This window comes from Flavobacterium pokkalii (genome assembly GCF_014596575.1).
Classification (GTDB): domain Bacteria; phylum Bacteroidota; class Bacteroidia; order Flavobacteriales; family Flavobacteriaceae; genus Flavobacterium; species Flavobacterium pokkalii.
The window spans coordinates 57,672-105,522 of the sequence record NZ_NASZ01000013.1; the positions used below are offsets into that span (position 1 = coordinate 57,672).

Sequence of the window (47,851 nt, forward strand, 5' to 3'; positions counted from 1 at the left end):
TTTGTAAAGAGGTTATTCAACCAATTTTTCATGTTGCAAAAATAAGTATAAATTTCAATTACAGCGGTCAATGTCAATTTCAATAATCAACTTAATGTATGTGGTATGGTTTGTTTTTTGCATTACAATTGCAATTGATTTTTGTTATTGACATTTGTTTCAAAAAAAAAGCACCAATCTTTCGATTGATGCTTTTGGTGTATGATTGAAAAAAAATTATTTTTTCTTTCCTTTTGCTGGTGCTTTTGCTGCTTTTGCTGCTTCTTGAGCTGCTTTCATAGCCGCACGAGACATCTTCACCTGACAGATTACTGTGTTGTCCGGGTGCATGATTTTGAAGTTTTCAGAAGGAACTTTAGTGATATAAAGTTTGTTACCCATTTCAAGTGGAGTAATATCAGCAACAACATAATCTGGAAGATTTGCTGGTAAAGCTTTTACTTTTAATTTACGGTTTGTGATACGTAAATCTCCACCTGCCATAACTCCTTTAGAGTTACCAGTGATTTTTACAGGAACTTCTACAGTTACTTCTTTGTTGTCGAATAATTGGAAGAAGTCAATGTGTAAAATTTTGTCAGATACCGGGTGAACCTGGATATCTTGTAAAATAGCATTGAAAGACTTACCGTTTCCAAGGTCAATCACAACTGTGTGAGCGTTTGGAGTGTAAACCAAGTTTTTGAATGCTTTTTCTTCTGCTGAAAAATGAACTGGTTGATCTCCTCCGTATAACACGCAAGGAACCGCTCCAGCATTACGTAAGGCTTTAGTAGCAACTTTGCCCACGCTTTCTCTTTCTGATCCTTTAATTGTAATCGATTTCATTTTAAATATTTATAGTTATTAATACTCTTTTTTTTGAGCACTATATTTTAGTGCTTTTTATAGTGAGATTGCTTTGTTCTGATAGCTATCGGAACTCGCAATGACTACATGATAAACTTTCCGCTGATGGAATTGTTGTTTTGTACCATGTGCATTACTTCTGCAAAAAGTGGAGCGCAACTTACCACTTTAATTTTCTTAGATTCTCTCTTTAATGGAATAGAATCGGTAACGATTAATTCGCTTAATTTTGACTCTTCAATTCTTTCGTATGCTGATCCGGAAAGAATTGCGTGAGTACAGATGGCTCTAACACTTAAAGCTCCTCTCTCAATCATTAAATCGGCAGCTTTTGCTAAAGTTCCTCCGGTATCAATCATGTCGTCTACTAAGATAACGTTGCGTCCTTTAACTTCACCAATCAATTCCATGGTGTCAATAACGTTAGCTTGTTTTCTTTGTTTGTAACAAATAACAACGTCAGATTCTAAGAATTTAGAGTAAGCATAAGCTCTTTTAGAACCACCCATATCAGGAGAAGCAATAGTTAGGTTTTCTAACTTTAAGCTTTCTACATAAGGAAGGAATATTGTTGATGCAAAAAGATGATCAACTGGTTTTTCAAAGAATCCTTGGATTTGATCAGCGTGTAAATCCATAGTCATAATCCTTGTTGCTCCGGCTGCTTCTAGCATTTTAGCAATCAATTTTGCTCCAATTGGAACTCTTGGTTTGTCTTTTCTGTCTTGTCTGGCCCAACCAAAGTAAGGCATAACAGCAGTAATGTGTCTTGCTGAAGCACGTTTTGCAGCGTCAATCATCAATAACAACTCCATTAAATTCTCTGAATCAGGGAATGTAGAGCAAATTAGAAAAACACGTAAACCTCTGATTGATTCTTCAAATGATGGTTGGAATTCGCCATCACTATAATGGGATAAAGAAACCTTCCCTAGCGGAATTCCGTATGCTTCGGAAATTTTTTCAGCTAGATAGACACTTTTTGAACAAGCAAAAATTTTAGCTTCTGGTTCTCTTTGTGACATTTAATTTGTTTTTTATTCCGTTGTGCTCGATACAATCCCGTTTTACTTTGTTTAAAAGTTTAGAATGTATATAAGTACCTCGGATGGAGTGTGTTAGTATATGTTGTTTTATCGAGCTGCAAAATTAGAAAATTAATTTGACTGTGAAAGTAAAATTTTCAGAAAATTTATTAGAAACTTTAATAATATTTTTTACATTTGCACCGTCTTAAGGAAATGAAATCTTAAACAGAGTGAAGTTTTCTTAAATACCAATGAATAATTTATTATTCACGTCCTGAGCCCAGGTGGCGGAATTGGTAGACGCGCTGGTCTCAAACACCAGTTCTTAGGAGTACCGGTTCGATCCCGGTCCTGGGTACAAAAGCCTCTTCTTTCGAAGAGGCTTTTTTTGTTTTTAGACTTTTCTTCTTTTTTGTTTAAAACAATAAAAAGGTTGTTGAAAACTTGAATAATTATGGTTTTTTGGCAGTTTTTATCAAATTACCCCTTTTATTGTGCGGTTATACCCCCTCTTGTCTTTTGTGGGCTTATCTAAATTTGTAATTCAGATTTTGTTGTTTCTTATAATCAGAGTTGTTAGTTCTGGTGTCATAAATAAATTAGATGTGCCGGGGGAATTAGATTTAAGTTTTGTGGAAAAACATTTCTGAATTAATAATTAAACTACAAAAGATTTATATGAAGAGTATTGTTGCTGCGTTTGCTTTATTTTTAAGTATGCAAATTAATTTTGCCCAAATTAATGAATGGGAAAATCCTCAGATTTTAGACAGAGGAAAAGAATCCGGGAGAAGTTCTTTTTTGTTGTTTGGGAATGAAGCAGAGTTAAAAACAGGAAATCCAAAACAATCTTCTTTGTATCAAAATTTGAATGGAAATTGGAAGTTTAATATTGTAAAAAATCCAACACAAAGACCGCTGGATTTTTATGCCGAAAATTTGAACGATAGTCAGTGGGAAAATATTAAAGTGCCTTCAAACTGGGAAATTCAGGGTTTTGATATTCCTATTTATACTAATATTACGTATCCGTTTCCTAAAAATCCACCTTTTATAGGAGGAGATTATAATCCGGTGGCAACATACAGACGCACTTTTACTGTTGCTGATTCCTGGAATGATAAAGAAATTATACTTCATTTTGCTTCGATTTCCGGTTATGCAAGAGTTTATTTGAACGGAAAAGAAGTGGGTATGACCAAAGCTTCTAAAACTCCGGCAGAATTTAATGTTACTTCTTTTTTAAAGAAAGGAGAAAATTTAATTGCTGTACAGGTTTTTCGCTGGCATGATGGAAGTTATTTAGAAGATCAGGATTTTTGGCGATTAAGCGGAATCGAGCGAGATGTGTATTTACAGGCGATGCCTAAGACTACTATTTGGGATTATACGGTACAAAGTGAATTGGATTCTCAATATCAAAATGGAATTTTTAATTTGGATGTGGTATTAAAGTCATTTGCGAATACTAAAATTAAAAATCCGATTGTCAAAGTTGATTTGTTTGATAATGAAGGAAAGCTTGTTTTTTCAGAAAGTAAAAAAGCAACGGTAAAAGACACGAAAATCAGTTTTGCAAAAACTATTGAAAAGGTAAAACAATGGAATGCCGAAAAGCCAATTTTATACCGTTATACGATTTCGTTATTAGATAATAAAGGCAAAATGTTAGAGGCTCTTTCTCAAAAAACGGGTTTTAGAAAGGTCGAAATTAAAAATGCTCAGTTATTAGTAAATGGTAAAGCGGTTTTGGTAAAAGGAGTGAATATCCATGAGCATGATGATGTGAATGGGCATGTGCCTAACAAAGAATTGATGTTAAAAGATCTTCAACTTATGAAAACGCATAATATCAATGCTATCAGAATGTGTCATTATCCACACGATACAGAATTTTATGATTTATGTGATGAATATGGTTTTTATGTAGTAGATGAAGCAAATATTGAAACACACGGGATGGGAGCCGAATGGCAAAATTGGTTTGATCAGAAAAAACATCCTGCTTATTTGCCGGAATGGGCTTCGGCACATTTGGATCGTATCAAAAGAATGTTTGCAGTCGATAAAAATCACCCGTCAATAATCATTTGGTCTTTAGGAAATGAATGTGGTAATGGCCCCGTTTTTTATGAAGCTTACGATTGGTTGAAAAAAAATGATACAACCCGAATGGTTCAGTTTGAGCAGGCGGGTGAGAATAAGAATACCGATATTGTTTGTCCGATGTATCCGGGAATTAAAAGTATGAAAGACTATGCTGCTGCGGAGAAAAGCCGTCCATACATCATGTGTGAATACTCGCATGCGATGGGGAATAGCAACGGAAATTTTCAGGAGTATTGGGATATTATTGGGAGTAGCAAACACATGCAAGGCGGTTTTATTTGGGATTGGGTCGATCAGGGATTAAAAACTCAAAATGAAAAAGGAATTACTTTTTGGGCTTACGGTGGCGACTTAGGCGGAGCAAAATTACAAAACGATGAGAATTTTTGTGCTAACGGCTTGGTTTCGGCTAACAGAATTCCGCATCCGGGATTGTCAGAGGTGAAAAAGGTGTATCAAAACATCCAATTTCAATTGGAAAATGGAAAGCAATTAGTTGTAAGCAATCATTTTAATTTCACGAATCTTGCTGATTATAATTTTAAATGGGAATTGATTAAAAATGGATTAAAGATTCAGTCCGGAGAGTTTACGCTAGATGTTAATCCGGAAGAAAGCAAAAAAGTAAATCTTGATTTTAGTTTGCCAGATACCCATTCGGAGTATTATTTAAATGTATTTGCTTTTTCTAAAAACGATTCGCCTTTGGTAACCAAAGGGCATGAGTTTGCCAGAGAACAATTTAAAATAGGAAATGGAAATTATTTTGAAAAAGAGACAACGGTAGCCGCAAAATCGAAATTAAAGTATGTAGTGAAAAATAATCTGCTGACATTTGAAACAGACAAAATTTTCGGAGCGTTTGATTTGAAAAAAGGAGCGTTTGTAAAATATGCTTTAAAGGATACTGATAATACTGTGGTTTCTAGTTTTCCAAGTCCTTATTTCTGGCGAGCGCCAACCGATAATGATTTTGGGAATGGAATGCAAAATAAGTTGGTTATTTGGAAAGAGGCTTCTCAAGAACCAAAAGTTTTAAGCGTTGTTTTGGGTAAAAAATCAGTGGATAGATTGTCTATTAAGGTGGTTTCTCAATTAGTTGAAGCCGATGTTCCTTATACTGTAAATTATGTGATTCAAAATAACGGAGCTGTTAAAATAACGGCTTCTGTAGATATGACAGGAAAGGATTTGCCGGAATTACCACGTTTTGGGATGCGTTTAAAATTAAATGGAGCATATGATAATTTGACTTATTATGGAAGAGGACCTTGGGAAAATTATTCCGACAGAAATTCGGCTTCATTTGTTGGAACTTATTCAGATAAAGTGATTAATCAATTTACCAGAACTTATATTCGTCCTCAGGAGTCAGGTTATAAGACGGATGTTCGTTGGTTAACTTTAAAAAATGTTAACGGGCAAGGTCTGAAAATAGAAGGGGACCAACCGCTTGGTTTTAGTGCTTTGAATGTTTCTACAGAAGATTTAGATCCGGGGAAACATAAAAATCAGCGTCATCCTTCGGATTTAGATTTAGATTCCAAAGAAGCAGTTTACTTGCATTTGGATTATAAGCAAAGAGGAGTAGGAGGTGATGATAGTTGGGGAGCTTTGCCGCATGAGCAGTATCGCTTACTGGATAAAAAATATAGTTATTCTTATATTATTTCGTTGGAAGAATAAGTTAATTGTTTTTTGGTGTGTTTTTTAGGGAACCTATGATGTTTTTTCATAGGTTTTTCTAATTTTAGAAATTTAAGCTTGTTTTTTTTGTGATGAAAAGAGATTAGTGAAAGAGTTGGATTAAAAAGAAATGTAATTAACCTTAATGCTATATTGTGTTTTGAGAAATATCCTGTTTGTTTTATTGCTTTTAGTAGTTTTTCCAGTCAAGGCACAAGTTGTTGGCGGAATAGCGGTTTCCGGATATCATCAGGAAAAATATGATATTGATTATATTGGGATTGAAAACGGATTGGCTAATAATGCGGTTACTTCCGTTTATAAAGACAAACGTGGGTTAATGTGGTTTGGTACTTATGATGGAATTAGTCGTTTTGATGGTTATGATTTTTTAAATTTTAGAAATGAGCCTAATGACTCCAATTCGCTTATAAATAATCGGGTTGTAAGTATTTGCGGAACCCAAAATGAGATTTGGATAGGAACTAAGCAGGGAATAAGTGTTTATAGTTATTTAACGAATAGTTTCAGTACCCGATATTGCGAAAATCCTAAAACGACTAAAAGAGAATTAATTGATGTTGCGATTAATCAGATAAAAGATTATAAATCCAGAATTTATATTGCGACAGCAGGTAAAGGCTTGATGCATTGTTTAGGAAAAGGTGGGAAAATTGATCGGATTCCTCTTTATACTGAAGGTAAATTAATATGGGAATACCATGTGCAAGGTTTTGATTTTGATCGTTCCGGAAAAATGTGGTGTTTTGTTCAGGGTACGGGTTTGGTTATGATGGCTCCTGATGCTAATAAATTAACGCCTGTTTTTTCGGGAGTTTTAAGTGGAACTACAGTTTTTTATGATGGTTTTTCGAATATTTGGGTGGCTATTGATGGTGGTTTATTAAAGTATAATACAGTCGATAGAACGCATAAGTTTTATTATAATCCGGAAATTCAGTTTCCTATTTCGGCTTTCATGTATAAACCGGATGCAAAGGAACTTTGGATAGCAACGAATGGGAATGGTGTGGTGAAATATAATTTTACTTCAGATACTTTTTCGTCGTTGAGTTCCAGTTTGAATGCCGAAAAATTAAACAGTAATGCGATTTCGTCATTGTGTCTGGATTCTGAAAACCGGGTTTGGATAGGAACTTTAAGGGGAGGTGTTAATAAAATAGAGAGTGCAAAAAGTCCTTTTCTTACAATTTCCAGAAATGACAAACTAAGCAATACCCTGCCGAGCGATTTTATTTTATCGTTATGTGAACAAGATAATGATCATATTTGGATTGGAACAGATGGAGGTGGGGCCAGTTTATGGGATAGGAAAAATAATGTGTTTACTAATTATTCTTATAACGCTTCTAACCCTAATTCATTAGCGAATAATTTTGTAGCTTCAATTGTAAAAACAGATAAAGGAACCTGGTTTGGTTCGTATGGAGGAGGGGTATGTCTTTTTAATTCGCAAAATCGTACTTTTAAAAGATATCAGCTTTTTAATCTTACTTATAATATTGTTCAAAAGAATATTTGGGTTTTATTTCGTAGTCGGGGAGCCGTTTTGTGGGCTGCTTCACCAGATGAAGAAGGATTGTATCGGTATAATGAAGTGCTTGATCAGTTTGATTATGTCGATGCTAAAATTAGCGGGATTATTTCGATGTCCGAAGATCAACAGGGGAATCTTTGGTTGGGAACTTTTACACAACTGATTCGGCTTAATCCCAAGACTTTGACTAAGAAGGTTGTTGATGTAAAATATCCGGTTCGTTCCATTGTTTCCGTTTCTGCTTCCCAAATGATTGTAGGGACTGAAGGAGGAGGTTTGATGTTGTTTAATCCTAAAACTTTTCAATCTGATTTTTTGACCCAAAAGAATGGAGTTCCTAATAATTCGATTCTAAATATAGTTCCGGAGAACAAACACACTTATTGGTGTAGTACCTACAATGGTATTTTTGTTTACAATGCGACCAACAAAAAAATTACGAGTTATCATGATGCCGATGGTTTGCAAAGCAATCAGTTTAATTACAATGCTGCTTTAAAATTATCTTCAAGAGAAATTGTTTTTGGCGGAATTAAAGGTTTTAATATTATTAATACAAAAACCAACAGCCAGATTCATGCTTTTCCAAAACTGATTGTTACCTCCATCAAAGTGAATAATAAGATATATCATCAATCCGGATTAAGCGTTTTTGGAATTAATCAGTTAAAATTGCCTTATGATGAGTCGATGTTGAATATCGATTACGCTGCTTTAGAATACAGTTTGCCTGAAAAAATATCGTATGCCTATTTTTTGGAAGGTTGGGATTCACAATGGCATTATGTGGATAATATTCGAAGTGCTAATTATTCGAGATTAACCGAAGGAGAGTATGTTTTGAAAATTAAATCAACGAATGCCGAAGGAATTTGGAATGCAAAAACGATTTCTTTGCCTATTACAATATTGCCACCTTGGTACCGAAGTACTTGGGCTTATTTGTTTTATGTGTTAGTTGTTGCGGGAGTTATTTATCTCATAGATAAATATCAAAGAAAACAGGCGCAGTTAAAGTATGAAGTACAGCTTTCGCAAAATTTAGCCAGACAGGAAAAAGAATTAAACGAAAAGAAACTTACTTTTTTCACAAATATTTCTCATGAATTCCGTTCGCCATTGACAATGATTATCAATCCGTTGAAAGATATTATTTATGGCAATGAACCAAAAATTGATCCCGGAGCAATTGAGATGGTTTATAGTAATTCCCGAAGATTACTGAGTTTAGTAGATCAATTATTGCTTTTTAGAAAAACCGAAACGGAAACAGGGAAACTTAAAATTGCTAAGGTTGATATTGTTGAATTATGTAAAGAAGTGTTCAATTGTTTTGTGCATCATGCTAAGACTAAAAAGATAGCGTATAGTTTTAGTTTTTCTGAAGAAAACCTTTTTGTTTACATCGATAGAGAAAAAATAGAAATGGCATTGTTTAATTTAATTTCTAATGCCTTAAAGTTTACTGAGAAAGAAAATGGCGCTGTGGCAGTTAATATTCGAACTGTTGAGAACAAAATTAGTATTAGTGTTGTAGATAATGGTGAAGGGGTTTCGAATGAAGATAAGGAGAAAATTTTCAATCTGTTTTATCAATCCAATAAGAATATTAAAAACAAGCGCAAAGGATTTGGAATTGGACTTTATTTAGTAAAACAATTTATCAATCAGCATCATGGTGATGTTCATTGTTATGATAATGCAGGAGGAGGAACTGTTTTTGAAATGCGGTTATTGTTAGGGAAAGAGCATTTTGGAGAAGTTGAAATAAGAGAAGATTTAAATGGCAGAACATCGTTTTTAGAAGAAGCCTTAGAAGATAATGTAATTCGGGAGCAGCTTCCGGAAGTTATAGAAGAAGTTGAAATTGGCGGTGATTTGGTTAAAAATGTAAAAAGTATTTTGGTTGTTGATGATAATCCTGAGATACGAAATTACCTGAAACGTATTCTTGCTCCTAAATATAGGGTAACTGCTGCCGAAAGTGCGGAAATGGCATTAAGTATTATTAGAAAAGTTCAACCGGATTTAATTGTTTCAGATGTAGTAATGGCTGAAATGAGTGGAGTCGCTTTTTGTAAGCATATTAAGGAAGATGATGAGTTAAAACATATTCCGATAATATTGCTTACCGGAGGAACTTCGGAAGAGGTGAAGCTGAAGGGAGCCGAAGTAGGAGCAGATGATTATATAACGAAACCATTTGATAATGAGTATCTGTTAGCCCGAATTAACGGAATTCTTACCCGTCGGGACAGTGAGCAAAATTATCTTTTGAATTCGGTGACAAAAAATGTTGCAAGTCCGAAGTTGTCGGATGAAGATAAAGTGCTGATAGATAAAATTGTAGAAGTTATTGATGCTAATTTGGATGTAGAAAATTTTAATGTTCAAGATTTAGCTGTTGAATTAGGAATGAGTCATTCTTTGGTGTATAAAAAAATTAAAAAAATTACCGGAAAATCTGTTTCTGAATTTACCCGAAATGTGCGATTGCGTAAAGTGGCTACGCTGTTAATTACAACCGATTTGCAGATTAATCAGGCGGCTTCGATGGCTGGTTTTGGAGATATAAAGTATTTTAGAAAACAATTTCAACAGTTTTATGATATGAATCCATCCGATTTTCGAAAAAAATATCAGAATGTGAAGGATCATAAATATCTATTGAATGAAAGTTTCTGGAAATCTACAACTTAAGTAATTTATAAAATTTTAAAAATGAGAAAATATTTCATTAAAGTTCTTTTGGTAATTCTTGGTCTATCCGGGCAATATTTGTTTTCGCAGTCTAAAAAGATAGAAAAAGATGCTCCTGAAAAAGTTCGTAAATTTTTTGTGTCTTCATTAGTGAAAATTGGAGATCCTGTTTTGGTGGCTTTGAGTAATAATCAGTTAAGACAGCAAATGCCGGTAGAAAGATCACCCGGGGCTTGGGACGATAGAAAACATGTGACTTATTTAGAAGCTTTTGGGCGCTTGTTGTCGGGAATGGCACCTTGGCTAGAGCTTGGTCCGGATGAAACTCCTGAAGGGAAATTAAGAACAAAATACATTGTTTTGGCTCAAAAATGTATTCATAATGCGACCAATCCTGCTTCTCCCGATTTTATGAATTTTGTTAAAGATAAACAGCCTTTAGTAGATGCTGCTTTTTTTGCTCAGGCTTTACTTCGTGCACCCAAACAACTTTGGGAACCGCTAGATAAAGTAACTAAAGAAAATGTAATCAAGGCATTGAAGTCTTCCAGGGTAATAGAGCCTTATCATTCTAATTGGTTGCTTTTTGCCAGTATGGTTGAAACAGCAATAGCAAAATTTGATAAAGAAGAAGATCAAAAACGATTGAGTTACGGTTTAGAAGAGCATAAAAAATGGTATTTAGGCGACGGTACTTATGGTGATGGACCTGATTTTCACTGGGATTACTACAATAGTTTTGTGATTCATCCAATGCAGCTGGATATTTATAAAACATTAGTTGAAAAAGAGGCTGCTTATAAAGACACCTATCTAAAAGAGCTAAATAGAGCAAAACGTTATGCCGCTATTCAGGAGCGATTGATTTCAGCTGATGGAACTTATCCGCCAATTGGAAGATCATTAGCCTATCGTTTCGGAGCTTTTCAGTTGTTGTCTCAAATTGCACTTTGGAAAGAATTGCCTAAAGAAATTACACCTGCACAGGTTCGTTCGGCTTTATATGCTATGATTTATCGTCAGATAAATGCTCCGGAAACTTTTGATAAGAAGGGTTGGCTTCAAATAGGCTTGTTTGGACATCAGCCTAATATTGGGGAAGGCTATATCTCAACCGGAAGTTTGTATTTGTGTTCGGAAGCTTTTTTGGTTTTGGGTTTGCCAACTACTGATTCCTTTTGGACAGATGACTACCAACCTTGGACCCAAAAGAAAATTTGGTCAGGGATAAGTATTCCAATCGATCATGCCTCTAAATAATTAACACTAAACTAAATAAATTATAATGATGAATTTAAAGAACTCATTTTTCATAACATTAATGGCGATATTTTTGCTGACGGCTAGTTGCAAAAGTGGTGCTGTGCAACAGAAAACTGCCATAAAAGAAACTAAAAAAGAAGTGATTGCGATTATTGATAAAGTAAACGGTCATTGGCAAAATAATCACCCGGATTTAGGGAATGCGTTTTGGAATGTGGCGGCTTATCATACCGGGAATATGGAAGCCTATAAAGTAACCAAAAACAAAAAATACTTGGATTATTCTTTGGCTTGGGCTGAAAAGAATCAATGGATGGGTGCTAAATCGACTAATAAAGCAGAGTGGAAGTACAATTATGGAGAAAATGATAAACATGTGTTGTTTGGCGATTGGCAAATTTGTTTTCAAACTTATATTGATTTATACAATTTCACCGGAAAAAAGGATGCTTCTAAAATTGCCCGCGCGCGCGAAGTAATGGAATATCAGATGAGTACTGCGGCCAACGATTATTGGTGGTGGGTAGATGGCTTGTATATGGTAATGCCGGTGATGACGAAGTTGTATAAAGTAACCGGAAACGAATTGTATTTGGAGAAATTGCATGAGTATTTGACTTATGCTAATTCTATTATGTATGATGATGAGGCGAAGTTGTATTTCAGAGATGCAAAGTATATTTATCCAAAACATAAAAGTGCGAATGGGAAGAAGGATTTTTGGGCACGAGGAGACGGATGGATTTTTGCGGCTTATGCTAAAATTATTCCCGATTTGCCAAAAAACGCAAAACATAGAGAGGAATATATTAACCGATTTAAAGCTATGGCTAAATCTTTAGCCGCTGCCCAACAAAAAGAGGGTTATTGGACCCGAAGTATTTTAGATCCGGAACATGCGCCAGGACCGGAAACCAGTGGAACAGCCTTTTTTACTTACGGCTATTTGTGGGGAATTAACAATGGAATTTTAGATAAAATGACTTATTTGCCTGTGGTTGAAAAATCATGGAATTATTTAACACACTTTGCGCTTCAGGAAAATGGAGCTTTGGGTTATGTGCAGCCTATTGGCGAAAAAGCCATTCCGGGTCAAGTAGTCGATAAAAATTCTACGGCTGATTTTGGAGTTGGTGCTTTTTTATTAGCAGCATCAGAGATGTATCGTTTTGTGAAATAAAGTTTATGATTTGAAAATTATCATTTTATCTACTGTTTTTAATAATCAACTCTATTGAGTTTAGATTGTTTTAAATTTTAAAAAATACATTTTTATGAATAGAAAATTAATCTTAGTAATTATATTTTGTTTTTTTGATATTTTTCAAATGATATCTCATGAGAAAACGGTGCTTAGTAACGTCGAAAAATACAAACAATTTGGTTTGGTATGGGGACTTCTAAAGTACCATCATTCTGAAGTAAGCAAAGGAAATTACAATTGGGACGAAATTTTCGTTGAAAATGTTGACAAGCTAGAAGGAGTACAGACACAAACAAATCTTGATTCTTTTTTATTAAATTTTGTTGTATCAGTCGAAGAAAGCAAAATAAAGACTGATACTAATATGGATAATGTATTCACAAAAAATTTTGATTATAAGTGGATAGAACAGTATTCGGGCAATAAAGAACTTTATATCAAGTTAAAAAAATTAGAAAACAATACAAGTATAGGTAGCTATTACACTTCAAAAAGTGGAATCCCGACTTTCGAAAATGAGAAAGGATTTAAAGCATTTGACTATAAAATAAAAAGTCATAGGCTATTAGAGTTATTCAGTTTTTGGAACGTCATCCAATATTATTATGTAAATAAATATTTGATGGACAAAAACTGGTTTAGTCAGTTAGAATATTTTGTGGATGATTTTTCAAACGCCAAGACAAATCTTGAGTACGAGCTGGCAAAAACTAAATTAATTGTATCTCTAAATGATTCTCATTCCTATTATTTTGCCAAACCGGTTTCAGATTCTCTATTAAAATTTAAGCCGCCATTTGAAATCAAGATTGTCAATGACACTTTAGTAATTACTGGCATATTAAATAAATTAGGAAAAAAAGATGATTTGAAATTAGGGGATTTGATAGTGGAAGTTAATGGTATGGACATTAAATCATTTCAGAAGCAAAAGATAGGGGCAAAGTTTTCTTCTTCAAATGATTCTTATTTAAAAAAGTGGGCCAACAGATGGCTAATGCGAAATACCAAAGATAGTATTAAGGTGAAAATAAAAAGAGAAAATTATATCACGACAAAATATATTCATCTTTATAAAACATTTACTGACAAGGACTATTCCTCTTTACCATTTTTCCAAATTGAAAAGGAATGGCAACTTATTGATGATAATATTGGCTATATAAATTTAAAAACAATTTCTAAAGAAGATATTACAAAAGCTTTTGAAGCATTTTCTAACACAAATGGAATTATAATAGATTTAAGAAATTATCCTAAAAATATTTCAGGAGATGATATTACAAAATACACTTATCCAGATAGGGAAGAATTTATTAAGGTTCTATCGCCATTAGGAAATAGACCTTCATTGGCAAGCTTTAGTAAGCCTTCAATTAGTATTATCATAGATCCTTTTAAAAGTGGTGGTAAAAACTCAAAATACTATAATAAAAAGATTGTTTTATTAGTAGATCATACCACTCAAAGTAAGGCTGAGTATATTGGAATGGCTATTCAAGCATCTCCTACTTGTATAACTGTAGGTGAAAACACAGCTGGTTCTGTAATGAATATTGCCATTTTTAAACTACCTGATGGGACAGAATTTCGATTCACTACTATGGGGGCATTTTATCCAGATGGAACAGGAGTTCAAAGAAAAGGATTGAAAATAGATCACTATGTTAAAGAAACCACTTCAAATTTCACTGAGGATCAATATATTCTTAAAGGGATTGAATTAATAAAAAAATAAGAATATTTAGTGTAATTAATTTGTAACTTAATTTATGAAAAAGTGATTGCTTGATAAAAATTCTACGGCTGATTTTGGAGTTGGTGCTTTTTTATTAGCCGCTTCTGAGATGTGCAGATTTGTAAATTAATTGAATTAGCTTTTTAGAACCAAAAAAATCGGTCTCGCTTTATTTGAAGTGAGATCGATTTTTTTATTAGTTGGTTTTGGAGTTTTTTTGTTTCTTGTTGAAGAAGCTTATTAATTATTTATAATATTTTTTTTGTATTAATTTTTTGATAGGTATGTAAAAATAGGTCTGTTTTATTCGTTTATTACTGATTTGTCCCTGTTTTAATCTTGAAATTCCCCCCTTTTGTTTTTAGCTGTTCCAATAGATTTGTAATGTGAATTATTTGTTAATACCGAATAAGAATTTCTTAAAGAAAATTTAAATAAAACTTTAAGCTTATTTTTTATTGAATATTACGACAGTTTGCAAACTAACAAATTATTAATTAACCAAAAATTACAACCAAACATGACAAATTTTATCAGGATTGGAAAATTTCCTAATCGAGTATCAAGATTTGATTTGAGAAAAAAGCTGACGTTGTTTTGTGTTTTAGCTTCTTTATCTCAGGTACAGGCATACACAATTGATTATGGAAATGGAAATGAAATTCAAACGGTACAACAACAAAAAAGTATTAGCGGTCAGGTTAATGACGAAAACGGGATGCCTCTTCCCGGAGCTACAGTATTGATAAAAGGAACTAAGATAAGTACAGTGACCGATTTTGATGGTAGGTTTACTTTGAAGGTAGAATCAAATTCTGTTTTGTCCATTTCTTTTATAGGTTATCAAACAATGGAAGTCGCTGTAAAAGATAAAAGTACAATTAATGTTAAATTACAAAATGATGCCGCTTCATTAGAAGAGGTTGTGGTAGTGGGTTACGGAAAAATGAAGAAAACCGATTTAACAGGCTCGGTAGTTCAGGTGAAACCGGATAATTTGGCCAATCAAAATCCGCAAACAGTTCAGGATGTCCTGAGAGGAGTTCCTGGACTACAAGTAGGATATTCTTCTGATGCGAAAGGAGGAGGATCTTTACAGGTTCGTGGTCAAACATCGGTGTATACAGGTGGAGGACATAATTCCCCCTTAATTATTTTGGATGGGATGCAGTTTTATGGAGAACTTTCTGAAATTAATCCTCAGGATATTGGTCAAATCGATATTTTAAAAGATGCTTCAGCTACTGCCGTTTATGGATCTAAGGCTGCGGCAGGAGTTATCATTATTACAACTAAAAAAGGAAAATCAGGTAAGACTCTTATTAGTGTTACTTCTAATATTACGGCAAACACTAAAAGTGCTTATCGGGATGTGTATTCACCAGAAGGCTATAATAAATACCGTGAAGATTGGGAGACTGCTAAAACGTATGGTGTTAATTCTGCAACAGGTCAATATGAAGCTTATGTTGCCGCTCAGGCAGGTCAAGTGGGGTATTTTTCTAATCCGAATGATTTGAGTAAATATGGAATTACTCAGGAACAATGGTTAGCTTATCAGCCAACATCTCAAACTCAGGGTAAAAGTTTAGCTGAAGTTTGGGGACTTCGTTTAGGTATTCAAAATGGACTGTTGTTAGATAATTTTGTTGCAGGAAAAACTCATGATTGGTATGATAGTACGTTTAGAACCGGTATTAATCGTGATTATAATGTAAATATTTCTGGGGCAAGTGATAAGGTAAATTACTATATGTCTTTAGGATATTTAGATGCAGAAGGGGCTATAAAAGGGAATGATTATTCGGCAGTTCGTGCTAATATGAAACTTAATGGTAAAGTTACTGATTGGCTTGAATTTGGTGGGAATGTCAATTTTCAGGATCGTACTGATGGTGATATTAGCGTAGGTACCGGTACGAATTATTGGGACGCCAATATGATGCGTAATAGTCCTTATTCAGTTTTTAAAGATGAAAACGGTAATTATGAAAGACAGCCAATGGGTTCCACAATTGGAGGTTATAATTATTATTATGATCGTCAATTTCAGGAATTAGAACGTGGTTATACTATTTTCAATACCATTTTTAATGCTAAAGTAAGTTTGCCATTGGGAGTAACCTATTCTTTCAACATTTCGCCACGTTATCAGTTTTATCATAACCGTTTTTTTCAATCAGCCGGAAATGTTGGTTTGAATCCAGCTAATATTGGAGTAGATAGGGATAATGGTAAAAATTTTGATTGGAATATGAATAATAACATTACTTGGGATTATACATTTAATAAAAAACATCATGTTATAGCTACTTTTGTGCAGGAGGTTGAGGAACGTCGTTCCTGGTTTGATGAAATAAATGCCCGTAATATTCAACCTTCAGATGCATTGGGATTCCATAATACATCTAATGCAACTCTTGCTAATAGTTCGTTTTCAACTTCTGATACCCATCAAACAGCAGATGCTTTAATGGCAAGATTGTTTTATTCTTTTGATAATCGTTATATGATTACCGGTACAGTTCGTCGTGATGGATATTCAGCTTTTGGGGCTTCTAATCCCTATGCTACTTTTCCTTCTGTGGCCGTAGCTTGGAATTTTACTAAAGAAAATTGGTTCAAATGGGGAGCAATGAGTAGTGGGAAATTACGTTTGTCATGGGGTAAAAATGGAAATAGATCATTAGCTGATCCTTATATTTCTTTAGCTAATTTAGGCTCAGGAACAGGAGCAACAATGGGATATGTTGATTCTTCAGGGAATATAGTTGATGTTAAATATTTAGCAATAGATAGATTAGCAAATCCTAATTTACAATGGGAGAAAACAACATCGAATAATATTGGATTAGATTTTGGATTCTTAAATGATAGAATAACAGGAGCTATTGACATATATAAGTCAGCTACTCATGATATGATTATGAGTCAACGTTTACCTGGTTTTTCAGGTTTTGGATCTATAGCTACCAATCTTGGAGAAGTTGAGAATAAAGGTTTGGAGTTGAGCATTAGTTCAACTAATATTAATCAACCAAATTTTGAATGGCGTACAACAGCTGCGTTTTCATACAATAAAAATAAAATAAAAAAATTGTACGGAAATATGGAAGCTATATTGGATGAAGAAGGGAATGTTATTGGACAAAAAGAATCAGATGATAAAAGTAACGGGTGGTTTATAGGTAAATCTATTTCTGAAATTTGGGATTATCAGGTTATTGGAATTTGGCAAAAAGATGAAGCTGCAGAAGCTGCTGTTTATGGGCAACGTCCTGGTGACCCGAAAGTAGCTAATAATTATACAGCTGATGATGTGAATGGCAAACCTACTTATAATGATAAAGATAAAGTTTTCTTAGGTCAGACTGCTCCTCCTATTAACTGGTCATTAAGAAATGAATTCAAGATTTATAAAAATTGGGATGTAGCTATTAATATGTATTCTTACATGGGACACAAATCATTGGATGGGAATTATATGAATAATTATAATTCAGGAAGTTTATATACCAATAATTATAATCCATTTGTAAATCCTTATTGGACAATTGATAATCCGACTAATGATTGGGCGCGTTTGGATGCCAGAGGGCCAGCTGGGGCTGGAACTAACAAATTGTATAACCGAAGTTTTATTCGTTTAGATCAAATTTCTATAGCCTATACATTTCCTAAAGAGTTTACAGATCGTTTAAAAATGAAAACTGTAAAAATTTATGGTTCTATTCGTAATGTAGCCACTTGGTCAGCTGATAAGAACTGGAAGTATTTTGGAGATCCCGAAACAGGAGGTTTAGCTACGCGAATGTTTAATTTAGGTTTTAACTTAACGCTTTAATAATTTATCGTCATGAATCAATATATAAAAAATAAAATAACGAAACTAGTTCCTTTGGTTGTTTTGGGAACTTTGTTAACTTCATGTTCCAAAGATTTTTTGGAACCCGATCCACTTTCTTTTTATGAACCAGGAACCACTTTCTCTACGGAGTCTGGTTTACAAGCTACTTTAGCTATTGCAGACAGAGCTTTAAGAGGGAATTATATTCACTATAATTATGCAAATAATAGTGTCCCAATTGGCACAGAGTATGTTTTTTCTGATATGGCTAAATATGGAAAAACGGATGCCAGTACAACAGCTGCAGATTATGCGAATATTATTGTTCCTACTGGTTCTTTTGCTACAGGAACCAATGACGGAATTTATTTAGGTTATTATTGGGATGAAGGCTATAATGGAATTAAATATGCTAATACTGTATTAACATATATAGATAAAGTTCAGAATTTGTCAGAAGCAGTTAAGAATAAGTATATAGGACAAGCTTATTTTCATAGGGCTTACCGTTATTTAAATCTGGTATATCAGTTTGGAGATATTCCTTTAATTACTAAAATTTTATCAGTTCCAAAGCAAAATTATTATTCTACTAAAAAGGAGGCTATCATTGAAATGATAACAGCCGACATGGAAAAAGCGGTAGAATGGGTTCCGGAACAATCAGCATTACCATATTATGGATTGGTTAATAAGGGGGCATGTCGTCAGTTGTTAATCAAATGCTATTTAGCATCTGGTAGATTTGCAGAAGCCGAGGCGCAAGCGGATATCTTAATTAATCAATCAGGTTATTCATTGATGCAGAATTCTTTTGGAACTTTTGATCCGGGAGGTAAACCTGAGACATGGCCTATTACCAGAAATGTAATTTGGGATTTACATAGACCTCAAAATAAAGTTATTGCTGCTAATAAAGAGGCTATTATGATTATGCCTAATAGCGGAGCGCAGTCGTTTTTAGGCTTTGCTTCAATGCGTATTTTTGGACCGCTTTGGGCTTCAGGGAATCTAAGAACTCCGGATGGTAAACAGGCAGGTTTGCGTATTGCTTCTAATAATGCTAATTACAATCCGTTGTATGATTATAATAAGGCATTTGGACGAGGTATTGCTACCATTAGTGCTTCTTATTATTCACAAGTTCCTATGTGGGTAGTAAATGGTGTTGAAGATAAGCAGGATTTGAGACATAACAGTACCGTGGGGAATTGGGTAAATATGGAAAATTTAAAATATAATGATAAGTCGTCTACTTATTTTGGTCAAAATTTTAGAATAAAAGAAGGGACAACCTTGTTAGCAAAAGACACCATTCGCGATTATTTTGATTTTCCTTTGTATAAAATTTATTTGCATGATGTTGTACAGGAAGCGAATCCAAGTTCGACTGATTTTCAGGGTGCTACTACCGGAAGTGTAGCTCATATGTATTTGTACCGTTTGGCTGAAACGTATTTATTACGTGCTGAAGCACGTTTTTATCAAGGGAATGTTGTAGGGGCTACTCAGGATGTAAATGTGATTCGTCAAAGAGCTGGTGCTTCTCAATTGTATAGTACTGTGACTATTGGTGATATTTGTGCTGAAAGAGGGAGAGAACTCTATCTGGAAGAATGGAGAAATGTGGAGTTAAAGCGAGTTTCTCACTGTTTAGCTATAAGTGGGAAACCTGATGAATGGGGGAATACCTATAGTTTAAGTAATTGGGATAAACAAGCGGGGACTGATAATGCAGGAGGTAGTTACTGGTGGCAACGAATAGTGCACTATACACTTTATAACAAATATCCTAATGGGATTGTGGTGCCTAATGGTACAAAAAAATATACAATGGACAAACGTAATGCGTTTTGGCCTATTCCTAATAGCGCTATAACAGCAAATATTAAAGGGAAATTAAGTCAAAACTTTGGTTATGATGGTTATGATGCGAATGTTAAAGTTTGGGAAAACTGGGAAGATGCTGTTGCTGATGAAGATAAAACAGAATAATAATTTCACCCTACCAGTTGATGTACAACTATTGTTTTAATTTTAAATTTTACTTAATCGATTAAAAAAATAACAAAAAAATAAAATCGATAAGGTATATAAGTCTATTAAACAATAGTGTTGATTACAAAATTGTTCTTCTTTTTAGTTATAAAAATAAAATAGAAGAGAGGACTTCGTTTCAGAATACATAAGTTAATAATTTTTTGTAGGGATTAAATGAGAAGAAAGCACATTTGTGTTTTCTTCTCTATTCTTGCGCCTATATATTACATGAATGAAGAGAGAAAAGTTTTATGTTGTTGTTTTTGAGTGTTTTATTGTGGTATGTAATACTTTGGAATTTTTTTTTGAATTGCTGGGATGTAAGCAAGCAGAAGGTTTAAAGATGAATTAAAAAAAAATATTATATGAAAAACCAATACTTTTTTATATTATTCTTATTATCAAGTGCATTTAAAATTTATGCACAAATTCCTAATTTACCAGTCAAAACAAGTCTTTCTTCGACTTTGAGCGGTACAAAAACTTTTAATGATAGTACAAATTCAGATGTTCTATTATTTCCGTTGTCTAATCCAAATGAATTTACCTTAGAGGTCAAAGCCAAAATAAATGCAGCTCAGGGAAGAGGTTTGGATGTAGAGCTAAAAAATGCTTCGGGGCTTGGAGTAAGAACATCATTAGACAAAACTACTTTTAATAATACAACCAATTTGCCTTTAATTAGTAATCTGAGTACTTCGGTTGATAACGGACAAGAACAGACCTTTAGATATGCCGTAAAAGACGGAGTAGCTCATATTTATCAGGATGGATATTATTTAACATCCAAAACACTTGATCTTGTAACGGATCCTAATGTGGGTACTCAACCAATTGTATACGGAACGGATAATTTATTGGGAAAATGGGCTGGAATTGTTGGGAATAATTCGGGAAAGCCTACTGATTATGGCTGGGCTAATACCTATACCAGTCTGCCTTGGAATACTGCTAATTCCACAAGTGGTGTCAGATATATAGATGTTACTTCGGGACATACTTATGAGTCAGATGGTACAGTTTATAAAGGGCGTATAATGTATATCCGTTGGGATGGTAGCGCCTATTCTTCATCTACTTACAGTTACCCAATAAAACTGGAAAAAGGCTTGCAGTATGAATTTTCATGGTTGTATGAATATATATCTAATGCTTCTGCTGGTGTTAAAATGAATGTTTCCATTTCAGCTGCTGCTAATGGTACGGGTGCAATAACTTCAAAAACATTTGTTACCGGTAGTGCCAATAAATTAAGAAAAGGTGATTTTACCTTTGTGTCTCAGGTAGAAGGAACTTATTATTTGACTATAACGGGTGATTATGCTCTTTTCGCTATTGCTAATCTCAAACTTAAATCAACTAATTTAATCAATAACTGGGCCGGTTTGGCCGAAAATAACGTTGGAAAACCATCCGATTATGGTTGGCTTAATTCAAGTGATCCTACTATTTTTAATACTGCCAATTCCACAAGTGGTGTGAGGTATATGGATGTAACTTCGGGACATACTTTTGAAACAGATGGGGCTATTTATTTAGGAAGATTAATGTATATAAGATGGGATAATACTACTGTTGAAAATTCAAACTATTCTTTTCCGGTACAGTTAGAAGCTTCCAGGGATTATCAGTTTTCATGGATTTATGATTACATTTCAAATGGAGCTCCTAATGATAAAATGAAAGTAACCATCACAGATGCTACGGGAGCTGTTCTTGCTTCGAAAATTTTTACTTCAGGAGCTATCAATAAACTAAGAAAAGGCGATTTGTCTTTCCAGTCTCAAAATGCAGGGACTTATTATGTTACTATAACTGGCGATAAGGCTCTTTTTGGAATAGGAGATTTAAAAGTAGCATTAGAACAAGTTTCAAAGATTGTAATTGGGAAAAATTACGCTGTTGGGGCTGTAGATATGGTCGTGAGTTCTGTGACTTATGAAAATGCTGCCTATGCTCCTGAAAAGATTACAGATTCTTCATCGCAAAGTTTAGAAGCTACAACAAACTTAAATGTTGGCGCATTGTCTAAAACAAAAATGGTTTTAAAATCATCGGCTTCATTGTATTTAAATAATGCATACAATCCGTTGATTAATTCAACGGTAGATTTGAATTCCACCGATGCCCGTGTGTATTTTGAAAATGTCAGACCATCCGAAGTTATTAGTTCGTATTTAAGCTTACTATCCATAGATGGGACTCCTGTTAGTAACAATGCGAATGTATTTGTTACAACTTATGGAAACGGAACGGTAGTTGTTCCTCATTCAGCAGATTATGAGCCTTTGGAAGTGTTTTCGGGAGAAAATTATGGTGGAGACAGCAAAACATATAAGATAGTTACTCCTTATACTAATTTGGGTTCGTTTGATAACAATATAAAATCGTTCAAGTTAAAGAAAGGCTATATGGCAACTTTTGCATCCAATTCTAACGGAACAGGTTATAGCAGGGTTTATATAGCGGAAAGTCAGGATTTGTTAGTGCCGGTTTTACCTGCTTATTTAAACGGTACGGTTTCTTTTATCAGAACGATGAGATGGAATGAGGTTACTAAAAAAGGATTGGCCGGAGGAGGTCAGGAAGCACAGGAAGCTTCTAATATTTCCTGGTATTATAATTGGAATACGGGGGGTACTACATCGCCTAATATCGAATACGTGCCTATTCGTCAAACGCTTTATTGGCCGGATTTTGGACCTGCAAATACTAAAGAAGGTTATACTCATTTTTTAGGTTACAATGAACCTGATCGTCCGGATCAGTCCAATATGACCGTTGATCAGGCTATTGGTGGTTGGCCTGGATTGATGCAATCGGGTTTACGATTAGGTTCACCGGTTACTTCTGATCCTTTTAATCCTTGGATGGCCAGTTTCATGACCGAGGCAGAAAAACGCAATTATCGTGTAGATTATGTGGTACTTCACTGTTATTGGTATAAAACGGCCACACAATGGGCAAATGATTTATTATATATTTATAATAAGTATAAAAGACCAATTTGGATTACAGAGTGGAATATAGGAGCCAATTGGACAGGAAATTCTTTTCCTGATGCGCCTACGATGCTTACCGATGCTAATGCAGCCAAACATAAAAATGATTTAGTAGCGGTATTAAATGTGTTGGAAAGTGCTGATTATGTGGAGCGTTATTCAATATATAATTGGGTACAGGATGCCCGAGCAATGTATGTAACTATTGACGATGCTTTTAAAACCAGAAACCCTAACTGGGCTACTTATGCCTGGTTGCAAACAGCACCGGTAATTTCAACATCGGCAAGTTCGTATACTGTTTTAACGCCTGCGGGTGAATATTATGCTAAAAATGCTTCTAAGAAAGCCTATACTCCAGCCAGAGAGTTTGTAAGTGTATGGAAACCTTTGGCGGAAACCTTAAGTTATAAAATGTTATCGGATTATAAAAACATTTCAATTAACTGGACTGGGATTAATCAGGATTTGGTTAATAAGTATGTTTTAGAGCGAAGATTAGAAGGGGAGGTGGATTTTTCTGTGTTTTACGATTCTGATAATTATGGTACTCTTAGCATTAATGATACAGTGCATTCTAAGGCGGAATACAGAATGAAAGTAATAGGTAAAGATAATGCCGAAACAGCTTATTCAAATGTAATTACGTTTACTCAGGCAGTTACTCCGGATGCTCCTATTGGTTTAACCGGAGAAGCAATAGCTACTTCAATTATCAATTTAAGTTGGCCGGCTGTTGACAGAGCTGAGTCTTATAACGTTATGAGAGCAACTAGTGTCGATGGAACTTATGAAGTAATTGCTCCTTATCTAACTGCAACCAGTTTTCAGGATACAGGATTGACTAAAAATACGCCATACTATTATGCTGTAACGGCTTTAAATTCCGGAGGAGAAAGCGCTAAGTCGGCTTCACTTCTTATAAATACACCGGACTTTGTTATTCCTGATAAAGTTTCAAATTTTGTTTTGGCTTCCGGTGATGCTAATGTGAAATTAGAATGGGACAAAATGTATGATGCCCAGTTTTATGTAAAACGTGCTACTTCTGAATCCGGGCCGTTTACAACTATTGGAACAGCAGATTCGGAAAATTATATTGATGGAACGGCTTTAAACGGGACTACTTATTATTATAAGATTGTTGCGTTTAATGAAAAAGGAGAAGGGGAAGAATCAGATGTAATTGTTTCAAGACCTAATTTGGGACAACATGCTTATTATGATTTTAGCGAAAATACCGGTTTAAATGCTCATGATCAGTGGGGCAATTTTGATGGAACTTTAGCTGAAACAGTAACTTGGACTAACGCTAAGGCAGGAACAGGAGTTGATTTTGATGGCTCTTCAACTTCTTATATTCAACTTAAAGATGGTATTATGGAAGGACTGAATGATTTTACTATTGCTACCTGGGTTAATACAAAAGCATTAACAAATAATACCCGAATATTCGATTTTGGCTATGATACGTCAAGTTGGATGGCTTTCATACCTTATTATGGGGGAAATAAAATCAGGTATAAAATTTCTTACGGAGGAAGTTCAGCTGAAGTGTTAGGAACTTATACCTTGCCAGTGAACCAATGGGTATATCTGGCTTTAGTTCAAAGTGGAGATATTTGTAAAATTTATGCCGATGGGGTAGAAATAGCCAGTGGTACAGTTATGCTTAAGCCTTCGGGACTTGGAAAAACCACGGCTAATTATTTGATTAAATCACAATGGCCTGCGGATCCATTTTTAAATGCTTCTTTGGATGAGTTTAAGATTTATAACAGAGCATTAAGCGTGGCAGAGATTGTTGAAAGTGCTAAAATGAGTCAAAATATTATTTTAAACTCTATTGCTCAAAAAGAAATGGGGGATGCTGATTTTTCTCCTGCCACAGCTACTTCAGGTCTTGCTGTTGTTTATAGCAGTTCTAATGAAGCAGTAGCAACTGTTGTTAATGGGCAAATTCATATTGTAAGTGCTGGTTATGCTGAGATTACTGCTTCACAAGCCGGGAACGATGTCTATGCTCAGGCAGCTACTGCTAAACAACAATTAACAGTTAATAAGAAATTTTATGTAGATGAGGATCGTGATGGTTTGGGGTCAAGTACAATAGTTTTGTTACCTCAAAATGAGGAATCAGAAGGTTATGTTTTAAACAATGATGATTGCGATGATACTAATCCAGTTCAATTAGAGGCGACGATTCCTGACGTGTATGCACTTAATGCCATTGTTGATGAGAGTAATACTATTTATGTTGGTTACGGATCACAAACTCTTAAGCTGGTAGCTACTCCTTTTGGTGGAACAGCTCCATATACTTATGCTTGGGATAACAATCAAAATACACAAAGTATATCGGTATCAGTTGCTGGGACTTATACGGTAACTGTAACGGATGCGAAAGGTTGTCAAACCACAGCTTCTATTGAGATTAATGAAGTTAATGTACAGTGTGGTAATTCAGGTGATAAAGTGATGGTTTGTCATAACGGGCAGGAAATTTGTGTGAGTTCTAGTGCGGTTCAAACACATTTAAATCATGGTGATAAGTTGGGGGCTTGTACTGTAACTTCAGCGCGCAGAAATAATAGTGCCGATAAGTCTTTAATTGCTAATGAAGATCAAAATGTAACAGTTTATCCAAATCCGGCTGTAAGTGAATTAAATATTGGTCTTAGCGAATTACATAAGGGAGCTAAATTAGAATTATATAATGTTCTGGGGGTAAAGTTGAGATCTCAGGATATGAAAAATAGTTCAGCAGCTATGTCTTTAGAAGGATTGCCTTCAGGGAATTATTTGTTAAAAATTACAAATGGAGATATAATTACAGTAAAGAATATTGTTAAAAAATAAGTCTGACAATATTTTAAAACCGACTCTTGTGAGAACTTGAGTCGGTTTTTTTTACTTAAATCAAATGAAGGATGTTGCTTTTTTGTTGTTAACAGAGCTTTATTAACTTGTAAAGTTGTGTTAAAATAGAAATATCTGTTTTGCTTTTAAAAAACATTAATATTTTTTTTGGTTTATATTGTGGTAAAAATCATGTTATTAATATAGGTATTATTGATTTTATTTAATATTTTTTTATTGAATGTAAAAAAATAATGGGTTTTTTGTTTGAAATTCCAATTCACCCCCTTGTAAATGCTAATTTACCCCCTTAGTAGAATTTGCTCTTCTGTTAGATTTGTAATGTGAATAATATGTTAATATTTGCTGAATTGGTTTTGAAAGAAGAGTAAGGGGAGTTTTATTTTAAATCTTTACTTAATAATGTTCAGCTTCATTAATTGAAATAAATAGTAGAAGCGTACGCCTTTTTTGATAAGTATAAAAAAAACATTTAACAAAATAAATCGGGGAAATAATATTTAGGATGGTTTTTAAATATTACTTAATTATAGGTAACTCCCTGTTGTTGAAAAAATATCAGGGATAGCTACGTTTTTTTAAATAAGTGTTTAAAAAACATTTATTTTTTAATTAATTATTAGAAAATTTTTCAGCATAAAATATATACTAACCTAAAATTATTAATCTATGGAATAAGTCTCTAAGAAAAACAAAAATTATCTGTAATCACTAATTGAATTAGTTAGTAGTAGATAAGAGCAATTTAACTAACCAAAAAATTAAAAACCACACATGACAAACTTTATTGGAATAAAGAAGAAGACATATTGTGTTTTAGAATTTGATTTAAAAAAGAAATTTACAGTATTATCTGTATTTCTTTCTTTGTCTCAGATTCATGCACATGTTTCTAATGTTAGTAGAAGTACAACAAAACTGGAAATAGTTCAACAACAGCAAAGAACTATAAGTGGGCAGGTAACTGATGAAAATGGGATGCCATTGCCCGGAGCAAGTGTTTTTGTAAAAGGGGAAAAGAACTCTGCTATGACAGATTTTGATGGAAAATTTACTTTAAAAATTAACGAAGGAGATAAGATACTTGTTGTTTCTTTTGTTGGTTATGAGTCAACAGAAGTTTTAATCCAAAACAAATCAGTTTTTGAAATCAATATAAAACCAAGTTCGGAAGGACTAAAAGAAGTAGTTGTTGTAGGTTTCGGAACTCAGAAAAAAGCCAGTATGGTGAGTTCTATAACTACGATTAATCCTAAAGAATTAAAAGGACCTACCAGTAACCTAACTAATATGTTAGCAGGAAGAATTGCAGGTATGGTTGCTTACCAACGAAGCGGTGAACCAGGACGTGATAATGCAAATTTCTTTATTCGTGGTTTAGGAACCTTTGGTTCCGGAGCTTCAAATCCATTGATTTTGATTGATGGTATTGAATCAAGTACTACCGATATGGCAAGATTACAGCCCGATGATATTGATAGTTTTTCAGTACTGAAAGATGCAGCAGCAGCTGCGGTTTACGGTGCTCGTGGAGCTAATGGGGTTGTGTTGATTACTACCAAAATGGGTAAAGATGGTATCACGAAATTCAATTTTAGGACAGAGACAAGAATGTCTACTAATACTAAAAATTTCAATTTTGCTGACAATATCACCTATATGAAATTAGCAAATGAAGCGGTAAGAACGCGTAATCCTTTGCTTGGAGATATATATAATCAAAACAAAATTGATCGAACAGCAGCCGGAGACGATCCGTATTTGTATCCAAGTAATAATTGGATAGATGAATTAATTAAAGATTATACTATCAATCAAGGTTACAATTTGAGTGTAAGCGGAGGTGGACAAAAAGCGAGGTATTATGTAGCGGGAACTTATAACATTGATAATGGGGTGTTAAAAGTTGATGGACTGAATAATTTCAATTCTAATATTAAATTAAGAAATTATTCTTTAAGGTCAAATGTAGACATGACATTGACACCTACTACAAAAGCAATTATTCGTCTATATGGTCAGTTTGATGATTACAACGGGCCTGTAGGAGGAGGAGCCCGTATTTTTAATTTGACTATGTGGTCTAACCCGGTTGCATTCGCTAAGGTGTATCCTTCCAGTTATTTGCCATTTATTGAACATCCTTTATTTGGAGGAGCTTTGTCAGGAGGAACTACAGGTTCAATCTTAATTAATCCATATGCCGAAATGGTTCGTGGGTATCAGGTATCTAAGGCTTCAACAGTACAGACTCAGGTTGAATTGCAACAGGATTTAAAAGCCATAACTCCCGGTCTTAGCGCTAATGCTATGGGATATGTAAGAAGGTATTCTTATTTTGATGTTGCCAGACAGTATAATCCGTTTTATTATCAGTCTTATATCAGCCCTGTAACAGGTGAACTAGAGTTAAGTGTATTAAATGATGGAGGACCTGGTTCAGTAACTACTGATCCAAATATTGTAGGAACAGAGTTTTTAGGATATGCACAGGGTAATAAAAATTTAGATTCCCGTATTTATCTTCAAACAACGATTAATTATAATAGGACTTTCAATGAAAAACATGCAGTAACAGGGATGTTGACAAATTTGTTGTCAAGTTATGAGCAAGGTAATGCAGGTTCTGTAGAGGGGTCTTTGCCGGCTAGAAATCAAGGGGTTTCAGGGCGTTTTACTTATGGTTTTGATAATAGATACTTAGCCGAGTTTAATTTTGGTTACAATGGATCGGAACGTTTTGCTCAAGGAAATCGTTATGGTTTCTTCCCTTCATTCGGTTTAGCTTATAATATTTCTAATGAGAAATTTTGGGAACCAATTAAGGATGTAGTTACCAATTTTAAAATTCGTACTACTTATGGTTTAGTAGGTAACGACCAGATTGGTGATGTGAATCAACGTTTCTTTTATTTGTCAAATGTAACTATCGGAGACGGTAACTATGGTGCTGCTTTTGGGGAACAATACGGCTATTATAAACCAGGAGTTTATGTTGGGCGTTATGCCAATAATAGTATAGGTTGGGAAGAATCGAAGCAAATCAATTTAGGTTTGGATTTAGAATTATATAACTCTTTAAAGTTTGTAGTAGATATTTATAAACAAAATCGTTCTAATATTCTTCAAACAAGAAGTTATGTGGGTGCAACGATGGGATTGACAGCAGTTCCGGTTGCTAATTTTGGTGAAGTTGAAAGTAAAGGTTTAGATATGTCAGTTACTTACAATAAACAATTCAATAACAATTGGTACACACAATTAAGAGGGAATTTTACTTATGCAACAAATAAACTTTTAGTTTATGACGAGATTAAATATCCTGAAGAAATGGCTTATCGTTCCAGAATAGGTCAAAATTTTAATCAAACCTATGGATATATTGCTGAGCGTTTATTTGTAGATCAAAATGAGGTGGATAATTCACCAGTTCAATTTGGAGATTATTCAGGAGGAGATATTAAATATCGTGATGTTAATGGAGATGGTCAAATTACAGCTGCAGATATGGTACCTATTGGGAACCCAACTACTCCGGAAATTGTCTATGGGTTTGGAGGAACAGTAGGTTATAAAAAATTTGATTTTAGTATTTTCTTTCAGGGAGTAGCTCGTACATCTTTCTTTATAAATCCTGAAAACATAGCTCCATTTGTATTAAATGGTTCTTATCAAAATAATTTGTTAGATGTTGTAGCTAAAGATCACTGGTCTGAAGACAATAGAGATTTATATGCTTTCTGGCCAAGGTTGAGTAATACTTTTGTTGAGAATAATAATCAGGTGTCAACCTGGTGGATGCGAAATGGTGCTTTTTTAAGATTAAAATCAATCGAATTTGGATATAATGCTCCGGATGAATTTATCTCTAAAATAGGGGTTAAGGGATTAAGATTTTATTTCAGTGGAAATAACCTTGCTGTTTGGAGCAAGTTTAAATTATGGGATCCAGAGATGGGCGGTAGTGGTTTAGGATACCCAATCCAATCTGTTTATAATTTGGGACTAAAAGTTGATTTTTAAAAAGAAAGAAGTATGAAAACTAAAAATAGTATAGTAAATAAAAGTTTCCAGAAACTTCAAAAAGTTTTTGGAGTATCAATGGTAGTGCTTTGTTCCTTAGGATTAGAATCTTGTGATAATAGTTTTTTGGATGTAGTTCCGGATAATGTTAGTACATTGGAAAATGCTTTTAAGTTAAGAAATGAAGCTGAGAAGTATTTGTTTACCTGTTATGCTTATATTCCAAAAAATGGAGATGGGGTATATAACATAGGTATGTTAGCAGGAGATGAAACCTGGGTTTCCGCTAATCGTGCATCTGTTACCAGTTATGCATTTAATATTGCAACGGGCACCCAAAGAAAAGCTGATCCTTATATGAATGCCTGGGAAGGTCGTTATCAGGCTGCTGGTCCTTCAGACCGTTATCCGCTTTATGATGGTATCAGGCATTGTAACGTTTTTCTTGAAAATGTTGAAGACAGAACTAAAGTGCCCGATCTTTCAGAAGGAGAACGTTTAAGATGGTTAGCCGAAGCTAAATTTCTAAAAGCTTATTACCATTATTATTTGATGCGTATGTACGGACCAATTCCTGTTATTCGTGTAAACCTTCCTGTTGACGCATCAAACGATCAAATTCAGGTAGCAAGAGAGCCTATTGATTCAACAGTTGATTATTTAGTGAGTTTGCTGGATGAGGCTGCGGTTGGATTGCCTCCTCTAATCACAGATACTCAAAATGAGTTGGGTAGAATTACAAGACCAGCAGCTTTAGGTATAAAAGCCGAACTGTTATTAATGGCTGCAAGTCCGTTGTTTAATGGGAATGCTGATATGGCAGGGCTTACTGCTAAAGACGGGACACCCTTGTTCAATCTTGTGTATGATGCTACTAAATGGAAAAGAGCCTCTGATGCTGCTAAGGAAGCTATTGATGTAGCAGAAGCTAATGGACATAAAATATTCTATAAGAATGACGTTGGGTTTACTATTTCTCAAACTGCAAAAACAAAACTTGATATTACTCAGGCAGTAACGGAACGTTGGAATGATGAGCTGATATGGGCAAACCCTAATAGCCGTACTTATGAATTGCAACGTCTTTGTATGATGCCTTTAGCCAGTACCGTTAATCATTCTCAGGCAAGAAAAATATTTTCGCCTACTTTAGAGTCTGCAATGAATTTTTATACTAAAAACGGAGTGCCTATAGAGGAAGATAAAACCTTAACGTTTGGTGATATTACTGAGTTAAAAGAGGCAACTGCTGCCGATAAATTTAATATTAAAGAAGGCTACCGTACTTCTGTTATAAACTTTAACAGAGAGCCTCGTTTTTATGCCGATTTAGGTTTTGATGGTGCTATTTTCTATAAATCATCCAGTGGTTCTGATGAAACTAAAGAGGTTATACGAGCTAAATATCAGGATTATGCGGGTAGTTCAGATGCTTTTGATTTTAATGTAACGGGTTATTATATTAAAAAACTTATTAATTGGGAACAAACCTTTGGAGGCGGAACAATGTATAAAGATTATGCCTGGCCTGAATTGCGTTTAGCGGATTTGTATTTAATGTATGCCGAAGCACTTAATGAAGCCGAAGGAACTGCTGCAACAACTGAGATATTGAAATATGTGGATGCTATTCGTGCCCGTGCCGGACTAAATGGTGTTGTTGATTCCTGGACTAATTTTTCTAATAATCCGGCTAAATATACTACCAAAGATGGTTTGCGTGAAATTATTCACAGAGAGCGTAGTATTGAAATGGCTTTCGAAGGAAAGAATTACTGGGATATAAGGCGTTGGAAAACAGCAACTCAGGAATTTAATGAGCCTGTAAAAGGTTGGAATGTTTTTGGTGTTACAGAGGCTAGTTATTATCAAATAGTAACTTTAAGTCAACAACGTTTTGTTGCTCCCAGAGATTATTTTTGGCCTATAGACGAAACAACACTTATTCAAAATCCTAATCTGGTTCAAAATCCGGGTTGGTAATAACTATAAAAAAAGAAAATTATGAAACGAATTATAAAATCATCCATAAGGATTCTTGTTTTGTCTCTAATTATAATCTTTGTGTCTTGTGCAGAAGATCAGGGGCCTCAGCCTTTAGAGCATAATTCGAATCCTCCGGCTGAAGTAACTAATGTTGCAGTACAGAATTTGCCGGGAAAAGCAAAACTGACCTATACTTTGCCGTCAGACGACGATTTGTTGTATGTAGTTGCCCGATATACTTTAGAAAATGGAACTCCGATGGAAGTAAAAGCTTCCTATTATACTAACTCATTGCTTTTAGAAGGTTTTGCGGGACAATCTACAACTGAGGTTAAAATTTATGCGGTTAACAGAAGTGAAACAGAATCTAAACCGGTTGTTGTAACAGTAGCACCAACCAAAGCACCTATTTTTGATGTTTATGATTCATTAATTGCACAGCCTGATTTTGGAGGAATTCGTATTACTGCTGATAATCCTACCAAAGAAGAAATAGGTATTTTAGTGATGCAAAAAAATATTCAGGGCGATTGGGTACCTCTTCGTACTAGTATCTATACATCAGTAGATGAAGTAAAACAAAGTTTAAGAGGTTTTGAGTCAGTTGATCAGGAATTTGCAATTGTGGTTAGAGACCGTTGGTTGAATTATACCGATACTTTAGTTACTACTATTAAGCCACTTTTTGAGCAGTTAATGCCTAAATCAGGTTATGTTGGAGTCAAGCTGGCTAATGATGCAAAAACAATAAATAATGCTTATCCAATTTCCAACTTATTCGATGGTCAGTTTCTGGAATATTGGGGTTCTTATTTCACCGATAGAACTATTGATGTTGGCAATCATTTAGTGACTTTTGATGTTGGAAAAACAACTAAATTAAGTCGTTTGAGAATTTGGAATTTTTCTGAGCCTATTAACGGTCAAAGAATGTATTACTATTTAGGGGCTATGAAAAAATTTAGAATATGGGGCAGTAATACCTTAAATGATGGTACACTTGATAGCAATTGGACTTTAATGGGCGAATATGAAATTAAAAAACCTTCCGGCTTACCTTATGGGCAGGAAAATAACGACGATCTTTTAGCCGCTAAAGATGGTGCCGATTATGAAATTGCTTTAGACAAGCCTGCTGTTCGTTATCTTAGAATAGAATGTTTAGAGAACTGGATTGGTGGTAAATTTATGGCTGTTTCAGAGGTACATGTATATGGTAATCCTAATTTTTAATATTAAATAAAAAACAATGAAAAATTTAAGGAATATTTTAGTAACAGCTTTTGCTACAGCTTTAATTGTGCTAATACACTCATGTGCCAGTAATGCAGATGATTATTTGAAATTTACAGAAGGTGGAGCCATCTCCTATACGGGTAAAATAGATTCATTAAAGATTTTCTCGGGTAGAGACAGAATAAAAATTGAAGGACTTATTATTTCGGATCCTAAGGTTTCTCAGTTGAGGGTTTATTGGAATGCTAAAAAGGATTCAGTTGTAATACCGATAAATAGAACTTCAGGAATCGATGAGGTTTCTTCTGTTATTGAAAGTTTGCCGGAGAACATCTATAATTTTGATGTAAAGACTTTTGATGCTAAAGGTAATGGTTCCGTTTCTCAGTATATTACTGCTCAGACATATGGAACACGATATCAGGCAAGTTTAACTGACAGAAAGATTGTTAGCAGTAGTTTATCCAGTGATTTGTCTCTTACGATTAATTTTGCTTCAATGGATTTAACTACGGGGGCTTTTGCTACTGAGATTGTTTATACTGATGGATCAAATTTAGAACATACAGTGACTGTTCCTGTTGATCAAACCCAGTTAGTGATACCAAATTATAAAATTGGAACTCAGTTTAGTCAACGTTCATTATTTCTGCCAACTCTAACAGCAATTGATACATTTTATACTGAATTTGTTTCTAAATACCCACAGGTTATTGATCTTAGTTATATGATTAAAAACAATACACGTCCATTTTTAACTTCATCGACAGATGGTGGTAGATGGGGTATTTTAGCTGATTGGACTACCAATGCAGCGTGTAAAAATCACAATGGTTATGGCGGCTGGGACGGCGGCTGTTGTGGTAACCCTCCTGGTACAATTAATCTTGAGTCTGGCTGGGGAGCTCCTAATATTACTAATGGGAAGATTTATCAAACAGTAACTTTAGAACCGGGAACCTATGTTTTTAAAACCGATCTTTTGGCAGGAGGAAGCGGTCTTAATAGTGGTTGGTCAACTTCTGATTATGTTTATATAACGGCTACTTCAGGTACAAGTTTAGCCGATTCTGAAGGCGGAGCTCTAGAAACTAATGCTGCTACTTTAGGCTTTAAGAAGATAGTAAATACTATGTCACCAGACGCAGCCGAGTTTACCTTTGTTGTAAATCAAACTCAGCAAGTTTCTTTGGGTATTTCGTTGACTCAGGGTCAGGAGAGATATGGACATTTTTTATCTGTTCGGTTGTATAAAAAAAATAACTAATTAATTTAGTTGTGTAGGCTTATAAAAATAGTGCGATAGTTTAAAGCTATCGCGCTATTTTTTTGTTTTTTATGAGTAAATTATATAAGAACCTTTCATTTTACTAAGTTATATTAATTTACCCCTTCTTTATTGTTATAATTACCCCCTCCTGACGCTGGCTGTTATTTTAGATTTGTAATTGGATTGAAATTAATAGTGTTCAATATGAAATTTAATTTTTTGGTTTTAGGGGTTGTTTCCATTGTGGTATTTGGTTTTGTTACAAAGTCTGAGAGAACTTTTGCTGAAAAGGAGTACAAGTTGGTTTGGAGTGATGAGTTTTCGGTTGATGGTGTTCCGGATGAAAAAAACTGGAGTTATGAAACTGGTTTTGTACGCAATCATGAAAAACAATGGTATCAAAAAGAAAATGCTTATTGCAAAAACGGTTTTTTGATTATTGAAGCTAAAAAGGAACACAAAGTCAATCCTAATTTTATTTCTAAAAATCATCCGGATTGGACTAAAAAAAGAGATTCCATAAAAGTAACTTCTTCCTGTTTAATTACCAGGGATAAACATTCCTGGCAATATGGTCGGTTTGAAATGCGGGCTAAAATACCCGTTGCCAAAGGGATGTGGCCGGCATTCTGGACTTTGGGAGTAAAGGGAAATTGGCCGGAAAATGGAGAGATTGATATTATGGAATATTACAGAGGAAAAATTTTAGCCAATGTAGCCTGGAAGTCGGATAAAAAAGACACACAGTGGGATAGTACAAGTCATTTGCTGAGTGATTTTAAAAAAGTCAATTGGGCTAACGAATTCCATGTTTGGAGAATGGATTGGGACGCCAATTCAATCAATTTGTATGTTGATAATCAATTGCTTAATGAAACATCGGTTACAGGAACGATGCAAGGAAAAAATCATAAAGTTTTTCCTTTTAAACAACCACATTATTTATTGCTGAATTTGGCTGTGGGCGGAGATCAGGGCGGGAGTTTTTCTAGAGCCAGTTTCCCGTCAAAATATGTTGTCGATTATGTAAGAGTTTATCAAAAGAAATAATAAGATGAAATTAAGTTATACAATAGCACTCTTTTTTAGTCTAATTACGACAGCAGTTTTTAGTCAGTATAACGCTTTCGTTCCCGGAAAAGGATGGAAAGATACCGATGGAATGCCTATTAATGCTCATGGTGGCGGAATAGTATTTATGCACGGAGTTTATTATTGGTATGGAGAGTTTAAAACTGCCGGAAGAGGAGGGAATACAGCCTTGAAAGGAGTAAGTTGTTATTCTTCCAAAGATTTATACAATTGGAATAATGAAGGTATTGTTTTAAAAGTTGAAGAAAATCCTAATTCTGAAATTACTAAAGGCTGTGTCATTGAACGCCCAAAGGTTGTTTACAATAAAAAAACGGGCAAGTATGTAATGTGGTTTCATCTGGAATTAAAAGGTCAGGGTTATGATGCCGCCCGAGCAGCCGTGGCCATAAGCGATAATCCAAAAGGACCTTTTCAATTTATAAAATCATTCCGGCCTAATAAAGGAGTCTGGCCAATTGGTTTTAAAGATGAATTTAAAATTACTTCATCAGCTGAAAGTAATTTAACACCCTGGAGTCCGGAATGGATAACAGCAGTCAAAAACGGAATGTTTGTTCGAAGGGATTATGATAAAGGTCAGATGTCAAGAGATATGACGTTGTATGTTGATGAGGATCAAAAAGCCTATTTGATACATTCAGCTGAAGAGAATTTAACCTTACATATTTCCGAACTTACGGATGATTATACAGATTTTTCCGAAAAATGGAATCGCATTGAACCGGCCGGTCATAACGAGGCTCCTGCTATTTTTAAAAAAGACGGAATTTATTATATGATAACTTCCGGTTGCACAGGTTGGGATCCTAATGCTGCCCGTTCTTTTAAGTCAAAATCGATTTGGGGACCTTGGGAAGTTTTAGGGAATCCTTGTGTAGGAAAAGATGCTTCACTTACTTTTTATTCTCAGAGTACTTTTATTTTGCCGATTCAGGGAAAAAAAGAACAATTTATTTTTATGGCTGACCGTTGGAAACCGGATAATCCTATTGATGGAACTTATGTGTGGTTGCCCATAAAATTTAATAAAGAAAAACCGGTTTTGGAATGGTTTGACAAATGGAATTTGGAAGTTTTTAACCAGATAAATTAAAATAATAAATTATGAAATTTTCATTGAATACAATTCATTTTAAATCATTAATGATTGCGCTATTGCTTATTTGTTCTTCTGCTAGTCCATTCGAAACAGCTTTTATAGAAGAATCGGTAAATGATGTAGAATCAGTTTCATTGTTTTTAGTTATTGGTGAGATAAAAATTGCTGGAGCCCATGATCTTTTCCTTGATGTAGAATTAAAAGAATCAGGAAATTTGAAAGTTCAAGAAGTGGGATTGGTTTATGGAACTGTTACAAAACCAACTGTGGCAACAAATAAAATAGCCAGAAATAAAGTTGAGAATAAATTTAATCAGCGCATTTCTAATTTGATGCCTGAAACGGTGTATTATGTAAGGCCTTATGTGATAACCCCCTCGAAAGTTTTGTATGGTGCAGAAATTGTAATCAGCACAATTAAAAAAGGAAATTTTACCTATTCATTTAATCAAAATGGAGCAGATGCTGCTACTGTAAGTCGTATCAAAACGGCATTTGATTTGGCAACAGCTTATTACAATAATTTTACTTCAATTGTAAAACATGTTACGGTAAATTATTCACCGGGAACTCCCACAGCTGATGCCAATTTTAACGGCTGGATTAATATGGGAGCTAATGCGGCTTATCAAAAAGCGGGTACCGCTATGCATGAAATGGCACATACTGTGGGAATTGGACAGCATAGTAAATACACTGAATTGATGCAGAATGGGAAATGGCAGGGAAGACGGACTAATGAAATTTTACAGATGATGACAAATGATTCCAATGCTTTTGTAAAAGGAGACGGTATGCATTTTTGGCCTTATGGAATTAACGGCTCATGGGAGGATGATGGTAGCGATTTTCTTTATATAATGAATGCTTTAATCTTGCAGGGTATGAAAGCTGATGGATTGCCGAGTAACTGATTTTAATAAAGGTGTAGATTAGTTGTGTTTATTCAAAGCATAAATGAAGTTATCATTTGTGTTTTGTTTTTTATCTGGTGGTCTTGTTTAAAAAACCGGTAGTAACGGCTATTAAAAACTTAATTTATTAAATAGCTTTGATTTTCATGCTTTTATAAGTAAACTAATTATATTAAAAACAAAGATGAAAGATATACAATTTGTAGCGTATTTATTTTTACTTAGCTTTTTAACAGTAAATTGTATTTCAGCTCAAACGAACAAAAAGTCTGATATTGAAAGAAAACAAAATTTTGATGGTGATTGGAAATTTGCTTTAGGAGATTCAGCTGCGAATAGTTCGGTGAATTTTGATGATACCAAATGGAGGAAATTAGATTTACCACACGATTGGAGCATTGAGGGGAAATCAGAAAAGAATAATCCAAGCGGAGGAGATGGAGGATTTTATCCAATGGGAACTGCTTGGTACAGAAAAACATTTTCCGTGCCTGTACAATGGAAAGACCAAAAAATAGCTATTTATTTTGAAGGCGTTTATATGAATGCCGAGGTTTTTGTCAATGGAAAATCAGTAGGAATACAGCCTTATGGTTATACTTCTTTCGAATATGATTTGACTTCTTATTTAAAATTTGGACAAAAAAATACCATTGCGGTTAAAGTAGATAATTCGCAGCAAAAAAACAGCAGATGGTATAGTGGTTCAGGTATTTATCGGCATGTTTGGTTAAAGATTCGAAATCCAGTTCACATCAAACAATGGGGAGTGATAATAACGACTCCTAAAGTGACTAATGAAAAAGCGACGGTTCAGGTTAAGACTATGGTAAAAAATGAAACAGAAAAGTTGCAAATTATGACTGTTTCAACAACGATTTCTATAAAAAAAGTAAATGGTTCTAATACTATTTCGATGAGTACCGGTAATGGCGTTGGGATTGATTTAAAAGCTGGTGAAGAAAAAGAAATTGTACAAAATATAGTAATTGAGAACCCAATATTGTGGTCACCGGAAACTCCAGATCTTTATCAAGCAGAAATAAAAATTATGAAAGCCGGAAAAATTAAGGATGGTGATTTGCCAGTTGATGTTGTTACAAAACAATTCGGAATCAGAACAATCGAATTTTCTGCTGAAAAAGGATTTGTATTAAATGGTAAAAAAGTATTATTGAACGGAGGTTGTGTGCATCATGATAATGGCGCTTTGGGTGCTGCGGCTTATGATCGTGCCGAAATTAGAAAAGTAGAATTGATGAAGAAAGGGGGATTCAATGCGTTGAGAACTTCACATAATCCACCGTCGGAAGCTTTTCTGGATGCCTGCGACCGATTAGGAATGATGGTCATTGACGAAGCTTTTGACGGATGGAAAGAATCAAAAACACCTCATGATTATTCAACTCTTTTTGACAAATGGTGGAAACATGATGTAGAATCGATGGTGTTGCGTGACAGAAATCATCCGTCAATTATTATGTGGAGCATTGGTAACGAAATTATCGAAAGGACAAAACCGGAAGCGGTTGAAACGGCAAAAATGTTGGCTAATGCAGTTCGTGCTATTGATCCAAGCCGTCCGGTAACTTCGGCAATGACATCTTGGAACCAAGGTTGGGCTGTTTTTGATCCGTTAATGGCAGTTCACGATGTGGCGGGTTATAATTATCAATTGTATCATGCCGAATCCGATCATGCAAGAGTTCCTTCTAGAATAATTGTACAAACAGAATCCTATCCAAAAGATGCTTTTGCCAATTGGAATCTGGTTCAAAAACACAATTATATCATTGGTGATTTTGTGTGGACAGCAATGGATTATTTGGGCGAATCCGGTATTGGTCGTTATGTGTATCCGGGAGAACCGGCGGGAGAGCATTGGGAAGGAAATTTATATCCCTGGCATGGTGCTTATTGTGGTGATGTGGATTTAACAGGATGGCGAAAACCTATTTCTCATTACCGAAGCATGTTATATAATAATACGGAGAAATTGTATATGGCTGTTCGTGAACCTAATCCGGATATCGGACAAATTAAACTGACTTCCTGGGCGGTTTGGCCTACTTGGGAAAGCTGGACCTGGCCGGGTCACGAAGGGAAAAATGTTGAAGTGGAGGTATATTCGAAATATCCTAAAGTAAGGCTGTATCTGAATGGTAAAGTTGTTGGCGAAAAAGAAACAACTCAACAACAAGAGTTTAAAGCGACTTTTACAATTCCTTATAATGCCGGAGAATTAAAAGCCGTTGGATTAGAAAATAATAAGGAAGTAGAAATAACAACATTAAAAACAGCTAAGTCGGCTGCAAAAATCAAATTAACTGCCGATAGAAAAGAAATAGTAGCTGACGGTCAGGATTTATCGTATATAAGTGTTGAACTTACGGATGTTGACGGAATTTTGAATCCAAATGCAGAGAACCAACTTAACTTTAAAATATCTGGGCCAGGAGTGATTGCGGGAGTTGATAACGCTAATTTAAAAGATACTGATTTATATATTTCTAATACCAGAAAAGCATGGAAAGGTAAGGTTTTGGTTATCATAAAAAGTACGAAAGATAAGGGTGAAATTACAATAGAGGTTAGTTCGCCTGCTTTGACTAAAGGGAAAATCAAAATTAAATCAGTTAGATAGATTTTTAAGCCTGAACAAATTTTCAAAATATGAATAAATTAAAAACATTTTTGTTGTTAGCAATCTTGTGCAATCTGACATTGTTAGCACAACAAAAAGAGGGAGATAATGAGGTTTTTCAAATAATAAATCCTGATTATAAGCTGAGTCCTTATACCGGAATGACGAAACAGCATTGGAAAGATGCGGCCATGTATTTGCTCGAAGGTGGTTTTAGTTATGTGCATTCGTTAGACGATCCGATGCAATTTCCTAAACAGGAAGGAAAAAGTTATCCGGTAAATGAAAGTCAGGTTCCAACAGAGAAATTAGAAGGGCTTTGCAGAACCTTGTTTGTGGCTTCGCCTTTGTTAAAAGAGAACCCTGATTTGGTCATCCATAATATAAAAGTAGCTGATTATTACAGACATCAAATAACAAAATTAACAGACCCCGAAAGTGCTTCTTATATTGAACCGCGCTCTAAAAATGGAGGGCCTAGTCAAAAATTAGTCGAATTTGGGGCATTGGCAGTTTCAATGCTCACCAATCCGGAAGTTTTATGGAATCCGCTGCCGCAGGATGAAAAAGATAAATTGGCTAAAACGATGTTGAGTTTTGGAGATGGTCCTACTGTGGATTCCAACTGGAAATTCTTTAACATTTTTGTGCTTAGTTTTTTCAAAGAGCAGGGCTATGCTGTGAATGAGAAATTACTTGTAGAATATTTACAAAAATCCCTGAAAGCTTACAGAGGAAATGGGTGGTACAATGATAGTCCGGCCTACGATTATTACAGTATGTGGGCTTTTCAGATGTATGGGATGATTTGGTCGGAATATTTTGGGAATAAGCATTATCCGGAGATTGCTGCTCAGTTTGAACAAAATTTCAGTGATTTAAAGTCCAATTATCCTAATCTTTTCAGCAAAAACGGCGAAATGATTATGTGGGGCAGAAGTATCAGTTACAGGACCGGTGCGATTATTCCTTTTCCATTGATGGGATTTCAAAATGACGGAAATACTAACTATGGTTGGATGCGCAGAATTTCTTCCGGAGTGATTAAGCAATTTTTTACCCACCCCGATTTTATGAAAGACAACGTTCCTACTTTAGGTTTTTATGGGGCTTTCGAACCCGCAGTTCAAATTTATAGTTGTCGGGGAAGTGTATATTGGATGGGAAAAGCTTTTTTAGGTTTGTTGGTTCCGGATAACAATCCTTTTTGGACGGCTAAAGAAAATAATGGGGATTGGGATGATAAGTTCCAAAAAAACAAAGTGTATAATAAATATCAGGGAGATTCCAATATTTTAATTACCGATTATCCCAATATAGGCGCTTCGGAAGTGAGAGCCTGGTGCCATGAAAAGGTGAAAAACGACTGGCAAAAATTCCGTTCTACCGAAAATTATAATCGTTTGTCATATAGCAGTGCTTTTCCCTGGCAGGCAGATGGTGTCAATGGAGAAGTGGCGATGAATTATGTTATTAAAAACAAAGAAAATAATTGGGAAGTCTTTAGATTATACACTTTTAAAAAGTTTGAAAACGAAATCTATTACCGCGATGTAGTTTTAGAAACAGATGAAAATATCAAATTTAATCTGGCCGATATTCCTTTGGCAAGCGGTATTTTGAGAGTGGATCAGAATAATTCGGATAAGGCTGTTAGTATGCGTTTGGGGCATTATGCTTTGCCTAAATTGGATAAGGAAATTCGGGTTGAGAAGAGAAAAATAAAAGATTACGATGTAACTATTATCGATAATGGTAAATACCAATTGGCGATGATTCCTCTTCTGGGATGGGAAAACGCCGAAGTGATTAAAGCGCAAGGTTTGCATCCGGAAAGCAATGAAAGTTCTGTAATTAATCTTGTTACAAATGCTGCTTCTAAAGATAAAGGATTGAATATTTATGCGACTTTAATGCTTTGGAAGAAATCTGGTGAAAAATGGAGCAAGAAAGAATTGCTTCCGGTGAAAAGAATTGAAACTAATCATTCCGGAGTGGTTATTAAGTTTACTGATGGGACAACTAAGTTGGTGAACTTTAACTAAAAGTTAATTTTTTATCTAGTGGCTAATTTTAAAAACTGGTAGGTAGTGGTATAGTTTAATGCGGTTTATTTCTATTTTTGCGTTCTCAACCAATAAAAATAAATAAACCATATTTATGTCTATATCTGAAAATAATTCTTCTGAATTTTACGAATTAACTAATGCAAAAGGAGCAGTAGCTAAAGTAATTCCTTTTGGAGCTACATTGACTTCCTTAAAAGTACCGACCAAAAATAATCAATTAATCGATGTAGTTTTAGGATTTGATACGGTGGAAGGCTACGAAAAATCTTTTCAATTAGAGGGTAAACCTTATTTGGGAGCTACTGTAGGGCGTTATGCAGGCAGAATTAGTGAAGGAAAATTTGAATTAAACGGGAAAACCTATCAATTAGCTATCAATAACGGTGTTAATTCGCTGCACGGCGGAATTGACAACTTTAGTCAAAAAATCTGGAATGTAGATGCCGTAAATACAGGAGAAAATCCATCCATTACATTGAGTTATGTGAGTGCGGCTAATGAGGAAAATTATCCGGGCGAACTTTCGGTAAGTTTGACTTATACTTTATCTGAGGAAAACGAATTGATTTTGGAATACAAAGCAACAACTACCGAAGATACGGTTATCAACTTAACGCATCATAGTTATTTTAATTTGGACGGACATCAATCAGATGTTTCGAATCAGGATTTGGTTGTACAAGCTCAAAAAGTGGTAGAAACCAGAGAAGATTGTATTCCAACTGGGAATATTCTGGAGGTGGCTAATACGGTTTTTGATTACCGAACAGCTAAAAAATGTCCTCAAAATATCGATAACACTTTTGTAGTTGAAAACAATGACGAAGTGAAAGCCACGCTGTTTAGTCCAAAAACGAATTTAAAAATGGACGTTTATACCGATCAGCCGGGAGTTCATATTTATGTGGGCGGAAATTGCGGTCCTGATTTAAAAGGAAAAGAAAATGCAAGTTACCACGCTTTAAGCGGAATTTGTTTTGAAACTCAAAATTTCCCTGACGCTCCAAATCATGCTAATTTTCCAAATGCTGTTTTGAAAAAAGGAGATGTTTACACTCAAAAAACTACTTATAAATTTGAAGCTCTGTAATGAGTTTTTATCAAAATAATAGTAACACTATACCAATTTTTAACTAATGAATGATATTTTAATTAACAAAACGGCGGCTTCTTTTAAAGAAATCTTTGGTAATGAGCCAGATAAAATAGTGCTTTCTCCGGGAAGGATTAATATTATTGGAGAACATATTGATTATAATGACGGTTATGTTTTGCCCGCGGCTATCGATAAGATTATTTGCTTTGCTTTTGCAAAAAACAATAGCAATACTTCTAGAGTAGTAGCTTTAGACCTGAATGATGAGTTCGAAATTGATGTTACGGCTGAGGTAAGTTTAGACAAAAACGAATGGACAAACTACATCAGAGGAATTATCAACCAGTTAAAAATAAACGGATTCCAGTTTGAAGGCGTAAACTGTGTTTTCAGCAGTAATATTCCTGTTGGTTCCGGATTGTCTTCATCGGCGGCTTTAGAATGTGGTTTCTTATTCGGGATGAACGATTTGTTTAATTTGAATATCAAACCTATCGATATTGCTTTGTTAGGGCAAAAATCAGAACATTGGGTGGGAATTAAATGCGGAATTATGGATCAGTTTTCCAGCGTTATGGGACAGGAAGACAAAGTGATCAAGATTGATTGCCGTACTTTAGAATATACTTATCACGATGCTAATTTTGCTGATTATTCGTTGATTTTGTTTGATTCGAATGTGAAACATTCGCTAATGACTTCGGCTTATAATGAAAGAAGACAACAATGTGAAGAAGGAATTGCTATTGTAAAAGCGAATTTTCCGGAGATCAAAAGTTTCAGAGATTGTACAGAGCAAACTATTATTGACTTGAAAGATAAAATGAGTCATGATGTTTTCAGACGTTCTCTTTTTGTGGTAAAAGAAATCAACCGTGTGATTCAGGCTTGTGAAGCTTTGGATAATGGAAATATTGAATTCTTAGGCGAATTGATGTTTGCTACACACGACGGTTTATCTAAAGATTACGAAGTAAGCTGCGAAGAGCTTGATTTGTTAGTGGATTTAGCTAAAGAAGAAGCTGCAGTTATTGGTTCCCGATTAATGGGAGGTGGTTTCGGAGGTTGTGCCATCAACTTAGTTAAAAAAGGACACGAACAGGAAATTAAAGATAAATTCTCAAAATTATATACCGAAGCTTTCGGAATCGAATTGAAAATTTATGACGTGAAAGTAAGTAACGGAACATCACTATACACTAAATAATGACTATGAGACAGTTTGATATTAATGAAGATCCGCATAGAAGATATAACCCTTTAATAAACGAATGGGTTTTAGTTTCACCACACAGAGCTAAAAGACCTTGGCAAGGACAAAAAGAAGCTATAAATACGGTAGCATTACCTGAGTATGATCCGGAATGTTATTTATGTGCCGGAAATGTTCGCGCTAATGGCGAAGTAAATCCGCCTTACGAAAGTAGTTTTGTTTTCGAAAATGACTTTGCGGCTTTAAAACAGGAAGCGATTGCTTTTGACGGAAATGCCGAAGGTAGTTTCTTTAAAGCACAACCGGAAAGAGGAATTTCAAGAGTAGTTTGCTTTTCGCCAAGACACGATTTGACTTTGCCTGAAATGGAAGTAGATGGTATTGTAAATATTATTAAAACTTGGCAAAGAGAATATACTGATTTGGGTAACATTGATTATATCAATCACGTACAGATTTTTGAAAATAAAGGAAGCGTAATGGGATGTAGCAATCCGCATCCACACGGACAAATCTGGGCGCAGTCTTCGTTGCCAACACAGGTTCAAAAAACACAGAATAGTTTAAAAGCTTATTTTGATAAAAATGGAACGAATTTGTTGCAGGATTATCTAAACGAAGAATTAAAAGTAAAAGAGCGTGTGGTAGTTGAGAATGATCATTTTGCTGCGATTGTTCCTTTTTGGGCTATCTGGCCTTTTGAAACCATGATTATCAGTAAACGTCATATTACTAAAATCACTGATTTTACAGAGGATGAGGTAGCTGCTTTTGCCGAAGTTTTGAAAAAACTAACAACAAAGTATGATAATCTTTTCGAAACTTCATTCCCGTATTCATCAGGAATTCATCAGGCACCAACAGACGGTGAGGAGCATCCGGAATGGCAATTCCACATGCATTTCTATCCACCATTGTTGCGTTCGGCTTCAGTGAAAAAATTCATGGTAGGTTATGAAATGATGGGAGAATCGCAAAGAGATATTACTCCGGAGAAAAGTGCTGAAATGTTGCGAAATTTATCTGAGGTGCATTACAAACAAAAATAGTTTCGAGGCTATTTATTAAAATAAAAAAAATTATGAAAATACTAGTTACGGGAGGTTTAGGTTTCATAGGTTCACATACGGTAGTCGAATTGCAAAATGAAGGTTTTGAGGTGGTTGTGATTGATAATTTATCCAATTCATCTGAAGATGTTTTAAAAGGAATTGAGGCGATTACAGGGAAAAAACCACTTTTTGAAAAACTGGATTTAAGAGAAAAAGCAGCAGTTCAGGATTTTTTCAAAAAACATGCTGATGTAAATGGAGTAATTCATTTTGCAGCTTCTAAGGCTGTTGGCGAAAGCGTAGGGAATCCATTGTTGTATTACGAAAACAACATCAATGCCCTTGTGTATATTTTGCAGGAATTGGAGAAAAAGGAAAATGCTAATTTTATTTTCAGCTCTTCCTGTACAGTCTATGGTCAGGCCAAAACAATGCCTATCAATGAAGGTTCAGAAGTGCAGCCAGCGATGTCTCCTTATGGAAATACCAAACAAATTGGCGAAGAAATCATTACCGATGTGGCTAAAGTAAGTGGAATCAATGCTATTTTATTGCGTTATTTTAACCCAATTGGGGCACATCCTTCTGCTGAAATTGGCGAATTGCCTTTAGGAATTCCACAAAATTTAGTGCCATTCATTACCCAAACAGGAATTGGATTGCGTAAAGAATTATTAGTTTACGGCAATGATTACCCAACTCCGGATGGAACTTGTATTCGTGATTATATTCATGTAGTTGATTTGGCTAAGGCGCACGTTGTGGCTTTGCAACGTTTATTGAATAAAAAGAATCAGGACAAAGTAGAAACTTTTAACCTTGGAACAGGTGTAGGAAGTTCTGTTTTAGAAGTAATCAACGCTTTCGAAAAAGTAAGCGGTCAAAAACTGGCTTACCGAATTGTTGACAGAAGAGAAGGTGATGTGACTTTGGCGTATGCCGATACCACAAAAGCCAATGACGTATTGGGCTGGAAGACTCAGTCTACTTTAGAACAAGCCATGGAAAGTGCCTGGAAATGGGAACAAAAAATTAGAAGCTAAAATAGCTTTGAATAAGTAATAACCTATTAATAATTTTAAATAATAATTTATGAGCTCAAGTCTCGAATTTGCAGATTATGCAGTATTTATAATCTACTTTTTAATAGTATCCATCTACGGATACATCATTTACCGCAAGCGTGAACAAAACGAACACGATGCTAAGGCGTATTTCTTAGCCGAAGGAACATTGACCTGGTGGGCTATTGGTGCTTCACTTATTGCTTCTAACATTTCTGCCGAGCAGTTTATCGGGATGAGTGGGGAAGGATTCTTCTTAGGTATTGCAGTTGCTGCTTACGAATGGGTTGCCGCTATCGCCCTAATTATTATTGCGATTTGGTTTATTCCTGTTTATTTGAAAAACAAAATTTACACCATGCCACAATTCTTAACCACTCGTTACAACGAAACGACGGCTTTGATTATGGCAGTTTTCTGGTTGTTCTTGTATGTTTTTGTAAACTTAACGTCTATTTTATACTTAGGAGCCGTTGCTATTAACGGATTAGCAGGAGGAGATTATCTTCATTTGATTATGTTAGGATTGGCTGTTTTTGCTTTGATTATCTCTTTGGGAGGTATGAAAGTGGTAGCTTATACCGACGTTATTCAGGTTGCCGTATTGATTATTGGAGGTTTAGTAACTTCTTATATTGCTTTGACTACTGTGGGAGAATATTTTGGTGTTGGAAAAGATGCCATTGCCGGATTCAATGTTTTGATGCAGGAAGCTCCGGAGCATTTCAAAATGATTATTCCACGTCCAACAGCGACTTCTACGCAATTAGAAATTGACAAATATTTGACATTCCCTGGAGTTCTTTCTTATTTGGCAGGTATTTGGATTATCAATCTGAACTATTGGGGATGTAACCAATACATCACACAAAGAGCTTTGGGAGCTGATTTACAAACAGCCCGTACAGGAATTTTATTCGCTGGTTTATTGAAATTATTAATGCCTGTAATTGTAATGTTACCTGGTATTGCGGCTTATGTGTTGTACCAAGGAGGTCATTTACCACAATTAGTAGGTGGAAAAGACGGAGCTTACTCAGCGATGTTAACATTCTTGCCAACAGGTTTAAAGGGACTTTCGGTTGCAGCTTTAACAGCAGCTATCGTGGCTTCTTTAGCTGGAAAAGTAAACAGTATTTCTACAATTTATACTTTAGATGTTCATAAAAAATACATTCAAAAAGGG

25 protein-coding genes and 1 tRNA gene (1 of these 26 running past the window's edge) are annotated in these 47,851 nt (G+C 34.9%); 23 read left to right on the forward strand and 3 right to left on the reverse strand.

What is annotated here, in order from left to right; all coding sequences use genetic code 11:
• From pth to B6A10_RS09575, 3 genes are all read right to left on the reverse strand, one after another.
• Positions 1-32: the start of an aminoacyl-tRNA hydrolase gene (pth, locus tag B6A10_RS09565; RefSeq protein ID WP_188220704.1), read on the reverse strand. It extends 595 nt beyond the left edge of the window; only the first 32 of its 627 coding nucleotides appear in the window; its start codon is at positions 30-32; its stop codon lies beyond the left edge, outside the window.
• A 184-nt stretch (positions 33-216) separates the two neighbouring features.
• Positions 217-828 carry a 50S ribosomal protein L25/general stress protein Ctc gene (locus B6A10_RS09570; protein ID WP_026714358.1) on the reverse strand — a complete coding sequence of 204 codons (612 nt, stop codon included), beginning with the start codon at positions 826-828 and terminating at the stop codon, positions 217-219.
• 104 nt (positions 829-932) lie between these two features.
• On the reverse strand, positions 933-1,874 hold the full coding sequence (locus B6A10_RS09575; protein ID WP_055095040.1) for a ribose-phosphate pyrophosphokinase: 942 nt from the start codon (positions 1,872-1,874) through the stop codon (positions 933-935).
• A gap of 281 nt (positions 1,875-2,155) precedes the next feature.
• Between B6A10_RS09575 and B6A10_RS09580 the strand changes: the two genes are divergently transcribed.
• From B6A10_RS09580 to B6A10_RS09690, 23 genes are all read left to right on the forward strand, one after another.
• Positions 2,156-2,235: transfer RNA gene (locus B6A10_RS09580), tRNA-Leu, on the forward strand.
• Positions 2,236-2,555: 320 nt separating this feature from the next.
• Positions 2,556-5,672, forward strand: a complete 3,117-nt coding sequence (locus B6A10_RS09585) for a glycoside hydrolase family 2 TIM barrel-domain containing protein (RefSeq protein WP_188220705.1) — start codon at positions 2,556-2,558, stop codon at positions 5,670-5,672.
• 160 nt (positions 5,673-5,832) lie between these two features.
• Entirely contained in the window at positions 5,833-9,930 is a 4,098-nt protein-coding gene (locus tag B6A10_RS09590; protein WP_188220706.1) for a hybrid sensor histidine kinase/response regulator transcription factor, read from the forward strand.
• Positions 9,931-9,951: 21 nt separating this feature from the next.
• A complete protein-coding gene (locus tag B6A10_RS09595) occupies positions 9,952-11,190 on the forward strand; it encodes a DUF2264 domain-containing protein (RefSeq protein ID WP_188220707.1) in 1,239 nt (412 codons plus the stop codon).
• A gap of 25 nt (positions 11,191-11,215) precedes the next feature.
• Entirely contained in the window at positions 11,216-12,373 is a 1,158-nt protein-coding gene (locus B6A10_RS09600; protein WP_202986210.1) for a glycoside hydrolase family 88/105 protein, read from the forward strand.
• 94 nt (positions 12,374-12,467) lie between these two features.
• Positions 12,468-14,135 (forward strand): S41 family peptidase, encoded by a 1,668-nt coding sequence (locus tag B6A10_RS09605; RefSeq protein WP_188220708.1) that lies wholly within the window; start codon positions 12,468-12,470, stop codon positions 14,133-14,135.
• Positions 14,136-14,655: 520 nt separating this feature from the next.
• Entirely contained in the window at positions 14,656-17,979 is a 3,324-nt protein-coding gene (locus B6A10_RS09610; protein WP_188220709.1) for a SusC/RagA family TonB-linked outer membrane protein, read from the forward strand.
• A 12-nt stretch (positions 17,980-17,991) separates the two neighbouring features.
• Positions 17,992-19,977, forward strand: coding sequence for a RagB/SusD family nutrient uptake outer membrane protein (locus B6A10_RS09615; RefSeq protein WP_188220710.1), 1,986 nt, complete (start codon positions 17,992-17,994; stop codon positions 19,975-19,977).
• A 410-nt stretch (positions 19,978-20,387) separates the two neighbouring features.
• Positions 20,388-25,883, forward strand: a complete 5,496-nt coding sequence (locus B6A10_RS09620) for a glycosyl hydrolase (protein WP_188220711.1) — start codon at positions 20,388-20,390, stop codon at positions 25,881-25,883.
• 795 nt (positions 25,884-26,678) lie between these two features.
• Positions 26,679-29,927 carry a SusC/RagA family TonB-linked outer membrane protein gene (locus B6A10_RS09625; protein ID WP_188220712.1) on the forward strand — a complete coding sequence of 1,083 codons (3,249 nt, stop codon included), beginning with the start codon at positions 26,679-26,681 and terminating at the stop codon, positions 29,925-29,927.
• A gap of 12 nt (positions 29,928-29,939) precedes the next feature.
• Positions 29,940-31,910 (forward strand): RagB/SusD family nutrient uptake outer membrane protein, encoded by a 1,971-nt coding sequence (locus B6A10_RS09630; protein ID WP_188220713.1) that lies wholly within the window; start codon positions 29,940-29,942, stop codon positions 31,908-31,910.
• 21 nt (positions 31,911-31,931) lie between these two features.
• On the forward strand, positions 31,932-33,146 hold the full coding sequence (locus tag B6A10_RS09635; protein ID WP_188220714.1) for a DUF4959 domain-containing protein: 1,215 nt from the start codon (positions 31,932-31,934) through the stop codon (positions 33,144-33,146).
• A 67-nt stretch (positions 33,147-33,213) separates the two neighbouring features.
• Positions 33,214-34,416, forward strand: coding sequence for a DUF4998 domain-containing protein (locus B6A10_RS09640; protein WP_188220715.1), 1,203 nt, complete (start codon positions 33,214-33,216; stop codon positions 34,414-34,416).
• 207 nt (positions 34,417-34,623) lie between these two features.
• Positions 34,624-35,469 (forward strand): glycoside hydrolase family 16 protein, encoded by an 846-nt coding sequence (locus B6A10_RS09645; RefSeq protein ID WP_188220716.1) that lies wholly within the window; start codon positions 34,624-34,626, stop codon positions 35,467-35,469.
• A 4-nt stretch (positions 35,470-35,473) separates the two neighbouring features.
• Entirely contained in the window at positions 35,474-36,607 is a 1,134-nt protein-coding gene (locus tag B6A10_RS09650) for a glycoside hydrolase family 43 protein (RefSeq protein ID WP_188220717.1), read from the forward strand.
• Positions 36,608-36,618: 11 nt separating this feature from the next.
• Positions 36,619-37,527, forward strand: coding sequence for a hypothetical protein (locus B6A10_RS09655; RefSeq protein WP_188220718.1), 909 nt, complete (start codon positions 36,619-36,621; stop codon positions 37,525-37,527).
• A gap of 184 nt (positions 37,528-37,711) precedes the next feature.
• Entirely contained in the window at positions 37,712-40,171 is a 2,460-nt protein-coding gene (locus B6A10_RS09660; RefSeq protein ID WP_188220719.1) for a sugar-binding domain-containing protein, read from the forward strand.
• Positions 40,172-40,200: 29 nt separating this feature from the next.
• Positions 40,201-42,216 (forward strand): DUF2264 domain-containing protein, encoded by a 2,016-nt coding sequence (locus tag B6A10_RS09665; protein ID WP_188220720.1) that lies wholly within the window; start codon positions 40,201-40,203, stop codon positions 42,214-42,216.
• A gap of 115 nt (positions 42,217-42,331) precedes the next feature.
• Entirely contained in the window at positions 42,332-43,330 is a 999-nt protein-coding gene (locus B6A10_RS09670; protein WP_188220721.1) for an aldose epimerase family protein, read from the forward strand.
• A 46-nt stretch (positions 43,331-43,376) separates the two neighbouring features.
• Positions 43,377-44,543, forward strand: coding sequence for a galactokinase (galK, locus tag B6A10_RS09675; protein WP_188220722.1), 1,167 nt, complete (start codon positions 43,377-43,379; stop codon positions 44,541-44,543).
• A gap of 5 nt (positions 44,544-44,548) precedes the next feature.
• Positions 44,549-45,598 carry a UDP-glucose--hexose-1-phosphate uridylyltransferase gene (locus B6A10_RS09680; protein WP_188220723.1) on the forward strand — a complete coding sequence of 350 codons (1,050 nt, stop codon included), beginning with the start codon at positions 44,549-44,551 and terminating at the stop codon, positions 45,596-45,598.
• 32 nt (positions 45,599-45,630) lie between these two features.
• Positions 45,631-46,644 (forward strand): UDP-glucose 4-epimerase GalE, encoded by a 1,014-nt coding sequence (galE, locus tag B6A10_RS09685; RefSeq protein WP_188220724.1) that lies wholly within the window; start codon positions 45,631-45,633, stop codon positions 46,642-46,644.
• A 49-nt stretch (positions 46,645-46,693) separates the two neighbouring features.
• On the forward strand, positions 46,694-47,851 hold a 1,158-nt coding region (locus B6A10_RS09690), incomplete at its 3' end, for a sodium:solute symporter family transporter (protein ID WP_188220725.1).

Excerpts from the sequence above, each read along its gene's own strand:
- B6A10_RS09570 (WP_026714358.1), bottom strand. The coding sequence starts at position 828 with ATGAAATCGATTACAATTAAAGGATCAGAAAGAGAAAGCGTGGGCAAA.
- B6A10_RS09575 (WP_055095040.1), bottom strand. The coding sequence starts at position 1,874 with ATGTCACAAAGAGAACCAGAAGCTAAAATTTTTGCTTGTTCAAAAAGT.
- B6A10_RS09585 (WP_188220705.1), top strand. The coding sequence starts at position 2,556 with ATGAAGAGTATTGTTGCTGCGTTTGCTTTATTTTTAAGTATGCAAATT.
- B6A10_RS09595 (WP_188220707.1), top strand. The coding sequence starts at position 9,952 with ATGAGAAAATATTTCATTAAAGTTCTTTTGGTAATTCTTGGTCTATCC.
- B6A10_RS09600 (WP_202986210.1), top strand. The coding sequence starts at position 11,216 with ATGATGAATTTAAAGAACTCATTTTTCATAACATTAATGGCGATATTT.
- B6A10_RS09605 (WP_188220708.1), top strand. The coding sequence starts at position 12,468 with ATGAATAGAAAATTAATCTTAGTAATTATATTTTGTTTTTTTGATATT.
- B6A10_RS09610 (WP_188220709.1), top strand. The coding sequence starts at position 14,656 with ATGACAAATTTTATCAGGATTGGAAAATTTCCTAATCGAGTATCAAGA.
- B6A10_RS09615 (WP_188220710.1), top strand. The coding sequence starts at position 17,992 with ATGAATCAATATATAAAAAATAAAATAACGAAACTAGTTCCTTTGGTT.
- B6A10_RS09620 (WP_188220711.1), top strand. The coding sequence starts at position 20,388 with ATGAAAAACCAATACTTTTTTATATTATTCTTATTATCAAGTGCATTT.
- B6A10_RS09625 (WP_188220712.1), top strand. The coding sequence starts at position 26,679 with ATGACAAACTTTATTGGAATAAAGAAGAAGACATATTGTGTTTTAGAA.
- B6A10_RS09630 (WP_188220713.1), top strand. The coding sequence starts at position 29,940 with ATGAAAACTAAAAATAGTATAGTAAATAAAAGTTTCCAGAAACTTCAA.
- B6A10_RS09635 (WP_188220714.1), top strand. The coding sequence starts at position 31,932 with ATGAAACGAATTATAAAATCATCCATAAGGATTCTTGTTTTGTCTCTA.
- B6A10_RS09645 (WP_188220716.1), top strand. The coding sequence starts at position 34,624 with ATGAAATTTAATTTTTTGGTTTTAGGGGTTGTTTCCATTGTGGTATTT.
- B6A10_RS09650 (WP_188220717.1), top strand. The coding sequence starts at position 35,474 with ATGAAATTAAGTTATACAATAGCACTCTTTTTTAGTCTAATTACGACA.
- B6A10_RS09655 (WP_188220718.1), top strand. The coding sequence starts at position 36,619 with ATGAAATTTTCATTGAATACAATTCATTTTAAATCATTAATGATTGCG.
- B6A10_RS09660 (WP_188220719.1), top strand. The coding sequence starts at position 37,712 with ATGAAAGATATACAATTTGTAGCGTATTTATTTTTACTTAGCTTTTTA.
- B6A10_RS09665 (WP_188220720.1), top strand. The coding sequence starts at position 40,201 with ATGAATAAATTAAAAACATTTTTGTTGTTAGCAATCTTGTGCAATCTG.
- B6A10_RS09670 (WP_188220721.1), top strand. The coding sequence starts at position 42,332 with ATGTCTATATCTGAAAATAATTCTTCTGAATTTTACGAATTAACTAAT.
- galK (WP_188220722.1), top strand. The coding sequence starts at position 43,377 with ATGAATGATATTTTAATTAACAAAACGGCGGCTTCTTTTAAAGAAATC.
- B6A10_RS09680 (WP_188220723.1), top strand. The coding sequence starts at position 44,549 with ATGAGACAGTTTGATATTAATGAAGATCCGCATAGAAGATATAACCCT.
- galE (WP_188220724.1), top strand. The coding sequence starts at position 45,631 with ATGAAAATACTAGTTACGGGAGGTTTAGGTTTCATAGGTTCACATACG.